The organism is Streptomyces sp. NPDC053755 (genome assembly GCF_040677675.1).
Taxonomy (GTDB): Bacteria; Actinomycetota; Actinomycetes; order Streptomycetales; family Streptomycetaceae; genus Streptomyces.
Map to the genome: position 1 here is coordinate 57,218 of NZ_JBFASK010000002.1, position 53,710 is coordinate 110,927.

General features: G+C 72.6%; 37 protein-coding genes. 27 read left to right on the forward strand and 10 right to left on the reverse strand.

Annotation, left to right across the window (positions count from 1 at the left end; genetic code table 11):
- Positions 1-146 precede the first annotated feature (146 nt).
- The 3 genes from AB0K65_RS03140 (at position 147) to hflX (ending at position 5,510) form a co-directional block, all read left to right on the forward strand.
- Positions 147-2,276: an HD domain-containing protein gene (locus tag AB0K65_RS03140; RefSeq protein ID WP_365713754.1), complete on the forward strand. Its 2,130-nt coding sequence runs from the start codon at positions 147-149 to the stop codon at positions 2,274-2,276.
- Between the two features lie 131 nt (positions 2,277-2,407).
- The gene (locus AB0K65_RS03145) at positions 2,408-3,898 is read left to right on the forward strand and encodes a M1 family metallopeptidase (protein WP_365713756.1); all 1,491 of its coding nucleotides are present in this window, start codon (positions 2,408-2,410) and stop codon (positions 3,896-3,898) included.
- A gap of 118 nt (positions 3,899-4,016) precedes the next feature.
- Positions 4,017-5,510: a GTPase HflX gene (gene hflX, locus AB0K65_RS03150; RefSeq protein ID WP_365713758.1), complete on the forward strand. Its 1,494-nt coding sequence runs from the start codon at positions 4,017-4,019 to the stop codon at positions 5,508-5,510.
- 244 nt (positions 5,511-5,754) lie between these two features.
- Here the strand turns inward: hflX and AB0K65_RS03155 are convergent, their stop codons facing one another.
- Positions 5,755-6,927, reverse strand: a complete 1,173-nt coding sequence (locus tag AB0K65_RS03155) for a hypothetical protein (protein WP_365713760.1) — start codon at positions 6,925-6,927, stop codon at positions 5,755-5,757.
- A 312-nt stretch (positions 6,928-7,239) separates the two neighbouring features.
- The gene (locus AB0K65_RS03160) at positions 7,240-8,415 is read right to left on the reverse strand and encodes a hypothetical protein (RefSeq protein ID WP_365713762.1); all 1,176 of its coding nucleotides are present in this window, start codon (positions 8,413-8,415) and stop codon (positions 7,240-7,242) included.
- 424 nt (positions 8,416-8,839) lie between these two features.
- Between AB0K65_RS03160 and AB0K65_RS03165 the strand changes: the two genes are divergently transcribed.
- The 5 genes from AB0K65_RS03165 (at position 8,840) to AB0K65_RS03185 (ending at position 17,093) form a co-directional block, all read left to right on the forward strand.
- On the forward strand, positions 8,840-10,246 hold the full coding sequence (locus AB0K65_RS03165; RefSeq protein ID WP_365714228.1) for a diaminobutyrate--2-oxoglutarate transaminase family protein: 1,407 nt from the start codon (positions 8,840-8,842) through the stop codon (positions 10,244-10,246).
- A 39-nt stretch (positions 10,247-10,285) separates the two neighbouring features.
- Positions 10,286-12,247 carry an IucA/IucC family protein gene (locus tag AB0K65_RS03170; RefSeq protein WP_365713764.1) on the forward strand — a complete coding sequence of 654 codons (1,962 nt, stop codon included), beginning with the start codon at positions 10,286-10,288 and terminating at the stop codon, positions 12,245-12,247.
- A gap of 166 nt (positions 12,248-12,413) precedes the next feature.
- Positions 12,414-13,208: a GNAT family N-acetyltransferase gene (locus AB0K65_RS03175; protein WP_365713766.1), complete on the forward strand. Its 795-nt coding sequence runs from the start codon at positions 12,414-12,416 to the stop codon at positions 13,206-13,208.
- Between the two features lie 61 nt (positions 13,209-13,269).
- A complete protein-coding gene (locus AB0K65_RS03180) occupies positions 13,270-15,081 on the forward strand; it encodes an IucA/IucC family siderophore biosynthesis protein (RefSeq protein ID WP_365713768.1) in 1,812 nt (603 codons plus the stop codon).
- 38 nt (positions 15,082-15,119) lie between these two features.
- Complete coding sequence (locus tag AB0K65_RS03185; protein ID WP_365713770.1) at positions 15,120-17,093, forward strand: ATP-dependent DNA helicase; 1,974 nt, start codon at positions 15,120-15,122, stop codon at positions 17,091-17,093.
- 64 nt (positions 17,094-17,157) lie between these two features.
- Here the strand turns inward: AB0K65_RS03185 and lexA are convergent, their stop codons facing one another.
- On the reverse strand, positions 17,158-17,949 hold the full coding sequence (lexA, locus tag AB0K65_RS03190) for a transcriptional repressor LexA (RefSeq protein WP_365713772.1): 792 nt from the start codon (positions 17,947-17,949) through the stop codon (positions 17,158-17,160).
- Positions 17,950-18,437: 488 nt separating this feature from the next.
- Here lexA and nrdR point away from each other — a divergent pair, with 488 nt between their 5' ends.
- Together nrdR and AB0K65_RS03200 are read left to right on the forward strand one after the other, a co-directional pair.
- Positions 18,438-18,950 (forward strand): transcriptional regulator NrdR, encoded by a 513-nt coding sequence (nrdR, locus tag AB0K65_RS03195; RefSeq protein ID WP_365713774.1) that lies wholly within the window; start codon positions 18,438-18,440, stop codon positions 18,948-18,950.
- 159 nt (positions 18,951-19,109) lie between these two features.
- Positions 19,110-22,013: a vitamin B12-dependent ribonucleotide reductase gene (locus AB0K65_RS03200; RefSeq protein WP_365713776.1), complete on the forward strand. Its 2,904-nt coding sequence runs from the start codon at positions 19,110-19,112 to the stop codon at positions 22,011-22,013.
- A 642-nt stretch (positions 22,014-22,655) separates the two neighbouring features.
- Here the strand turns inward: AB0K65_RS03200 and AB0K65_RS03205 are convergent.
- Positions 22,656-23,186 (reverse strand): TerD family protein, encoded by a 531-nt coding sequence (locus tag AB0K65_RS03205; protein ID WP_365713779.1) that lies wholly within the window; start codon positions 23,184-23,186, stop codon positions 22,656-22,658.
- Positions 23,187-23,396: 210 nt separating this feature from the next.
- Here AB0K65_RS03205 and AB0K65_RS03210 point away from each other — a divergent pair, with 210 nt between their 5' ends.
- Positions 23,397-24,002 carry a YdbC family protein gene (locus tag AB0K65_RS03210; protein WP_365713781.1) on the forward strand — a complete coding sequence of 202 codons (606 nt, stop codon included), beginning with the start codon at positions 23,397-23,399 and terminating at the stop codon, positions 24,000-24,002.
- 154 nt (positions 24,003-24,156) lie between these two features.
- Here AB0K65_RS03210 and AB0K65_RS03215 read toward each other — a convergent pair whose 3' ends face one another.
- Positions 24,157-24,828, reverse strand: coding sequence for a TetR/AcrR family transcriptional regulator (locus AB0K65_RS03215; protein WP_365713783.1), 672 nt, complete (start codon positions 24,826-24,828; stop codon positions 24,157-24,159).
- Positions 24,829-24,981: 153 nt separating this feature from the next.
- Here AB0K65_RS03215 and AB0K65_RS03220 point away from each other — a divergent pair, with 153 nt between their 5' ends.
- From AB0K65_RS03220 to AB0K65_RS03245, 6 genes are all read left to right on the forward strand, one after another.
- Positions 24,982-26,592, forward strand: coding sequence for an ABC-F family ATP-binding cassette domain-containing protein (locus tag AB0K65_RS03220; RefSeq protein ID WP_365713785.1), 1,611 nt, complete (start codon positions 24,982-24,984; stop codon positions 26,590-26,592).
- A gap of 33 nt (positions 26,593-26,625) precedes the next feature.
- Positions 26,626-27,285 (forward strand): histidine phosphatase family protein, encoded by a 660-nt coding sequence (locus AB0K65_RS03225; protein WP_365713787.1) that lies wholly within the window; start codon positions 26,626-26,628, stop codon positions 27,283-27,285.
- Positions 27,286-27,297: 12 nt separating this feature from the next.
- Complete coding sequence (locus tag AB0K65_RS03230; protein WP_365713790.1) at positions 27,298-28,209, forward strand: ADP-ribosylglycohydrolase family protein; 912 nt, start codon at positions 27,298-27,300, stop codon at positions 28,207-28,209.
- A 548-nt stretch (positions 28,210-28,757) separates the two neighbouring features.
- Positions 28,758-30,224, forward strand: coding sequence for a DUF4173 domain-containing protein (locus AB0K65_RS03235; RefSeq protein WP_365714229.1), 1,467 nt, complete (start codon positions 28,758-28,760; stop codon positions 30,222-30,224).
- Between the two features lie 186 nt (positions 30,225-30,410).
- Positions 30,411-31,121, forward strand: a complete 711-nt coding sequence (locus AB0K65_RS03240) for a ribonuclease HII (RefSeq protein ID WP_365713792.1) — start codon at positions 30,411-30,413, stop codon at positions 31,119-31,121.
- A 115-nt stretch (positions 31,122-31,236) separates the two neighbouring features.
- Positions 31,237-31,869 (forward strand): hypothetical protein, encoded by a 633-nt coding sequence (locus tag AB0K65_RS03245; RefSeq protein ID WP_365713795.1) that lies wholly within the window; start codon positions 31,237-31,239, stop codon positions 31,867-31,869.
- A 96-nt stretch (positions 31,870-31,965) separates the two neighbouring features.
- Here the strand turns inward: AB0K65_RS03245 and AB0K65_RS03250 are convergent, their stop codons facing one another.
- Both AB0K65_RS03250 and AB0K65_RS03255 read right to left on the reverse strand, forming a co-directional pair.
- Positions 31,966-32,595, reverse strand: a complete 630-nt coding sequence (locus tag AB0K65_RS03250; RefSeq protein ID WP_365713798.1) for a hypothetical protein — start codon at positions 32,593-32,595, stop codon at positions 31,966-31,968.
- A gap of 215 nt (positions 32,596-32,810) precedes the next feature.
- Positions 32,811-34,994, reverse strand: a complete 2,184-nt coding sequence (locus AB0K65_RS03255) for a RecQ family ATP-dependent DNA helicase (protein WP_365713801.1) — start codon at positions 34,992-34,994, stop codon at positions 32,811-32,813.
- Positions 34,995-35,127: 133 nt separating this feature from the next.
- Here AB0K65_RS03255 and AB0K65_RS03260 point away from each other — a divergent pair, with 133 nt between their 5' ends.
- The 7 genes from AB0K65_RS03260 (at position 35,128) to AB0K65_RS03290 (ending at position 45,673) form a co-directional block, all read left to right on the forward strand.
- Entirely contained in the window at positions 35,128-36,627 is a 1,500-nt protein-coding gene (locus tag AB0K65_RS03260) for a DUF4192 domain-containing protein (RefSeq protein ID WP_365713804.1), read from the forward strand.
- 115 nt (positions 36,628-36,742) lie between these two features.
- The gene (locus tag AB0K65_RS03265; RefSeq protein ID WP_365713806.1) at positions 36,743-38,887 is read left to right on the forward strand and encodes a glycogen debranching N-terminal domain-containing protein; all 2,145 of its coding nucleotides are present in this window, start codon (positions 36,743-36,745) and stop codon (positions 38,885-38,887) included.
- Positions 38,888-38,997: 110 nt separating this feature from the next.
- Positions 38,998-39,768, forward strand: a complete 771-nt coding sequence (locus AB0K65_RS03270; protein ID WP_365713808.1) for an NUDIX domain-containing protein — start codon at positions 38,998-39,000, stop codon at positions 39,766-39,768.
- Between the two features lie 143 nt (positions 39,769-39,911).
- Positions 39,912-41,717, forward strand: a complete 1,806-nt coding sequence (locus tag AB0K65_RS03275) for an ABC transporter ATP-binding protein (protein ID WP_365713810.1) — start codon at positions 39,912-39,914, stop codon at positions 41,715-41,717.
- A 159-nt stretch (positions 41,718-41,876) separates the two neighbouring features.
- Positions 41,877-42,764 carry an FCD domain-containing protein gene (locus AB0K65_RS03280; RefSeq protein ID WP_365713812.1) on the forward strand — a complete coding sequence of 296 codons (888 nt, stop codon included), beginning with the start codon at positions 41,877-41,879 and terminating at the stop codon, positions 42,762-42,764.
- Between the two features lie 377 nt (positions 42,765-43,141).
- A complete protein-coding gene (locus tag AB0K65_RS03285) occupies positions 43,142-44,689 on the forward strand; it encodes an RNA polymerase sigma factor (protein WP_365713814.1) in 1,548 nt (515 codons plus the stop codon).
- 165 nt (positions 44,690-44,854) lie between these two features.
- Entirely contained in the window at positions 44,855-45,673 is an 819-nt protein-coding gene (locus tag AB0K65_RS03290; protein ID WP_365713815.1) for a serine protease, read from the forward strand.
- A gap of 104 nt (positions 45,674-45,777) precedes the next feature.
- Here the strand turns inward: AB0K65_RS03290 and AB0K65_RS03295 are convergent, their stop codons facing one another.
- Positions 45,778-46,008, reverse strand: coding sequence for a hypothetical protein (locus AB0K65_RS03295; RefSeq protein ID WP_329115038.1), 231 nt, complete (start codon positions 46,006-46,008; stop codon positions 45,778-45,780).
- 433 nt (positions 46,009-46,441) lie between these two features.
- Between AB0K65_RS03295 and AB0K65_RS03300 the strand changes: the two genes are divergently transcribed.
- The 3 genes from AB0K65_RS03300 (at position 46,442) to AB0K65_RS03310 (ending at position 51,001) form a co-directional block, all read left to right on the forward strand.
- Positions 46,442-48,559 (forward strand): DNA topoisomerase IV subunit B, encoded by a 2,118-nt coding sequence (locus tag AB0K65_RS03300; RefSeq protein ID WP_365713818.1) that lies wholly within the window; start codon positions 46,442-46,444, stop codon positions 48,557-48,559.
- 328 nt (positions 48,560-48,887) lie between these two features.
- Positions 48,888-49,406, forward strand: a complete 519-nt coding sequence (locus AB0K65_RS03305; RefSeq protein ID WP_365713820.1) for a DUF485 domain-containing protein — start codon at positions 48,888-48,890, stop codon at positions 49,404-49,406.
- Positions 49,403-51,001, forward strand: a complete 1,599-nt coding sequence (locus AB0K65_RS03310) for a cation acetate symporter (RefSeq protein ID WP_365713822.1) — start codon at positions 49,403-49,405, stop codon at positions 50,999-51,001. Before AB0K65_RS03305 ends, AB0K65_RS03310 begins: the two co-directional genes overlap by 4 nt.
- Positions 51,002-51,037: 36 nt before the next feature.
- Here the strand turns inward: AB0K65_RS03310 and AB0K65_RS03315 are convergent, their stop codons facing one another.
- Complete coding sequence (locus AB0K65_RS03315; protein ID WP_365713824.1) at positions 51,038-51,721, reverse strand: response regulator; 684 nt, start codon at positions 51,719-51,721, stop codon at positions 51,038-51,040.
- A complete protein-coding gene (locus AB0K65_RS03320; RefSeq protein WP_365713826.1) occupies positions 51,718-53,376 on the reverse strand; it encodes a sensor histidine kinase in 1,659 nt (552 codons plus the stop codon). The genes AB0K65_RS03315 and AB0K65_RS03320 overlap by 4 nt, the downstream gene beginning before the upstream one ends.
- Between the last annotated feature and the right edge of the window lie 334 nt (positions 53,377-53,710).

Sequence of the window (53,710 nt, forward strand, 5' to 3'; positions counted from 1 at the left end):
TGATCCGTCGCTCGAATGGGTGATCCGTTTCACGCTGGGCGAGAGCGGGACTGCACCGCGTGGTGGGCTCGGTAGCATCAAGCACCGGCAAGCCCGGCAGGCACGCCTTGCCCGCCCTCCGCCGGTCGACGTCGCCGGAGGTGCCCATGAGTGCAGAGGCCACCAACCCCCTGAGCGCGGCCGAGGCCACCGGCCCCGACGCTCCCAGCCGCAGACGCACCCGCCCGAGGATCGACCTCCGCAGGCTGGGCCGCGCCGCCCTGCTCGGGCCGGGCACCCGGGACCGCCTCCCCGACGCCATCGGCCACGTCGCCGAGGCGCACCGCGCCCACCACCCCGACGCCGACCTCGCCGTCCTCCGCCGTGCCTACGTCCTCGCCGAGTCCTCGCACCGCGGGCAGTTCCGCAAGAGCGGCGAGCCGTACATCACGCATCCGCTCGCCGTCACCCTCATCCTCGCCGAACTCGGCGCCGAGACCACGACCCTGACCGCGGCCCTCCTCCACGACACCGTCGAGGACACCGAAGTGACGCTCGATCAGGTCCAGGCGCAGTTCGGCGACGAGGTCGCCTACCTCGTCGACGGCGTGACCAAGCTGGAGAAGGTCGACTACGGCGCCGCGGCCGAACCGGAGACCTTCCGCAAGATGCTCGTCGCCACCGGCAACGACGTCCGGGTCATGTCGATCAAACTCGCCGACCGGCTTCACAACATGCGGACCCTCGGCGTCATGCGCCCCGAGAAGCAGGTCCGCATCGCCAAGGTCACCCGTGACGTCCTCATCCCGCTCGCCGAACGGCTCGGCGTCCAGGCCCTCAAGTCCGAGCTGGAAGACCTGGTCTTCGCCATCCTCCATCCCGAGGAGTACGAGAACACCCGTGCCCTCATCGCCGGGAACACCGGTGCCGGCGACGCCCTCGCGGCCATCGCCGAACATGTCACCACCCTCCTGCGCGAGGCGGACATCCCCGCCGAAGTCCTGGTCCGGCCGCGGCACTTCGTCTCCGTCCACCGCGTCCGCCTCAAGCGCGGCGACCTGCGCGGCAGCGATTTCGGCCGGCTCCTCGTCCTGGTGGGCGAGGACGCCGACTGCTACGCCGTCCTCGGCGAACTCCACACCTGTTTCACCCCGGTGATCTCCGAGTTCAAGGACTTCATCGCCGCCCCCAAGTTCAACCTGTACCAGTCGCTGCACACCGCCGTCGCCGCCCCCGACGGGGCCGTCGCCGAAGTCCTCATCCGCACCCACCAGATGCACAAGGTCGCCGAGGCCGGAGTCGTCGCCCTGGGCAATCCGTACACGCCCCCGCCGACCGGCGACCGCGCCGAGACGGCCGAGGACGGGGAGCGCGCCGACCCCACCCGGCCCGGGTGGCTCTCCCGGCTCCTCGACTGGCAGGAGGCGACCCCGGACCCGGACACCTTCTGGACCTCGCTGCGCGCCGACCTCGCCGAGGACCAGGAGATCACCGTCTTCCGCGCCGACGGCGGCACCCTCGGCCTGCCCGCCGGGGCGAGCTGTGTCGACGCGGCCTACGCGCAGTACGGCGAGGCCGCCCACTCCTGCCTCGGCGCACGCGTCAACGGGCGGCTCGCGACGCTCGGTACGGTCCTCGCCGACGGCGACACCGTCCAGCTGCTGCTCGCCCAGGACGCGGCCTCCGGGCCCTCCCCGGAGTGGCTCGACCACGCCCGTACCCCCGCCGCGCGCATCGCGATCACCGGCTGGCTCCGGACACATCCCGAGCCCGCGACGGCCCCGGCCGCCGACCCGCGCCCACCCGCCTCCCACGCCGCCGACCGCCGCACCGGCACCCGGCTCCTCGCCGACCTGCCGGGCACCACGGCAGGCGCCGTACGGCCCGCCGGCTGTTGTACGCCCGTGCCCCCCGACGAGATCACCGGCTTCCTGGTCCGCGGCGGGACCGTCACCGTCCACCGCACCGGCTGCGCCGCCGCCGACGCCATGCGGAGCCTCGGCCGCGACCCCGTCACCGTCCACTGGGGCGACACCGACGAGTGCCGCGTCACCCTCGTCGCCGAGTCCTTCGGCCGCCCCCGGCTCCTCGCGGACCTCACCGAGGCCATCGCCGCCGCCGGCGTCGCCGTCGTCTCCGCCACCGTCGAACCACCCTGCGAACAGCGGGTACGCCACACCTACACGCTCCAACTCCCCGACGCCGCCGGGCTGCCCGCCCTCATGCGGGCCATGCGGGACGTCCCCGGCGTATACGACGTGAGCCGCGCACGCCAATGCGCTTCCCCGGACCTGTAGACCGCCCGCCAGGACACCGCGGTCGTTCCGCCGCGCGCGGGGCGCCCCCCGTCAGCCCGGCGATGACTCCTTCGGGTGGCGGGCGAGCGCGCCGCCCCGGGCCGGGACCGGCGCCCTGGTAGCCGTAGCTCATGCCGCTCACCTCCCGGAACACCGCCCCCCGCGCGCGGTGGCTCCGCTCCGCCGTTCTCGTCGCCGCCTCGGCCGGGCTCGTCGCCGCTGCGCTGCCCGCGCCCGCGCCGCTCGGCATCGGGGACCCGCTCTTCCCCCACCTCGGCAACCCGGGGTACGACGTCCTCTCGTACGACATCGACCTCACCTACGGGGGCCGCAACACCGAGCCCCTCGCGGCCGTGACCCGTATCGAGGCGCTCGCCACCGCCGACCTGGAGCGCGTCAACCTCGACTTCACCTACGGCGAGGTCTCCGCCGTCACCGTCGACGGCGCCCCGGCCGACTTCACCACCAGCGGCGAGGACCTGGTGATCACCCCCGCCCGGGCGGTCGAGGAGGGCGAGCCGCTGGAGATCGCGGTCGTCCACACCAGCGACCCGTCCGGCCCCGTCGACACCGGCGGCTGGGTCCGCACCGGCGACGGCCTCGCCATGGCCAACCAGGCCGACGCCGCCCACCGGGTCTTCCCCTCCAACGACCACCCTGCCGACAAGGCCTACTTCACCTTCCGGATCACCGCCCCCCGTGCCCTGACGGCCGTCGCCAACGGTCTGCCGGCCGGCCGCACCGAGAAGGGCGCCACCACCACCTGGACCTACCGCACCTCCCACCCCATGGCGACCGAACTCGCCCAGGTCTCCATCGGCGCCACCACCGTCGTCCACCGCACGGGACCGCACGGCCTGCCCCTGCGGGACGTCGTCCGCACCGCCGACCGGGAGCTCATGGAGCCCTGGCTGAAGCGGACCCCCGGCCACCTGGAGTGGATGGAGCGCCAGGTCGGCCGCTACCCCTTCGAGACGTACGGACTGCTCGTCGCCGACGCCGACACCGGCTTCGAGCTGGAGACGCAGACCCTCTCCCTCTTCGAACGACGACTGTTCGCCGAGCCCGGCTACCCGGACTGGTACGTCGACTCGATCATGGTCCACGAACTGGCCCACCACTGGTTCGGCAACAGCGTCTCGCCCCGCACCTGGTCCGACCTGTGGCTGAACGAGGGGCACGCGAGCTGGTACGAGGCGCTCTACGCGGACGAGGTGGGCAAGCAGTCCCTGGAGCGCCGGATGAAGGCCGCCTACGGCGCCTCCGACGGATGGCGGGCGGCCGGCGGCCCTCCGGCCGCCCCCGAGCCCCCCTCGCCCGGCCAGAAGATCAGCCTCTTCCGGCCCGTCGTCTACGACGGGAGCGCCCTGGTCCTGTACGCCCTGCGCCAGGAGATCGGCAAGGACGCCTTCCAGCACCTCCAGCGCCGCTGGGTGAGCGAGCACCGCGACGCCACCGCGAGCACCGCCGACTTCACCGAGATGGCGTCCCAGGTCGCGGACCGTGACCTCTCCGCCTTCTTCGCCGACTGGCTCTACGCCGAGAAGACCCCGCCCATGCCCGGCCACCCGGACTGGAGCAGCCGCGCCCCGCAGCCGCCGAACGCCGTGAAACCGGGATGACGCGCACCACCCGGGCGTGACACCATCGTCAGGTCGGCGACGCGGCCGGCCCGGGAATCTTTCCGCGCCGCGACGTGTTCTGATCGACGCAACGACTTTCCATCGACGTAAGGATCAAATGACCTCCTCTTCATCCCCTTCCCAGGACGAGCAGAGCTTCGCCGAGACGAGCCGCACCGAGAGCCTTCGGGCCGATGCCCTGATGGAAGAGGACGTCGCCTGGAGCCACGAGATCGACGGAGAGCGGGACGGCGATCAGTTCGACCGCTCCGAGCGCGCGGCTCTGCGGCGCGTGGCGGGCCTCTCCACCGAGCTCGAGGACGTCACCGAGGTCGAGTACCGGCAGCTGCGCCTCGAGCGAGTCGTGCTGGTCGGCGTGTGGACCTCGGGGACCGTCCAGGACGCGGAGAACTCCCTCGCGGAGCTGGCGGCCCTCGCCGAGACGGCGGGCGCCCTCGTGCTCGACGGCGTGATCCAGCGCCGTGACAAGCCGGACCCCGCCACCTTCATCGGCTCGGGCAAGGCACGCGAGCTGCGTGACATCGTGGTCGAGTCCGGCGCGGACACGGTCGTCTGTGACGGCGAGCTCAGCCCCGGCCAGCTCATCGCCCTGGAGGACGTCGTCAAGGTCAAGGTGGTCGACCGGACCGCCCTGATCCTCGACATCTTCGCCCAGCACGCCAAGTCCCGCGAGGGCAAGGCGCAGGTCGCGCTCGCGCAGATGCAGTACATGCTGCCGCGGCTGCGCGGCTGGGGTCAGTCGCTCTCCCGTCAGATGGGTGGCGGCGGCGGTGGCGGTATGGCCACCCGCGGACCCGGTGAGACCAAGATCGAGACCGACCGTCGTCGGATCCGCGAGAAGATGGCGAAGATGCGCCGGGAGATCGCGGAGATGAAGACCGGCCGCGACATCAAGCGGCAGGAGCGGCGCCGGAACAAGGTGCCGTCGGTCGCCATCGCCGGATACACCAACGCCGGCAAGTCCTCCCTGCTCAACCGCCTCACGGGCGCGGGCGTGCTGGTGGAGAACGCGCTGTTCGCCACCCTCGACCCGACCGTGCGCCGGGCCGAGACGCCCACCGGCCGGGTGTACACGCTGGCCGACACCGTCGGGTTCGTGCGGCACCTTCCGCACCACCTGGTCGAGGCGTTCCGCTCCACCATGGAGGAGGTCGGCGACTCCGACCTGATCCTCCACGTGGTGGACGGCTCCCACCCGGCACCGGAGGAGCAGCTGGCCGCCGTGCGCGAGGTGTTCCGTGACGTCGGCGCGGTGAACGTGCCCGAGGTCGTGGTCGTCAACAAGGCGGACGCGGCCGACCCGCTCGTGCTGCAGCGGCTGATGCGGGCCGAGCGCCACGCCATCGCCGTCTCGGCGCGTACGGGCGAGGGCATCGAGGAGCTGCTCGCGCTCATCGACGCCGAACTCCCCCGGCCGCAGGTCGAGATCGAGGCGCTCGTGCCGTACACCCAGGGCGGGCTCGTCTCGCGGGTGCACGCCGAGGGCGAGGTGCTCTCCGAAGAGCACACGGCGGAGGGCACGCTGCTGAAGGCGCGGGTACACGAGGAGCTGGCGGCATTCCTCATGCCGTACGTTCCCGCCGCTCACTGACCGGCCCGCCCGGCACACGCGGGGACGCGTCCCCGCGGAAGGCCCCGCCCCCTCATCCAGGGGGCGGGGCCTTCCGCATGGGTGGTCCGGGTCCGCGGGAGTCCGCGGGGACTTCGGCACGGACCGCGTCACGCCCGCGGTCCACGCGCCGCGGGTCGGGTCCTCGGGCGGGAGGCGATGAGCCGCCGTCAGGACCTCGGCGCGGGGCGGCCGGCCTCCTCGGCCGGCCGCCGGTCGCGAGCGGTCAGCGGGCGAACTTCCTGCTCACCATCTCGTGCGCGTTCTGGGCACCCCGGCCGAGCTGGGGCCCGGCCAGCCAGCCGTTGCCGCCGACCGGGCCGATCGACGTGTTGGAGACCAGGGCCGCCTTGCCGTTCGGCATCGTGCGGATCCAGCCGCCGCCGGAGGAACCACCGGTCATCGTGCAGCCGATGCGGTACATCGTGGGCGTGGCGGGGGCCGTGGTGAGCCGGCTCGGCCGGTCGACGCACTTGTGCATGATCAGGCCGTTGTACGGGGGAGCGGCCGGGTAGCCCCAGGCTCCCATCGTGCCGGCCTGCGCCGCGGTCGGCGCGGAGAAGTCGACCGGCAGGGCGACGCCCACCGTCTCCTCAAGGGACTTCTTGCCCCGCTCCGGCTGCACGTGCATCACGGCGTAGTCGTGGGGCCAGGCCGGGTTCGTGCCGCCGCGGTTGATCCACTCCCCGGAGGTGACCACCCAGTCGGCCCAGTACTGGCCGTAGGGAGCCACCTCGTGCGCCTGCGCATCGTTCAGCGAGGACGCCGACTTGCCCAGGTCGTTGTAGGCCGGGACGAAGGCGATGTTGCGGTACCAGCCGCCCTTCTGGCCCGCGTGCACGCAGTGACCCGCGGTCCATACGAGGTTGGACTTCCCGGGCCGGCGCGGGTCCTTCACGATCGTGCCGGAGCAGACCATGTGACCCTGCGGCGAGTCGAAGAAGATCTTCCCGACGGGTGCCGCGTTGCGGTGGTACGGCGTCTTCTCGCGCTGTGCCCGCACGGGCCGCGGCACCGGGTCGCTGCCGCCCGCGCCCGCGGTGGCGGTGATCGCCGGGTCGGGGCTCTTCGCCGACTGCATGCGCTCGGGGTCCCACAGGCCCTCGATCACCGGGTTGACGAAGTCCTCGGCCTCACGGAGCCAGGTGTCCCTGTCCCAGTTCTTCCACTCGCCGTTCCTCCACTTGTCCGGGTCGACGCCGTGCTGCTTGAGCTTGTCGGCCAGGTCCTTCGGAAGGGCGCTGCCGCCCCCGCCGGTGGTGGGGTCGGCGGTGGCCGCGGTCGCCTCGGCGGCGGGCTTGTCGGCCGCCGGAGTCTCGGTCGGACCGCAGGCGGTGGCGGTCAGCGAGAGCGCCACGGCCAGGCCGGCGACGGCCGGCAGAAGTTTCGTCGAACGCATGAGCAGAGATCCCCCTGGGATGATTCCCGCGCCCCGCAACCACCTCAGTGCTTGCCATGGACGCGTCACTAGCGGTGGACAGTATGCCCGTCCGAAGGAGGCGGACCCCGCAGGGGCCCGCCTCCTGGGCCTGTCCTAGGGCGTGTGTCGAAAGGAGCGCCGTCCGCCCGAAGTGCGGGCCCCGCGGAGTCCGGTGCGTGCGATCGCACGGCGGAGGGTCGCCCTCGTACCGGACGTACGTGCACGATCCCGACAACGCGGCGAGCGTGCGTGCCAGACGCCGCGGGGCAGGCGGGACTCTCGAAACACGCCCTAGCGGCCCGCGTACTTCTTGCTGACCTCGTCGTAGACACCCTTGGCCTCGGCGCCCAGACGCGGACCGGCCAGCCAGCCGGCCGTCACCGGGCCGATCGACGTGTTGGACACCAGCGCCGGCTTGCCGTCCTTGCCCTCGGCCACCCAGCCGCCACCGGACGAACCGCCGGTCATGGTGCAGCCGATGCGGTACATCGTCGGCTGCTCCGCCTTCACCGACAGGCGGCCCGGCCTGTCCTGGCACTGGAACATCTTCTGGCCGTCGAAGGGAGCACCGGCCGGGTAACCGGTCGCCGTCATGCTCGCGATCTTCGGCGTGGCCGGCGCGTTGAACTCCACGGGGAGCGCCGAACCGACCGTCTCCTCCAGCGACTTGCCCGTGCTGCCCTTCTCCGGCGTCACGTGGATCACCGCGAAGTCGTACGGGGCGCCCTGGCCGCCGGTCGCCGCGCCCTGCGAGATCCACTGCTCGGACGTCTGCGCCCAGTCACCCCACCACACGCCGTACGGGGCGACGTCCGCGCGGGTCGCGTTCTCCAGCTGGGCGGCCGGCTTGCCGCTGTCGTTGTACGAGGGCACGAAGGCGATGTTGCGGTACCAGCCGCCCTTCTTGCCGGCGTGGACGCAGTGGCCCGCCGTCCAGACCATGTTGGACTTCCCCGGGTTCGCCGGGTCCTGCACGACGGTGGCCGAGCAGACCATCGAGCCCTGGGGCCCGTCGAAGAAGACCTTGCCCGCCTCGGGAGCGCTGGAGTGGTACGGAGTGCCCACGGCCTTCGCCTTGACCCGGTCGGGCGTCGGGTCGGTGACACCCTCGTCGCCCGAGATGTCCTCCTCCTCGACCGGCTTGTCGGGGCGCTCGGCCTCCCGCATCCGGTCCGGGTCCCAGAGGTCCTCGATGATCGGGTTCACGTAGTCCCTGGCCTCACGCAGCCACTTCTCGCGGTCCCAGTTCTTCCACTCGCCGTCGCGCCACTTGTCCAGGTCGATCCCGCGCTCCTTGAGGCGGTCCTTGAGATCGTCCGGAATCGTGATCTTGTCGCCGGCGGACGGGCTCGCGGGAGCGCTGGGCTTGTCGCCCGCGTTCTCCTCGGTCGGGCCGCAGGCCGTCGCCGTCAGCGTCAACGCCGCGACGGCGGCTGCCGAGGCCAGCAGCGGACGAATCGATCGCATCTCGAGATCCCCCTGGGACTACGTCAACTTGTGCATGAGTGAACTGTGGTGAACATCCCGGCGGCGTCGACCGCCGCCGGAGCGCGGCCCCCATGATGCCGGTGCAGGTGGGGACGGCGTGCGGCAGGTCCGCGGTTCCGCACCCCGTCCAGCCGTTGCCGTGCCGTGATCAAGACCGGTCCAAGGATCTTGGTATCGGCCCGTGATCCCCGGGGGTCCGCGTCGTTGGTACGTACGGGGGACCCCCAAGCAGCGCTCACGGCCGTCGTACGCACGGTCGAGCAACGTACTGATGTGCAACGCAACCGTTACAGCGGGAGGACACCGAGCCGTGGCCGTGACCGAATCAGCTCCGGCCGTACCACCGGCGGCGCAGACACCGACGGGGGAGCGTCCCGCGGGCGAGACGGGCGCCCACGAGGGCATCCTGCGCCGCCAGTCGCTGCGCGAGTCGGCGGCGCGCACCTACGCCCGCTCGCTGCCGATCGTGCCGGTGCGCGCCCGAGGGCTCACCATCGAGGGCGCGGACGGCCGCCGTTACCTCGACTGCCTCTCGGGCGCGGGGACGCTGGCCCTCGGCCACAACCACCCGGTGGTCCTCGAAGCCGTCAGGAAGGTCCTCGACTCGGGCGCCCCGCTCCACGTCCTCGACCTCGCCACCCCGGTCAAGGACGCCTTCACGACCGAGCTGTTCGCGACGCTCCCCGCCGGGCTCGCCGACGACGCCCGCATCCAGTTCTGCGGGCCTGCCGGCACGGACGCGGTCGAGGCCGCCCTCAAGCTCGTCCGCACGGCGACCGGCCGCAGCGGACTGTTCAGCTTCACCGGCGCCTACCACGGCATGACCGCCGGAGCCCTCGACGCCTCCGGCGGAGCCACGGACGTCCGCGTCACCCGGCTGCCCTACCCGCAGAACTACCGCTGCCCCTTCGGCGTCGGCGGCGACCGCGGCGCCGAACTGGCCGCCCGCTGGACGGAGAACCTCCTCGACGACCCCAAGAGCGGGGTCACCACCCCCGCCGGGATGATCCTCGAACCCGTCCAGGGAGAAGGAGGAGTCATCCCCGCCCCCGACGCCTGGATGCGCCGGATGCGCGCCCTCACCGCCTCCCGGTCCATCCCCCTCATCGCCGACGAGGTGCAGACCGGCGTCGGCCGCACGGGCACCTTCTGGGCCGTCGAGCACAGCGGCGTCGTGCCCGACGTGATGGTCCTCTCCAAGGCCATCGGAGGCTCCCTCCCGCTCGCCGTCATCGTCTACCGCGCCGAGCTCGACGCCTGGGAGCCCGGCGCTCACGCCGGCACCTTCCGCGGCAACCAGCTCGCCATGGCCGCCGGAGCCGCCACCCTCGCGTACGTACGGGAGAACAAGCTCGCCGACCGCGCGGCCACGCTCGGCGCCCGGATGCTCGGCCGGCTCCAGGGGCTCGCCGCCGACCACCCCTGCGTCGGCGACGTCCGCGGCCGGGGCCTCATGATCGGCGTCGAGCTGGTCGACCCGTACGCCGACGAGGCCCCGTTCCCGTCCGCCGACGAGGCCCGGGCCTTCGGCGTCTTCGCCCCGCCGGCCGCTCCGGCGCTCGCCGCGGCCGTCCAGCGGGAGTGCCTGGACCGCGGGCTCATCGTCGAACTCGGCGGCCGGCACGCCGGCGTCGTCCGTCTCCTGCCGCCACTGACCCTCACCGACGAGCAGGCGGAGGCCGTCCTGGACCGTTTCGCCGACGCCCTGGCCGCCGCCGAACGGACCCACCGCCCGGGCCCGTCCCCGCGCCCCCGCTCCGTACCCGCCCGCTCCGCGCCCCGCCGGACCGCCACCGGACCGTCCCACTGATCCCGGACCGAACCCGGACACCCTCACAAGGAAGCCCCCGTGAACGCCACTCCCGCCTCCGAAGCGTCCGACTCCGGCAGCGCCGCACCAGGCCCGCTCGCCGTCGAGCAGGCCACCGTCCCCCGTCAGCACTCCGGTCCGTACGACCCCCAGCCCGCTGCGCCGCACCCGTCGGCCGCGCCCGCGGCGGCGCACGCGACGGCTTCCGGGCTCGCTTCCGGCGCACCGACCGCGCCCGCTCCGGCGCCCCCGGTCAGGGACGGTCACCGGGACGACCACCGCGCGGAGCCCCTCGACGACCCGGACCCCCAGCGCGCCGCGGACGCCGCGACCATCGAGAACCTGCTGCGCTGCTGGGTACGGGAGAAGGATCTCCGCGCCCCCGAGGGCACCACCCTCCGCGTCCCCCTCGACGCCAGCGGCACCGCCCTCCTCGTGCCGGTCCTCTACTGGTCGCCCACCGGCTGGCACCGCTTCGGGGCACCCGTCCTGGAAGGTCTCCCCGCCTCGGCACCGGCGGCCGACGCCGTGACCGTCGCCGCGCTCCTCAGCCGCGAGACGGGCCGCCCCGAGGGCACCGATCTCGTCGGCCGCGTCGCCGACTCCGCCCGCCGCACCGCCGAATTCATCGCCGACCGGCGCCGCCGGCCGCGCCCCGGCCTCGACGCCGACCTCTTCCTCACCGCCGAGCAGTCCCTGCTCCTCGGCCACCCGCTCCACCCGACCCCCAAGAGCCGGGAGGGACTCTCCGAGGCGGAGGCCCGTCTCTACTCCCCGGAGCTGTACGGCTCCTTCCCCCTGCACTGGATGGCCGTCGACCGCACCGTCCTCGCCTCCGACTCCGCCTGGACCGAACAGGGCCGCCCGGTCACCGCAGAACAACTCGCCACCGGGCTCGCCGAGGGCCTCGCACCGCCGCCGGGCACCGTGCCGCTCCCCCTCCACCCCTGGCAGGCACGCGAGCTGCTGCACCGGCCCGCCGTCGCCTCCCTCCTCGACGCCGGACTCCTGCACGACCTCGGTCCCCACGGCGGCGCCTGGCACCCCACCTCCTCCGTCCGCACCGTGCACCGGCCCGGCGCCCGGACCATGCTCAAGCTCTCCCTCGGCGTCCGCATCACCAACTCCCGGCGCGAGAACCTCCGCAAGGAACTCCACCGCGGCGTGGAGGTCCACCGGCTCCTGCGCACCGGGCTCGTCGACCAGTGGCAGGCAGCCCACCCCGGGTTCGACATCGTCCGCGACCCCGCCTGGCTCGCGGTCGACACCCTCGACGGCGCACCCGTTCCCGGCCTCGACGTCATGGTCCGCCACAACCCCTTCGCCGCAGGCGACGACGCCGTCTGCATCGCCGCCCTCACGGCCCCGCGCCCCTGGCCCGGCACGGGCCTGATGCGCTCACGCCTCGCCGAGGTCGTCACCCGCCTCGCCGCCCGTACCGGCCGCCCCACCACGGCGGTCGCGGCCGAGTGGTTCCTGCGCTACCTCGACCAGGTCGTCCGCCCCGTGCTCTGGCTCGACGGCGCCGCCGGGGTCGCCCTGGAGGCTCACCAGCAGAACACGCTCGTGCTCCTCGACCCCGACGGCTGGCCCGTCGGCGGCCGCTACCGCGACAACCAGGGCTACTACTTCCGCGAATCCCACCGCGACGACCTGGACAAGAGGCTGCCCGGCATCGGCGCCGCCAGCGACACCTTCGTCTCCGACCAGGTCACCGACGAGCGTTTCGCCTACTACCTCGGCATCAACAACGTCCTCGGTCTCATCGGCGCGTTCGGCTCCCAGCGTCTCGCCGACGAGCGCGTCCTGCTCGCCGGCTTCCGGCAGTTCCTGACCTCCGCCACGGGCCTCGGCTCCCCGCTGCCGCACCGGCTCCTGGAGGCCGCGACGCTGCGCTGCAAGGCCAACCTGCTCACCCGCCTCCACGGCCTGGACGAACTGGTGGGGCCCGTCGACACCCAGTCCGTCTACGTCACCATCACCAACCCCCTCCGCGCCTGAGCGCCGCGCGGCCCGGGCCCGGCCGGACGAGCCGGGCCCGGCGCACGCCCGACGAGCCACCCCTGACAAGCCCCGGACCACATCCGACGAGCCGCTCCCGACACGACCGCCTCACCAGCCCACGCCGCACCAGCCCACGCCGCACCGCCGAGAGGAGAGCGTCACCGTGCCTCACACCGACGCCGGCACCGACACCGACGCGAGCCCCGGGTCCCACGCCGACGCGAGCCCCGGGTCCCCCGCCGACGCCGGTCCCGGGGCCCGGAGCGCCGCCGGGACCAGCGCCCGCCCCCCGGCCGGCACGGCCGGTGAGGACACCCTGGACATGCGTCTGCCCGACGAGCTCGTCGCCCTGTTCACCGCCGACGAGACCACCACGACGACCCGCGGCGACCTGCTCGACGACGTTCCCTCCTGGGGCCCGGCCGCCACCTCCGTCGGCCTCTTCCAGCTCGTGCCCGTACGGATCGACCGGGACCTGGCACTCGTCAGCCGCTGGATGAACGATCCGGCCGTCGCCGCCTTCTGGGAGCTGTCAGGACCCGAGTCCGTGACCGCCGCCCACCTGCGCCCCCAACTCGACGGCGACGGACGCACCGTGCCCTGCCTCGGAGTCCTCGGCGGCACGCCCATGAGCTACTTCGAGATCTACCGCGCCGATCTCGACCCGCTCGCCCGGCACTACCCGGCACGCCCCCACGACACCGGGATCCATCTGCTCGTCGGCGGCGTCGCCGACCGTGCACGAGGGATCGGCACCACGCTGCTGCGTGCCGTCGCCGACCTCGTCCTGGACCACCGGCCGCGGTGCACCCGTGTCATCGCCGAACCCGACGTGCGCAACACACCGTCGGTGTCCGCCTTCCTGAGCGCCGGCTTCCGCTTCTCGGCCGAAGTCGACCTCCCCGACAAACGAGCCGCCCTCATGGTCCGCGACCGCGCCCTCCGCCACGTCCTGTGAACGCCCGTCCGTCATCCATACGCCGCTCGCTCCACAGCGGTTTCCACCCCGAGGAGTCCCCGTGCCGTCGTCCCCTGCCACCCATGACTCCGCACCGCTCTCGCCCCCCGAGCTGAACACCTCCGCCTGGACCCTGGTGTGCTCCCACCTCCTCGCCAAGACCCTCGGCGAGTTCGCGTACGAGGAGATCATCGAACCCGTCCCCGCCGACGATCCCCATGAACCCGGCGGCCCCGACGACCCCGGACGCCACACCCTGCGCCTCGACGACGGCTCGACGCTCGCCTTCAGCGCCCGCCGTGGCGCGTACGGAAGCTGGCGCGTCGCACCCGCCTCGATCACCCTCGACGGCCGGCCCCTGACGGACCCCCTCGACTTCCTGGTCCGTGCCCACCGGCTCCTCGGCATCGACGGCGCGACCCTCGGCCACCTCATCCGCGAGCTCACCACCACCCTCGTCGCGGACGCCCGGCTCCACCACACGGCGCTGCCCGCGGACCGGCTCGCCGACCTGGGCTACGCCGAGCTGGAAGGCCACCAGACCGGTCACCCCTGGCTCGTGCTGAACAAGGGCCGCATCGGCTTCTCCGCCGCCGACGCCGCCCGCTGGGCCCCCGAAGCCCGCCGCCCCACCCGCCTCCCCTGGATCGCGGTCAGCACCGGCCTTGCCGCCTACCGCGGAGTCCCCGGGCTCGACACCCCCGACCGGCTCTACGCCCGCGAGCTCGGCCCCGAGGTCCGCGACGCCTTCCACGCCGAGCTGACCGGCCGGGGCCTGGATCCCGAGACCTACCTCCTGCTGCCCGTCCACCCCTGGCAGTGGGACGAGATCCTGCTTCCCCTCTACGCCCCGGCCATCGCCTGCGGAGCCATCGTCCCGCTCCCCACCGACGGCGACCTGCGTCTGCCCCAGCAGTCGGTCCGCACGTTCCTCAACACCAGCCGCCCCGACCGGCACACCGTCAAGCTGCCGCTCTCCGTCCTCAACACGCTTGTCTGGCGGGGGCTCCCCACCGAGCGCACCCTCGCCGCGCCCGCCGTCACCTCCTGGGTGCACGGGCTGCGCGACGCCGACCCCTTCCTGCGCGAAGAGTGCGGGGTGATCCTCCTCGGCGAGGTCGCGTCCGTCACCGTGGAGCACCCCCTCTACGACCGGCTGCCCGAGGTCCCGTACCAGTACAAGGAACTCCTCGGCGCGATCTGGCGCGAGCCGCTGCGGCTGCCTCCCGACGAGCGCGCCCGAACCCTCGCCGCGCTCCTGCACACCGACCCGGACGGCCGCGCCTTCGTCGCCGCGCTGGTCGAGCGCTCCGGGCTCCGCCCCGCCGTGTGGCTCCAGCACCTCTTCGCCGCCCTGCTGCCGCCGCTGCTGCACTTCCTCTACCAGTACGGCACCGTCTTCTCACCGCACGGCGAGAACGCCATCGTCGTCTACGACGACCAGGACGTCCCCGTGCGTCTGGCGATCAAGGACTTCGTCGACGACGTGAACGTCAGCGCCCTGCCCCTCCCCGAGCACGAGACGATGCCGGACGACGTCCGTGCCGTCCTGCTCACGGAGGAACCGGGCTTCCTCACCCAGTTCATCCATTCAGGTCTGTTCGTCGGCGTCTTCCGCTACCTGGCACCGCTGTGCGAGGAGCAACTTGGCGTGCCCGAAATGGACTTCTGGGCCATGGTCCGGGCCGAGATCCTGCGCCACCAGGCGCGCTTCCCGGAGCTGAAGGAACGGTTCGAGCTGTTCGATCTCCTCAGACCCCGGATCGAGCGGCTCTGTCTCAACCGCAACCGTCTGCACCTGGACGGCTACCGCGACCGCCCCGCGCGGCCGCACGCCGCCGTCCACGGAACCGTCCCGAATCCGCTCGCGTGAGCCCGACTGTCACTGCCGCGCCGTAGGGTGGAAGCGCTATGACGAAGCCATCCCTCCCCGAACTCCTCCATGCCGCAGTCTCCGCCGTCGGCGGTATGGAACGGCCTGGCCAGGTATCCATGGCCGAAGCCGTCGCCGAGGCCATCGACGACAGCTCCCACCTTCTCGTCCAGGCCGGCACCGGCACCGGAAAGTCGCTCGGCTATCTGGTGCCGGCCCTGGCGCACGGGGAGCGGGTGGTGGTGGCCACGGCCACGCTGGCGCTCCAGCGCCAGCTGGTCGAGCGTGACCTTCCGCGCACGGTCGACGCCCTGCATCCGCAGCTGCGGCGGCGTCCCGAGTTCGCCATGCTCAAGGGGCGGTCGAACTACCTCTGCCTCCACCGCCTCCACGAGGGCGTGCCGCAGGACGAGGAGGACGGGCTGTTCGACCCCTTCGAGGCCGCGGCGCCCACGAGCAAGCTCGGCCAGGACCTGCTGCGGCTGCGGGACTGGTCCGACGAGACGGAGACCGGCGACCGGGACGACCTGACGCCCGGCGTCTCCGACCGTGCGTGGGCCCAGGTCTCGGTCAGCTCCCGTGAATGCCTGGGCGCGAGCAAGTGCGCCTACGGCGCGGAGTGCTTCGCCGAGGCCGCCCGGGAGCGGGCCAAGCTCGCCGACGTCGTCGTCACCAATCACGCCCTGCTGGCCATCGACGCGATCGAGGGTGCCCCCGTCCTGCCCCAGCACGAGGTGCTGATCGTGGACGAGGCCCACGAGCTGGTGTCCCGCGTCACCGGCGTCGCCACGGGCGAGCTCACGCCGGGCCAGGTCAACCGCGCCGTCCGCCGGAGCGCGAGGCTGGTCGACGAGAAGATCGCCGACCAGCTGCAGACCGCGGCCGAGGGCTTCGAGAGGGTCATGGAGCTGGCCCTCCCGGGCCGTCTGGAGGAGCTCCCGGAGGATCTCTCGTACGCGCTGATGGCACTGCGGGACGCGGCCCGCGCCGTCATCACGGCCCTGGGCTCCACCCGGGACAAGGCGGTCCAGGACGAGGACGCCGTGCGCAGGCAGGCCATGGCGTCGGTGGAGAGCATCCACGGCGTCGCCGAGCGGATCACGCAGGGATCCGAGTACGACGTCGTCTGGTACGAACGCCACGACCGGTTCGGTGCCTCCGTGCGGGTCGCCCCGCTCTCGGTCTCCGGGCTGCTGCGGGAGAAGCTCTTCGCCGACCGGTCCGTGGTGCTCACGTCGGCCACGCTCAAGCTGGGGGGCGACTTCAACGGCGTCGGGGCCTCGCTGGGGCTCGCTCCGGAAGGCACCGAGGGAGACGACGTCCCGGTCTGGAAGGGCATCGACGTCGGTTCGCCGTTCGACTATCCCAAGCAGGGCATCCTCTACGTCGCGAAGCATCTGTCGCGCCCCGCGCGCGACGGCGACCGCGGCGACATGCTGGACGAGCTCACGGAGCTGATGCAGGCCGCGGGCGGCCGCACGCTCGGACTGTTCTCCTCGATGCGGGCGGCCCAGCTCGCGGCCGAGGAGCTGCGCACGCGCATCCCCGAGTTCCCCATCCTGCTGCAGGGCGAGGACACCCTGGGCGAGCTGATCAAGAACTTCTCCGCCGACCCGAAGACCTGCCTCTTCGGGACGCTCTCGCTGTGGCAGGGAGTGGACGTCCCGGGCGCCAGCTGCCAGCTCGTCGTCATGGACAAGATCCCCTTCCCGCGCCCCGACGACCCGCTGATGAGCGCGCGGCAGAAGGCCGTCGAGGAAGCGGGCGGCAACGGCTTCATGGCCGTCGCGGCCACGCACGCGGCGCTGCTCATGGCTCAGGGCGCCGGCCGGCTCGTCCGCGCCACCGGCGACCGCGGCGTGGTCGCGGTGCTCGATCCGCGGCTGGCCACCGCTCGCTACGGCAGCTATCTGAAGGCGTCACTCCCCGACTTCTGGTACACGACGGACCGTAACCAGGTGCGGAAGTCGCTGGCGGCGATCGATGCGGCTTCCCAGGCGGCGGGTGTGTGAGGACACGGCAGGGCCCCGGGACCGGCGCAGTGGGTCCCGGGGCCCGGTCAGAGCCGGCGAGTGATCACACCCGCCGCAGAACCGCCACCACCTTGCCGAGGATGGTGGCCTCGTCGCCGGGGATCGGCTGGTACGCCGCGTTGTGCGGCAGCAGCCAGACGTGGCCGTCCTCGCGCTTGAAGCGCTTCACGGTGGCCTCGCCGTCCAGCATGGCGGCGACGATGTCACCGTTCTCCGCGACGGGCTGGCGGCGCACCGTGACCCAGTCGCCGTCGCAGATGGCCGCCTCGATCATGGAGTCGCCCACGACCTTGAGGACGAACAGCTCGCCGTCGCCGACCAGCTGGCGGGGGAGCGGAAAGACGTCCTCGACGGACTCCTCGGCGAGGATGGGGCCACCGGCGGCGATCCGTCCGACCAGCGGGACGTACGACGCGGCGGGCTTGCCGCTGGTGTCGGTGGGCTGGGTGCTGGGCTGGTCGGAGCCGCGCACCTCGTAGGCCCGGGGGCGGTGAGGGTCGCGACGGAGGAAGCCCTTGCGCTCCAGGGCCATCAGCTGGTGCGCCACGGAGGAGGTGCTGGAGAGGCCCACCGCCTGGCCGATCTCGCGCATCGACGGGGGGTAGCCCCGCCGCTGGACGGAGTCCCGGATGACCTCGATCACCCTGCGCTGCCGGTCGGTGAGGCCGGAGCTGTCGGCCCTGATCCCTGGAGGTCGTCCGGGCAGCGAGCGGGCGGGCCGACCGGGCTCCCCGTCCCCGTTCATGACTGTGTCATTCATGGCATGCACCGGCTCGAGTCGGCCCTGGGAGCGGTCCTGGGCGGTGATGGTGGCACTGTCTGCGGTGGTGGTCACGTCGTCGGCCCCTCTCGAATGGTCTCCCTGGCTGGCACAACGGTAGTGGCTTTCGAAAGGTTGCGCCAAACACACGTTCGAGTGAAAAACTGCGGATTGCCTTACGTGTTCACGCAGGTGGGTGTATATGCCGCCTCGGCCCCGTCGGAATTCGGTGGCCACGGTAGCCTTCGCCGCCCGCCCGCGGGGCGGCGGGGTCCTTCTGTCAGTGTGGCATCAGCGGCCCCGGAATCGGCGGCACCGCGCGCTTCCCGTACCCTCTGACCCGGCCCCGCGCACCCCTTCACGGGCTGCGCCGCGCGACACGCGCGAAGGGGCGAAAATGCGCTTCGCCACCAGATCTAGTGGTTGGATTGCATCAGCCACCCAGAAGTTGTGGTCCCCGGTCTGCCGGGGGTGCACGCATCGCCTATGCTGGTGGTCGCTTCGAGGGGCCCTGACGGGCCCGGTGGGGCTATTCAGTCGTGCCGTGAGGGAGGGTCGGAACCATGCATTGCCCTTTCTGCAGGCACCCCGACAGCCGAGTCGTCGACAGTCGCACCACCGACGACGGGACGTCGATCCGACGCCGCCGCCAGTGCCCCGACTGTTCCCGCCGTTTCACGACGGTGGAGACCGCCTCGCTGATGGTGATCAAGCGGTCCGGTGTGACCGAGCCCTTCAGCCGTACCAAGGTCATCTCCGGCGTCCGAAAGGCGTGCCAGGGGCGACCCGTGACGGAGGACGCCCTCGCCAAGCTCGGCCAGCGGGTCGAGGAGGCGGTGCGCGCCACCGGAAGCGCCGAGCTGACCACCCACGACGTGGGTCTGGCCATCCTCGGCCCGTTGCAGGAACTCGACCTCGTCGCGTACCTGCGCTTCGCATCTGTGTACAAGGCTTTCGACAGCCTCGACGACTTCGAGGCCGCCATCGCGGAACTCCGCGGACAGCGGCCTCGCGCAGTGGAGCGCGGGACCGGAGTGACCCCCGAGGTCCCCGTTCCCGCCACCGCCGCCGACTGACCGGCGGGCCGGACCCGAGGTCCGGCGAGACCGGTCGCCGAGCGGCTGAAAAGACGTGCCACGAGGGCCCTGAGCGGCGTTCGCGGCAGCAGACAAGAAGACGGTGCCCTGGGACTAACTGGGCACTTCAGGGTGTTTTGCCCGTATATGGGAGGCGGCATGACAGAGACGGCGAGCGGTCCGGCACGAGGTTCCCGCGCCAAGGGAACCAAGGCGGCTGCGGCGGGCCGGCAGGGTCTGCGTATCGAACGCATCCACACCACTCCTGGCGTGCATCCGTACGACGAGGTGGTCTGGGAGCGTCGTGACGTCGTCATGACCAACTGGCGCGACGGCTCGGTCAACTTCGAGCAGCGTGGCGTCGAGTTCCCCGACTTCTGGTCGGTGAACGCGGTCAACATCGTCACCAGCAAGTACTTCCGCGGGGCCGTCGGCACCCCGCAGCGCGAGACCGGTCTCAAGCAGCTCATCGACCGGATCGTGAAGACGTACACGAAGGCCGGCGAGGAGCACGGCTACTTCTCCTCGCCCGCCGACGCCGAGATCTTCGAGCACGAGCTGGCCTACGCCCTCCTGCACCAGATCTTCAGCTTCAACTCGCCGGTGTGGTTCAACGTCGGCACGCCGCAGCCCCAGCAGGTCTCCGCCTGCTTCATCCTGTCCGTCGACGACTCCATGGAGTCGATCCTCGACTGGTACAAGGAAGAGGGCATGATCTTCAAGGGCGGCTCCGGCGCCGGCCTGAACCTCTCCCGTATCCGCTCCTCCAAGGAGCTCCTGTCCAGCGGCGGCAACGCCTCCGGCCCGGTCTCCTTCATGCGCGGTGCCGACGCCTCCGCAGGAACGATCAAGTCGGGCGGCGCCACCCGCCGCGCCGCCAAGATGGTCATCCTCGACGTCGACCACCCCGACATCGAGAACTTCATCGAGACCAAGGTGAAGGAAGAGGAGAAGATCCGCGCGCTGCGCGACGCGGGCTTCGACATGGACCTGGGCGGCGACGACATCACGTCCGTCCAGTACCAGAACGCCAACAACTCGGTCCGCGTGAACGACACGTTCATGAAGGCGGTCGAGGCGGGCGGCAGGTTCGGCCTCACCTCCCGCATGACGGGCGAGGTCATCGAGGAGGTCGACGCCAAGTCGCTCTTCCGCAAGATGGCCGAGGCGGCCTGGGCCTGTGCCGACCCCGGCATCCAGTACGACGACACCATCAACGCGTGGCACACCTGCCCGGAGTCCGGCCGCATCAACGGCTCGAACCCCTGCAGCGAGTACATGCACCTGGACAACACGTCCTGCAACCTCGCCTCGCTGAACCTGATGAAGTTCCTCAAGGACGACGGCAAGGGCAACCAGTCGTTCGAGTCCGAGCGCTTCGCCAAGGTCGTCGAGCTGGTCATCACCGCGATGGACATCTCCATCTGCTTCGCGGACTTCCCGACCCAGAAGATCGGCGAGAACACCCGCGCCTTCCGCCAGCTGGGCATCGGCTACGCCAACCTCGGCGCCCTGCTGATGGCCACGGGCCACGCGTACGACTCCGACGGCGGCCGCGCCCTGGCCGGCGCCATCACCTCGCTGATGACCGGCACGTCGTACAAGCGCTCCGCCGAGCTGGCCGCGGTCGTCGGTCCGTACGACGGCTACGCCCGCAACGCCGAGCCGCACCAGCGCGTGATGAAGCAGCACGCCGACGCCAACACCGTGGCCGTGCGCATGGACGACCTGGACTCGCCGATCTGGGCCGCCGCCACGGAGGCCTGGCAGGACGTGATCCGCCTCGGCGCCAAGAACGGCTTCCGCAACGCCCAGGCCTCGGTCATCGCCCCGACCGGCACCATCGGTCTCGCGATGTCCTGCGACACCACCGGCCTCGAGCCCGACCTCGCCCTGGTCAAGTTCAAGAAGCTGGTCGGCGGCGGCTCGATGCAGATCGTCAACGGCACCGTCCCGCAGGCCCTGCGCCGCCTGGGTTACCAGGAGGAGCAGATCGAGGCGATCGTCGCCCACATCGCCGAGCACGGCAACGTGATCGACGCCCCGGGCCTGAAGACCGAGCACTACGAGGTCTTCGACTGCGCCATGGGCGAGCGTTCCATCTCCGCGATGGGCCACGTCCGCATGATGGCCGCGATCCAGCCGTGGATCTCCGGCGCCCTCTCCAAGACCGTGAACCTGCCGGAGACGGCCACGGTCGAGGACGTCGAGGAGGTCTACTTCGAGGCGTGGAAGATGGGCGTCAAGGCGCTCGCGATCTACCGCGACAACTGCAAGGTCGGCCAGCCGCTCTCCGCCAAGAAGAAGGAGACGGAGAAGACCGAGGTCACCGCGAAGACCGAGGCCACGATCCGCGAGGCCGTCGAGAAGGTCGTCGAGTACCGCCCGGTCCGCAAGCGCCTGCCCAAGGGCCGTCCGGGGATCACCACCTCCTTCACGGTCGGTGGCGCCGAGGGCTACATGACCGCGAACTCCTACCCGGACGACGGTCTCGGCGAGGTCTTCCTGAAGATGTCCAAGCAGGGTTCGACGCTCGCCGGCATGATGGACGCCTTCTCCATCGCCGTCTCCGTCGGTCTCCAGTACGGCGTGCCCCTGGAGACCTACGTCTCCAAGTTCACCAACATGCGTTTCGAGCCGGCCGGCATGACGGACGACCCGGACGTGCGGATGGCGCAGTCGATCGTCGACTACATCTTCCGCCGCCTGGCGCTGGACTTCCTGCCCTTCGAGACCCGCTCCGCGCTCGGCATCCACTCGGCCGAGGAGCGTCAGCGTCACCTGGAGACGGGCTCCTACGAGCCCGCCGACGACGAGGTGGACGTCGAGGGTCTCGCCCAGTCCGCACCGCGCCAGACGGAGACCCTGAAGGCCGTCGCCGCCCCGGCCGTGGCGGCGGAGGTTCCCGCCCCCAAGCAGGCGCACACCTCGGCGGAGCTCGTCGAGATGCAGCTGGGCATCAGCGCCGACGCGCCGCTCTGCTTCTCCTGCGGTACGAAGATGCAGCGCGCGGGCTCCTGCTACATCTGCGAGGGCTGCGGCTCGACCAGCGGCTGCAGCTGACAACCGAGTGACGGCGTCCGACGGGACGCCGACGGGGCACTGAGTCACGGGTGCCGAGGGCGCTGATCCGCGCTTGAGAGAGGGTGCCGGCCATGGGCCGGCACCCTCTTCGGCGTGGGGGCCGACGGCGCCGACCCGGGTCCGTGTCGGCCGACGACGCCGGCCCGGGGCCGTTTCCGGCGGGTCCGGGCGGCTGCGGGGCGGACGGGCCCCGGCCGACGGGTCAGGAGGAACGAGTGGCACAGGTCATCGCCGCAGTCTCACGGACGTTCAACGCATTCCTGCTCCTGCCGAACCGCGCGCGGACCGACTGCTCGTCCGCGACGGTCGACGAAGGTCTGGCGCTCGCCGTCGCCAAGCTCAAGACCACGAGGGTCTCCTGCGGCTCCACCACCCTGCCCGAGTTCCAGTCCACCGCCCGGCTCACCCTCGTCTCGGACCAGAGTTCCCAGGAGAGGCACGCCAACGTCACGCTGCGGGACACCCCGGCGAGGGTCTCCTTACCCTCGCGGGCGTTCCGGTCGTTCCGCTCGCACAGGCCGGACGGGCCGTCGGACGGGACCGACCGGTGCACGGTCCCGTCCGGCCGCCGCGGGTGGGGGCGCGGTCAAAGGCCCCGCCCCGCCCGCCCCGGCGGCTGGTTCAGGCGTGCCGCGCCCCCATCAGGGCCGTGAACGTCTCCGGATCGGCGTCGAAGCCGCGAGGGGCCGAGTGGTAGGACCAGTCGGTTCCGCCGTCGCGGCTGAACTCCACGATGGTGGCCGCGGTGGCGTCGGCCACCGTCGCGAAATCGTGCTCGGCCAGGTCCGTGTAGCCCTCGCGCACACGCACACCGGTGTGGGCGATGTCGCCGAAGGTCAGACGGCCGCCCCCCTGCTGTATGACCACGCCCACCACCACGCGCGCGTACCGGGGCGCGAGGCGCTCCAGCTCCAGGGTCATCGCCTCGTCGTAGCCGAAGCCCTGGCCCGTACGGCTGTCGCGGTTGAGCGTGATCGTGCCGTCGGGGGAGCGGCTGTCGAAGTGCACCAGATAGGCGGGGGTGCCGTACGGATCGTCCGCCGTGTAGACGCCCGCGATCAGATCGAGGTCGTGCGCCGGGGCGCCGGCCGGGGCGGGATCCCACTTGAGCGTCACCTCGACCTTGCCGACCCCCTTGTTGAGACCGCTCACCGTGAATCCCCTCTCCGCCTGGGCGTCGCCTTGTCGGCCCGGTCAACTGCCCGTGGTCGCGGGCACTTTGCCCATGGTGTCATGCGCGCCGCGGCGGGTGGGGACGCGACGGGCGGGATCGAACCGGCTGACGAAGCGGTGTCGGTACTGGTGAGAGTGCACTCCTCCGTACCCTGACGGCGGCCCGGTCCGGCCCCGTACGATGGCGCGGTGCTGGTCAAGTGGATTCGCTGCACCGTGGTGGACCGTCGGGGGTTCGAGCGGGGGCAGCGGAAATGGGCGGGGCTGCTGGGTGAGCCGGGATTCCGGGGACAGGGCGGGGGATGGAGCCGGGGGAGGCCCGGTGTGGCCCATGTCTTCGCCTTCTGGGAGAGCCGGGCCTTCTACGACTCGTTCATGGCCCGGTCGCACGACCGTCTCGCGGCCGCGCAGGCGGGCACGTACAAGGACGCCCAGGTCAAGCTGTTCGACTATCGCTTCGACGTGAAGACGGGCTTCGAGCCCCGCTTCTCGGACGCCGACGTGGCCCGGGTCGCCCACTGCCGCATCCACGAGGGCCGGGTCGAGCACTTCGCGCTGATGCAGGAGAAGGTGTGGAATCCGGCGATGGCCGGCTCTCCCGGGATGCTGCGCGGGGTGTTCGGCGAGGCGCCGGGGAACGAGTTCCTCGTGCTTTCGATGTGGCGGTCCGCGGCGGAGCACGGCAAGTACCGGGCCGAACGAGTCGAACGTCTCGGGCTGCGCGCCCAGACGGATGCCGACGTGGCGGCGCTGGCGGGGGACGTGGTGCAGCTCGAGGCGTCCTGGACGGTCTGACCGGATCGGTCCGGTCGGCCCGGTCTGCCAGGTTCCGTTCTGGTCGGTTCCGGTCTGTTCGGACCGTGCCGGACCGGTGGGGCCGGGGCCCGGGCTCGGGGTCCCGGGGGCCGGCCCGCAGTGCGAATCCCCGGTGCGGGGGCCCGAGGTGCGTTCAGCCGGCTGCGGGAGAGCCGCCCCCCGAGGAGTCGGCCGCGAGGGAGTCCGTCACGAAGGCGCCCGCCGTGACCGCCGTGAGGGCCGCCCGGGCCGCCTGGTCCGCGAGGGCCCGGTCGACCGGCTCGCGCGTGACGAACAGGCGCAGGAAGAGCGGTGCCGAGACCGACCGGACGACCGCGCCGGCGTCCGTACCCGCGGGTGCCTCCCCACGGCTGACGGCCCGGTCGACGACGACCTCGCAGCGGCCGAAGCGTTCGGCGTAGAAGGCGCGCAGCGCGTCGGCCGCCCGCTCGGACTGGAACGCGGCGGCGACGAAGGCGGTGGGCGCGGCGGCGGTCGCCGGATCGGCGAACGAGTCGGCCACCTCGCGGGCCAGAGCCCGCAGATCACCGTCCAGGCTGCCCGTGTCCGGCGGCGCCCAGGCGTCCTCGCCCGCCAGGTCCAGGGCGTCCGCTACCAGTCCCTCCAGGCCGCCCCAGCGGCGATAGAGGGTGGTCTTGTGCACGCCGGAGTGCTCCGCCACGTACTCGACGGTGAGCGCCGGATAGCCGTGCTCCGCCAGGCCGGTCAGGACGGCGTCCCGGACGGCGGCCCGGGTCCTCGCCGTGCGGCCCCCGGGTCGGCGGCTGCCTGGCGCGGGCGTCTGCGCACCCTCGATCTCGGTCAATTGCCACTCCCGTTGCGTTAGTGCGTCCGAGTGTGCCACACTCCAGGTAACGCGACTGGAGTTGCATTTGCATTCCCTGTGCGGTGAACCCTGCCTGTCCGTCGTCCCGACCTGTACGAGGCGTGCACGACGCTCGACCCCTCGGAGGCACCTTTGCCCACGCAGATCTCCCTCCGTGAGGTGTCCGTGTCCCGAGGCGACCGGTTGCTGCTCGACCGCGTCTCGCTGACCGTGCGCCCCGGTGAGCGGTTAGGGGTGGTGGGGGAGAACGGCGCGGGCAAATCCACCCTGCTCCGGATCCTCGGAGGGCTCGACACGCCCGACGAGGGGGAGGTCGTCACCCTGGCCGACGGCGGTTCGGGCCTGCTCGCGCAGACCCCCCGGCTGCCACCCACGAGCACCGTCGCCGACGCGATCGACGACGCTCTGTCCGACCTCCGCGCCATGGAGCGCGGGCTCCGCACGCTCGAAGCCGGTCTGGCCACGGCGGACGCCGGCGGGCTCGCCGCGTACGGCGACCTGCTCACCGCGTACGAGCTGCGCGGGGGGTACGAAGCGGACGCCCGCGTCGACAAGGCGATGCACGGACTCGGCCTCGCGGGCACGGAGAGGGAGCGGAGACTCGGCAGCCTCTCGGGCGGGGAGCAGGCCCGCCTCGGCCTCGCCTGTGCCGTCGCCGCCGCGCCCGAGGTCCTCCTCATGGACGAGCCGACCAACCACCTCGACGCCCGGTCCCTCGACTGGCTGGAGGAAGCCCTCCTCGCCCACCGCGGCACCGTCGTCGCCGTCTCCCACGACCGGACCTTCCTGGAACGGGTGGCCACCGCCGTCCTGGAGGTCGACGCCGACCGCCGCACCGTCGTCCGGTACGGAGACGGTTACGCCGGATTCCGTGCAGAGCGCGCCGCCGCCCGGCGCCGATGGGAGCAGGCGTACGAAGCATGGCGGGAGGAGACCGAGCGCCTGGAGGCCTTCGCCGCGACCACCGCGCACGGAGTCGCCGCCGGCCGCGCCATCAAGGACAACAACAAGATGGCCTACGACCGGGCCGGCGGCCGGGTCCAGGCCTCGGTCGCCGGGCGGGTCCGCAACGCCCAGGAGCGGCTGCGCCGGCTTCACGCCGAGCCCGTCCCCCGGCCTCCGCGGCCGCTCGCCTTCGCCGCGCGACCGGTCGTCGGCGGTGCGCGGGGAGACCTGGTGAGCCTCACCGGCGTCCGCGTCGCGGACCGGCTCGTGGTCGACGCCCTGACCATCCGGGCGGGCGAGAAGCTGCTGATCCACGGAGGCAACGGCGCCGGCAAGTCCACCTTGCTGCGCGTGGCCATGGGGCTGGTCACGCCGGACGCCGGAGAGGTCCGCCGCACGGGACGCATCGGCTTCCTGGCCCAGGAGATACCGGCCGGCCGCCCGGCGGAGCGGCTGATCGACGCCTTCGGGCGGGGACTGGCCCTCGCGGAGGACGAGCGTGAGGAGCTGTTGCTCACCTACGGACTGTTCCGGCCGGCCGACCTCTCCGTCCCTGTCGGGAGCCTCTCCGCGGGACAGCGCCGACGCCTGGCCCTCGCCCGTCTGCTCGCCAGGCCCGCCGACCTCCTCCTTCTCGACGAGCCGGCCAACCACCTGGCCCTCGGGCTCGTGGAGGAGCTGGAGGAGGCGCTGGAGCGGTGGACCGGGGCGCTGGTCGTCGTCTCCCACGACCGGCGGCTGCGCCGCCGCTTCACGGGGCGCGTACGCCGGATGGACTCCGGGCGCCTTGCCGACTGAGCCCCGCCGGAGCGGTCGATCTAGGGTCGGGGCATGGCACGACCGCGGCGCATCGTTCTCGTACGGCACGGAGAGTCCGAGGGCAATGCCGATGACACCGTGTACGAACGCGAGCCCGACCACGCGCTCAGACTCACGGAGACCGGTCTGCGGCAGGCGGAGGCGACCGGGGGACGCCTGCGGGCCCTCTTCGGGGAGGAACGCGTCAGCGTGTACGTCTCGCCGTACCGCCGCACGCACGACACCTTCCAGGCGTTCCGGCTCGACCCGCGGAGGGTCCGGGTACGGGAGGAGCCGCGGCTGAGGGAGCAGGACTGGGGAAACTGGCAGGACCGGGAGGACGTGCGGCTGCAGAAGGCGTACCGCGACGCGTACGGGCACTTCTTCTACCGCTTCGCGCAGGGCGAGTCGGGGGCCGACGTGTACGACCGGGTGGGTGCCTTCCTGGAGAGCCTCTACCGCAGCTTCGAGGCGCCGGACCACCCGCCGAACGTGCTGCTCGTCACCCACGGACTGACCATGCGCCTGTTCTGCATGCGCTGGTTCCACTGGACGGTCGCCGACTTCGAGTCGCTGTCCAACCCCGGCAACGGCGAGACGAGGATGCTGCTCCTCGGCGAGAACGGGAGGTACACGCTGGACCGCCCCTTCGAACGCTGGCGTACCCCGGAACCGTACGGCCCCACCGGATAGAGTGGCGAAGCGATGACCGCTGACTTCTCTCCCGACCGGCGCTTCGACCGCGCCCTGGCCAGCCTCCGTGGGCTGTCCGTGGGGGACGCCCTGGGCTCCCAGTACTTCGTCCCCGTCAACTATCCGCTGCTGAAACGACGCGAGGTCCCCGCCGGGCCCTGGCAGTGGACCGACGACACCGAGATGGCGTGCTCGGTGCTGGCCGTGCTCGCCCGGCACGGCCGGATCGACCAGGACGCGCTCGCCCGGTCGTTCGCCGATCACCACGACTTCGACCGCGGCTACGGCCCCGCGGTGAACCGGATGCTCCGGCTCATCAGGGAGGGCGGCGACTGGCGCGAGCTCGCCGCCGCGCTGTTCAAGGGCCAGGGCTCGTGGGGCAACGGAGCCGCCATGCGGATCGCCCCGCTCGGGGCCTGGTACGCCGACGACCCGGAACAGGCGACCCACCAGGCCGAGATCTCCGCCTACACCACCCACCAGCACCGGGAAGCCGTGGTCGGTGCCATGGCGGTGGCGGCCGCGGCGGCGCTCGCCGCCGACCCCGCCGGCCCGCCGACGCCCACGGACCTGCTCGACGGAGTCATCGCCCTGGTGCCGCGCAGTGCCGTCGGCGCCGGCCTGCGCCGGGCCCGCGACATGCTCGACTACGGCGACGCGGGCACGGTGGCGGCCGTCCTCGGCAGCGGCCGCCGCACCAGCGCCCACGACACCGTGCCCTTCGCCCTCTGGTCGGCCGCCCGGGCCCTGGGGGACTACGAGCAGATGTTCTGGACGACCGCCCAGGTCGGTGGGGACGTCGACACCACCTGCGCGATCGCCGGCGGAGTGGTCGCCTCCGGGACGGCCGGGGCACCGCCCGCCGCATGGCTGGAGCAGACCGAGGAGCTGCCGGACTGGCTCCCCACCGCCGTGCACCCCTGACCCGGCGCCCACTCCAGGAGTACGGGCCGGAACGTCCCGCTTGTCCGCAGGAGAGTGTCACGGTCCTGCCACAGGGCCGTCCGGCCCGGTCAGGGCGTCCGGGCCACGGTTAAAGTCGGCCACTTCGAAGCGCTGATCATGACAAGAGCGCGCGCCGACGAGACACCCGGACCGCCGCCTTTCGCCGCCTGGCCGCGAGCGAGCGGGCCGGGTCGGGAGGGGGTCCCGTGTCCGACACGCCCGATCAAGAACCGCAGAACAGAGTCCCGGCCGCGCCGGAGTCGCAGGACGCCGCCGCGTCGGCGGCGCCCGGCACGTCCGTACCGCAGGACCGGGCACCGGAGCCGCCAGGGGCGGCCGCGTCCGGGACGTCCGTACCGCAGAGCCCCCGGGCGGCGTCCGGCGCCGCCCCGCCGTCCGCCCCGCCGCAGCCCCGTGCGGCGTCCGGGCCCGCGGGCGGCCCACGGCCGCCGCACCCCGCGTGGGGAGCGCCGACGCCTCCGCGCGAGAGCCCGCTCGCCCGGCTGCGGCCCGACGCACCGGCGCGGGTGACCGCCCCGACGCTCTGGGCGATCATGGCCACCGCCCTGCTCAGCGCCCTGCTGTTCGGTGAAGGGCTCGGCCTGAACCTGACGATCGTGGCTGTGCCCGCGGTCCTCGCCGCCGCCTTCGCTGCCCGGGACGCCGGCCGTCGGCCACGCCCCTGGACCCTGGTCTGGGCGGTCGGAGGACTCGCTCTCCTCGCCGTCCCCGCGCTCCTCGACGCCGGCTGGCCCACTTTCCTGGCCCTGGTGTCCGCCCTCGCCCTCACCGCCTTCGCGCTGCACGGCGGCCGGGGCTGGCCGAGCGTGCTCCTCGGGCCCGTCGGTCTGATCGACTCCCTGGGCGCGGGCACCACCTGGGTCTGGAACGGGGTGCGCGAGCGTGCCGGTGGATCGCGGGGGAAGGCCGGGCCCGTCCTGCGCACGGTCGCGGTGGCGGCCTTGCTGCTCGTCGTCTTCGGCGCCCTGTTCGCCGGCGCCGACGCGGCCTTCGCCGAACTCCTCGGCTCCCTGATACCGGACGTGTCGCTCTCCCAGGCGCCGTGGCGGCTCTCCCTGCTGCTGCTCGGTCTGTTCGGCGCGATCTCCCTGGCCCGCACCGCCGCCGCGCCCCTGCGCTGGGACCGTGTGGTCTTCAAGCCCGGCCGGGCCCGAGGGCGCCTGGAGTGGGCCCTCCCGCTCATCGTCCTCGACCTGCTGTTCGCGGCCTTCAACGCGGTCCAGCTCACGGTTCTCCTCGGCGGGTACGACGAGGTGCTCAGCGCACCCGATCCCGCCTTCTACTCCGAGTACGCCCGGCAGGGCTTCTGGCAGCTGCTCGTCGCCACCTGCCTCACCCTCGCCGTGATCGGCCTCGCCCTGCGCTGGGCGCCGCGGGCGGACGCCCGCGACCGGACGCTCGTCCGGGCCGTGCTCGGCACCGTGTGCGTGCTGACACTCGTGGTGGTCGCGTCCGCGTTGCGCCGGATGGATCTGTACGTCGACGCCTACGGCCTGACCCGACTGCGCGTCTCGGTCACCGCGATGGAGATCTGGCTGGGCGTGGTCATCCTGCTGATCATGGCCGCCGGCGTCTTCGGCGCCCGCCTGCTGCCCCGCGCGCTGGCCGCCAGCGCCGCGGCCGCCGTCCTGGCCTTCGGGCTGGCCTCGCCCGACGCGCTCGTCGCCGAACGCAACGTCGAGCGGTTCGCCGAGAACGGCGCTATCGACCTGCGCTACCTCGAAGGCCTCTCGGCGGACGCGGTGCCCGCGCTCGACCGGCTTCCCGAACCCCAGCGCTCCTGCGCGCTACGCGACATCGACGCCCGCCTCCGCGAGGACGACGGCAGTTGGTACGCCACCAGCTGGTCCCAGGCGAGGGCCCGGGACATCCTGCGGGACCGAGCGGTCAACCGGTCCGTGGGGCCGTGCGGGGAACCGAGCCGGGAAGAGGAGTACGACCCCTACGCGGACGATCCCTACGACGTCCCCTGACCCGGCACGCGCCTCCCTCCCGGACCGGCGGTCAAGCGCTCGCACCGGTGGCCGGCACACCTGCCGGATCACCGCACTCACCCCTCCGTCGCCCGTGCGACGGAGGGGTGTCGTGTGTCCGGCAGGACATCCGACGGGAATCCGGGTATCGCGGGCGGCCCGTATCGGCGTAATCTGTCTGGCGCCATGCCGTATGAACCACCCACCCACACCGTCGAGCGATCGCTCCGAGCCACCACCGGCGCCAAGATCATTGCCGGGGTCGACGAAGTCGGACGCGGGGCGTGGGCCGGACCCGTCACGGTGTGCGCGGCCGTCACGGGGCTGCGCCGGCCCCCCGAAGGCCTCACCGACTCCAAGCTGATCACCCCCAAGCGCCGCACCGCCCTGGCCGCGGAGCTGGAGAAGTGGGTCACCGCGTACGCGCTGGGCCACGCCTCCCCGGAGGAGATCGACGAACTCGGCATGACCGCCGCGCTCCGGCTCGCCGCCGTGCGGGCCTTGGACGGCCTGCCCGTGCGCCCGGACGCGGTGATTCTCGACGGCAAGCACGACTATCTGGGCACTCCCTGGAAGGTCCGCACGGTGATCAAGGGCGATCAGTCCTGCATCGCCGTGGCCGCCGCCTCGGTCATCGCCAAGGTCCGGCGCGACGCGATGATGGCCGAGCTCGAGACCGAGGCGGCGGAGTGCTCCGCCTTCGGGTTCGGGGCCAACGCGGGCTACCCCTCGCCGGTCCACAAGGCGGCCCTCGAGGAACGCGGACCGACGCCGTACCACCGCCTGTCCTGGGCGTATCTCGACGCGCTGCCCCGGTGGCAGCACCTGAAGAAGATCCGCATCTCCGCCGAGGCGGCCGCACTGGAAAGCGGGGGCCAACTCGGCTTCGACTTCTGAACTTCCGGCTCCTGACTCTCATGACTCTTTCGCAGAGCCGCCCTCAGCAGCCGGGGCGCACATTTGTGCCCACCCGCCGGTGACTCACGCACCGGCGTTTGATAGACATCCACTCATGCCTCTCATCCCCGAGGAGCCTCAGATTCACGAGAGTGCCCAGGGTCCCCGCGCCGCTACGGCCGCCGGACACCCCGCGCCGACCCCCCGTCCCGTACCCGGTCCGCGTTCCGCGGCCTCACCGCGTCCTGGGCGTCCCGGCCCCGGACCGGCCAGGCCCGGCCCGCCGGTACCGCGCCCGCACCCCGGTGCCGGCCCGTCCCCGTCGTCCCGTTCGGAGAATCGTTCCGAGCAGCGCCCCGGTCCGCAGATCCAGGTGATCCCCGCCTCTCCCGACGGTGCGCTCGACGCCGCCGAAGAGGCCGTGGACCTTCTTCTGGAGACCGGCCGCGCACCCGGCGACGTCCTCGTCCTCACCACCGGGGAGCAGCACCCGTGGGCGGCGCACGAGCTGTCCTTCGGCGATGCCGCCTACTGGGCCCAGCAGGACGCCCATGACGACGTGTTCTTCGCCGATGCCGCCGCCGTGGAACGGGCTTCGGCCCGGCCCGTGGTGGTCGTGGCGGTCAACGGCGGAGCCGAGGAGGCCACCGCCCGCGCCCTGCCCCTGGCGAAGGGACGCGCGACCGCGCTGCTCATCGTCTGCGGTGACCCCGGCCGTATCAACACCGCGCTCGGCGCGGTCGTCTGAGCCGGAACCCACGTCCGCGGTCCTGACCCGGTCGCCCCTGGAGGGCGGCCGGGCCGTGGCCGTGCTCGGATCGCGCCGGCCCGGCCCCGCAGTCGCTCAGCGCGCGGCCGTGCGGCGCAGCAGCTCGGCGGCCCCGCCCGCGGTGCGGGGCGTGAGCGCCCCGAGTTCGGACCCGACGTCCCCGAGCGCGGTCGGGCGGGACTCCGACCCGGGCTGCCGCCCGCCCCGGCCCTCGCCGAGCACCTGCCAACCTCCCCGCGTCAGCGTGATGTACGCACCACAGCGCAGCCCGTGCAGCGTGCAGGCGTCCCGCAGCCCCCACATCCAGGCGCCGTCCTCCTCCGTCCAACGCTCGTCCCCGTCCCGGCAGTAGAGCAGGACGGCCGTGCGCACCGGAGACCTGCGCCGCAGGTCGTGCGGAATGACCCGGCGCAGATGGGCGAGAAGCGCGTTGCGGAACTCCCAGCCGTCGGCGGGGATGGCGCGGCGAGCGAACGAAGCGCTGGCGGTGAGCCGTTCCTCGTGGTCGAGGACGGCTACGACGGCCGTCGCGGGCGTCGGCCGATGGCGGGCGTGCAGGCCGCTGACGACCTCCCGCGGATTGCGCAGGAGCGGAATCCCGGCCGCCGCCCACTCGGCCGGTTCGAGTATCCGAGCGAGGCGGCTGGCGGACTCGGACGACGAGCTGATCGAGGTGGCTGCGGACGGAGCGAATCCGAAGGTCACGGTCCTCCCTTCGGATACGCGCCCGTCGAGCGGGCAGAGTGGAGTGAGGGCGCGCCGCAGCACAGTCCTTCCGGACCACGTACGTGCTGTGCGGGGCGTATTTCCAATTCTTGCGGGCCGGTGCGCGGGCGGCAACGAGCAATTGAGACCGCTGACTGGAATGGGCCGGTATGACACTCATATCCCTGCCCAGCCACTCAGTGTTCACTCCACGTTCACCCCTGAACGGCGAGCACCAGCGGGAAGACTCCCTCCGCTCCGGCCCGTCGCAGCAGCCGCGCCGCCACCGCCAGCGTCCAGCCGCTGTCCGAGAGGTCGTCGACGAGAAGGACCGGACCGGACACCGAGGCGAGCCGCTCGGCCAGCTCCGGCGGAACCGTCAGCGCCTGATGGAGTCCGATCACCCGCTGCGCGCTGTTCGTTCGCGAGATCCGGAGGTCCTCGGCCTCGGGCGTGTACGCGACCGAACCGAGCAGCGGCATCCGGCCGATCTCGGAGATGCGCTGCCCGAGTGAACCCACGAGATGCGGCCTGCTCCGCGAGGCGACCGTCACCACGCCGGCGGGCCGCGACGGCGCGTCAGGCGCGCCCGACGCCCAACCCCCCGGCCCCTTGGACCAGTCGGCGAGCACCCGCACCACCGCCTGGACGACATCGTCCGGAACGGCGCCGTCCGGGGCCCGCTCCGACAGCAGGGGACGCAGGCGGTTGCCCCACCCGATGTCGGAGAGCCGGCCCAGAGCCCGCCCCCCGAACGACTGCTCACCCGCCGGGATTCGGCCCTTCAGGTCGACCCCCACCGCCGTCAGGCCCGTCGGCCACATTTTCCGGGGCTCGACGTCCACCCCGGGGCGCCCCAGCTCGCCCTTGGCGGCGTCGAGCGCCGCGTCGGTCACCTTCGGATCGAAGCGGGACCCCGCGCAGTTGTCACAGCGCCCGCACGGCGCGGCCTCCTCGTCGTCCAACTGGCGCCGCAGGAACTCCATCCGACAGCCCGTCGTCGACGCGTACTCGCGCATCGCCTGCTGCTCCGCCGACCGCTGACGGGCCACCCAGGCGTACCGCTCGGAGTCGTAGACCCACGGCCGGCCCGTGCTCGTCCAGCCGCCCTTCACGCGGTGCACCGCGCCGTCCACGTCCAGGACCTTCAGCATCGTCTCCAACCGGGTGCGCCGCAGCTCCACCAGCGGCTCCAGCGCGGGCAGCGACAGCGGGCGCTCCGCCCCCGCCAGCACGTCGAGCGTGCGGCGGACCTGCTCCTCGGGCGGGAAGGCGACCGAAGCGAAGTACTGCCAGATCGCCTCGTCCTCCTTCCCGGGCAGCAGCAGCACCTCCGCATGCTCCACCCCACGCCCGGCGCGGCCGACCTGCTGGTAGTACGCGATGGGGGAGGAGGGCGACCCGAGGTGCACCACGAATCCCAGATCGGGCTTGTCGAACCCCATGCCCAGCGCCGATGTCGCCACCAGCGCCTTGACCCGGTTGGCGAGGAGGTCCTCCTCCGCCTGCTGACGGTCGGCGTTCTCCGTACGGCCCGTGTACGAGGACACCGTGTGGCCGCACTGCCGCAGATGGGCGGTCACCTCCTCGGCGGCCGCGACCGTCAGGGTGTAGATGATCCCGGAGCCCGGCAGCTCGTCGAGGTGATCGGCCAGCCAGGCCAGCCGGTGCGCCGCGTCGGGGAGCCGGACGACCCCGAGGCTGAGGCTCTCCCGGTCCAGCGGCCCTCGCAGCACCAGCGCGTCCGTCCCCGCCCCCGTGCCGAGCTGCTCGGCCACGTCGGCCGTCACCCGGGCGTTGGCCGTCGCCGTGGTGGCGAGCACCGGGACCCCGGAGGGCAGGTCGGCCAGCATCGTGCGCAGCCGCCGGTAGTCGGGGCGGAAGTCGTGCCCCCAGTCGGAGATGCAGTGCGCCTCGTCGACCACGAGCAGGCCCGTGGCCGCGGCGAGCCGCGGAAGCACCTCGTCACGGAAGCCGGGGTTGTTGAGCCGTTCGGGGCTCACGAGCAGCACGTCGACCTCGCCCGCCGTCACCTCCCGCTGCACCGTCTCCCACTCCTCGGTGTTCGACGAGTTGATCGTGCGCGCGCGGATGCCCGCCCGAGCCGCCGCCTCGACCTGATTGCGCATCAGCGCGAGCAGCGGGGAGACGATGACGGTGGGCCCGCTCCCCATCGCGCGCAGGAGGGAGGTCGCCACGAAGTACACCGCGGACTTGCCCCAGCCGGTCCGCTGCACGACCAGCGCGCGCCGCCGGTCGGCGACGAGTGCCTCGATGGCGCGCCACTGGTCCTCCCGCAGCTTCGCCGTACCCGTCGGGTCGCCGACGAGGCGGGCGAGTACGGCGTCGGCGGTGGATCGGAGGGCCGCGCGGTCTTCGAGGCGATCTGCGTTGGTCATGCCCCCATGCAACCCGATGAGTACGACAAACCGCGAACGAGCCGCGAGACCTGTGGACAACGTCGGCGCGACGGTCCGGCGAGTTATCCACAGGGCTTTCGCGACCGGCGGCGGACGCGGGACCGTCGTGACCATGAACACGAACCCACACGCATCCGACAGCACGCCCTCCGGATCGCAGCAGATCACGCTGCGCAGCCCGGCGGAACTGGCCGACGCGCTGCCCTTCATGCTGGGCTTCCATCCCACCGATTCGGTCGTCCTCGTCGGGCTGCACGGCGAGCGCGGACGCTTCGGCGGCCGGGTCAGGCTCGGCATTCCGAAGTTGCCGGCGGAGTGGCCCTCGACGGCCGAACATCTCGCGGAGTGCCTGGTCGAGGGCTGCGCCCGCGGCGGCACGCGGCCCGACGGCATCGTGGTCTTCCTGTGCCAGGACCCGGAGCCGGGGGAGACGGCCCGCCACGTGGTGGAGCGGCTCCGGCCGTTCGCGCACCGGCTGCGCACGGCCTGCGGGGAGCTGGACATCCCGGTGAACGAGGCCCTTTGCATCTCCGACGGTCTGTACTTCTCCTACTGCTGCCCCGACACCCGCTGCTGCCCACCGGACGGCACTCCCCTCGCACTGACCGGTACGTCCGTGATGGCCGCGGCCGCCGCCTACGCCGGCATCCAGGTCCGGGGCACGCTGCGGGAGATGCAGGCACGGCTCAGGCCGCCTGCGGCACCTCGTGGAATGGCCGGCGGTGAGGAGCCGCCCGGAATCGAGGAGCAGCGCAAAGCGCTGAACGCCACCGCCGCGCGGATCGTGCCGAAGCTCCTCGAGGACCGCCCCGCCCGCGGCAGGCAGGAGGTGAGGGAGGCCACGCTCGCACTCGTGCGACAGCTGCTGCGGCGGTTCGGCGCACCGGCGGGGGACGAGCCGGCCGAGGGGGCGACCGCTCTCCTCGCGGCGGGGCGCACGGAAGGTTTCCCCTCGGCGGTGGATCCCCTGACCGGCCGGGCGCGGCCCAGGGGAACGGCCGCGCTGGACGCGGCCGACGACGCCCTGATCACCAGCGACGAGGCCGCCTCGCTGATTCTGGGGCTGCAGGACCGGGAGACCCGGGACCAGGCCGCGGAGTGGATGGAAGGCCCCGAGGGAGCCGCCGCCGTCCGGTTGTGGCGGGCCCTGGCCCGGCGCTGCGTCGCCCCCTACACGGAGCACGCGGCCGCTCCGCTCACGCTCGCGGGCTGGACGGCGTGGTCGACGGGCGACGAGCCCGCCGCCCGTGTCGCCCTCGGCCTGGCACTGGACATCGACCCCGAATACGTCTTCGCCCGTCTGCTGCACCAGGCGTGCAACGAGGGGCTCGACCCGGAGTCCCTGCGCAGCTGCCTGCGCGAGGAACGCCGTGCGCGCACGGCCGCGGATCCCTCCGGGGAAGCGGACCCGCGTCGCCCCGTCGACGGCGCGGGGGCGACCCGGGGACGGACCGGCGGGGCCCGCCCGAGGACGCGGGTGCGGACCCGTCCGCGGGCCGGCGGCAAGGGACCGCGGAACGTCGGCGTCCGGCCCGGCCCGCTGCCGGCCAAGCCCTTGAGCGGCGGCGCCGTGCGGCGCGGGAGGCGGCCGGCGACGAGGAGCGGGCGGTGACGCCCGTGACCAGCCCGCCCGCAGCGGCGTTCAGCTCTGTGGCGGAGCCGTACGGCCCGTGCCGCCGTGACCCCAGCGGCCGTCCGGATCGCACAGAGAGCGCAGCACACGACCCATGGCCTCACGACCCGTCCCGGCCTGCGGACCCCCGGCCGGCCACCCGCCCCCCGCCGCCGGTCAGGCCCCCAGCGGCCACCCGACCGCCGGCCCTCCGCACTCCGGCCCGGCGCGAACGGGTGAACTGCCGTCCGTCCACGACGCCCTTCTCTGCGTCGCCCTGCCCGCCCTCGTCGTCTGCGCCGCCCACGGACAGCTCACCGGTCACGGACTCGAAGGGGTCTATCTCGCCGGCCGGCGCCTCCTCTCCCGCTGCGTCCTCCGGGTGGCGGGCCGCGAGCCCCTCGCGCTCCAGGGCAGGCTGTCCGCCGCCGACCGTGCCGGATTCCTCGGCGTCGTGCGCGTTCCCGGTGACGCCGGCCCCGATCCCGGCGTCACCGTCGAACGGTCGCGCGGCGCGGACGGAAGCGAGCGGATCACCCTGCGCAGCTCGACCGGCAGACCGCGGCGGCTCCCGGTGGAGATCGCTCTGGGAACGGATCTCGCGGACCTGGCGGCGATCGCGGCCGGCCGCCCCGGCCCCGAACTCGCCGCGAGCGTCCACGGCACGGGGATGCGCTGGGCGGCGGCCGACGGCCGGTGCGTGGCCGTCACCGCCGACCCGCCGCCGATGGACGCCCTGGCCGCGGCCGGACTGCTGCGCTGGGACATCGAACTGCCTCCGGGAGGCACCCGCACCATCGGCCTGCGCGTACGCGGAGACCGCGCCTCACGGCCCGGCGGCGTCCCGGGGCCCGGCACCTTCGGGGCCGGCACCCCGCTGCCGGGCGCCGGACGGACCTCCGGTGCTTCGGGGGCGTCCGCCCGACCCGGGGGTCACGTCCTCGCCGAAGCACGGGCGGAAGGGGACGACGCGCGCGCGGGCGAGCTGCTGCGCACCGCCGTCGACGATCTCAGGGCGCTGCTCCAGCGTGATCCCGCACGCCCCGCCGATGTCCATCTCGCCGCAGGAGTGCCCTGGCGCTGCGGCCCCGTCGGCGTCGAAAGCCTCTGGGCGGCGCGGATGGCCCTGCCGCTCGGCACCCGGCTGGCCTCCTCCACCCTCCGCGCCCTGGCCCGTACGCAGCTGGGCGGGCCGGGAGCCGAGGCGGGGTGGATCCCCGGACCGCTCAGGGACGCCGGCCCCTTCCTCCCGCCCCGCTGCACCGGGATCGAAGCCACCCTCGCCTTCCCGGCGGTCCTCGCCGAAGCCAGACGCTGGGGGCTGCCCGAGCAGGAGCTCGCGGAGCTGCTGCCCACGGCCAAGCGGTGTCTGGATTGGCTCCGGTGCGCGGCGGACCCGGACGGCTTCGTCCGGGACCCGGGGCCCGCCGGGCCGTGGCGGGCGGAGACGCAGGCCCACGCCCACCGGGCCGCGGTCCTCGGCGCGGACCTGCTCGATGCCGTCGGCCTGCCCGGCGGAGAGGCATGGCGGGACTGGGCGGGTGCGCTGCGCCGGCGCTTCCGCGAGGAGTTCTGGGTGTCCGATCCCGGGGGCGGCAGGCCCGCCGTGGCCCGTGCGCCCGACGGACGGCCGTGGAACCAGTTGGGCGGCTGGGCGGCGCACCTCCTGGACACGGGCCTGCTCGGCGGCGGACGGCATGCTCCGGGGCTGCTGGACAAGACGGACGTGGAGCAGCTGGCGAGGCTGCTCGGTGCGCCGGCGCTCGACTCGGGGTGGGGGCTGCGCGGCGTCGGGACGAAGGAGCCCGGTCACAACCCCTTCGGGCACCGGACCGGTGCCGTACGCGTCCACGAGACGGCGATCGCCGTGGCGGGTCTCGCCGTGGCGGGCTACGACAAGGAGGCGGTGTCCCTGCTGCGTGGACTCCTCGACGCAGCCGAGGCCTTCGGCTTCAGGCTGCCGGAGATGTACGCCGGCGGGTCGCGCACGGCCGGGGGCGCCCCCGTGCCGCATCCGGCAGCCTGCCGGCCCGCGGCGGTGGCCGCGGCCGCCGGGGTCCTGGTCCTGACGACGCTCGTCGGGATCCGGCCGGACGCACCCGGCGGGACGGTCGCCCTCCATCCGGTACGGTCGGCCCCGCTGGGCGCCCTGCGGCTGTCAGGGCTGCTCGTCGCGGGGGAGCCGTTCGCGGCCCGGGTGAGCAGGCTCGGGCTCGGAATGGTCGAGGAGGCCGCCGAAGGTCTCCAGCTCGGAGGCTGAGGCGGATGCGGATCGCGCAGGTGCCGGACCCGTTCGGGGATCGAGAAGAAGTCCTTCTCGATCCCCCTGAGGGGCGTGTTTATCGTCAGGGAGACGACTATGATCACGGCATGTCTCCCTACGACCCGTCGGCCTTTCCGCCCTTCGCCGTCACCGTCGATCTGGTCGTGCTCACGGTGCGGGGTCCCGCGCTGTGCGCTCTGGTCGTACGCAGGGGAGAACAGCCGTTCCAGGGCCGGTGGGCGCTGCCGGGCGGCTTCGTCCGGGCCGACGAGGACCTCGGTGCGGCCGCCGCGCGGGAGCTGGTCGAGGAGACCGGGCTCTGCGCCCATGACCCCGCGGCTCCGCCGCCCGCGCTCGGCAACGGCGCCCATCTCGAACAGCTGGCGACCTACGGCGACCCGGAGCGCGACCCTCGGATGAGGGTGGTCAGCGTCGCCCATCTGGCACTCGCCCCGGACCTCCCGGCGCCGCGCGCCGGAGGCGACGCCCACAGCGCCCGCTGGTCCCCGGTCGAGGAGCTGCTGGGCCAGGGCGGCGACGGCGACACCGAGGGTGAGGGCACGGAGCCGCTCGCCTTCGATCACGCCCGGATCCTCGCGGACGGGGTGGAACGCGCCCGCTCGAAGATCGAGTACTCCTCGCTCGCCACCGCCTTCTGTCCGCCGGAGTTCACCGTCGGCGAGCTGCGGAGGGTGTACGAGGCGGTGTGGGGTGTCGCCCTGGACCCGCGCAACTTCCACCGGAAGGTGACCGGCACGCCCGGCTTCCTGGTCCCGGCCGGAGGCACGACCACCCGTCAGGGAGGCCGCCCCGCGCAGCTGTTCCGCGCGGGCGGGGCCACGCTGCTGAATCCGCCGATGCTGCGTCCCGAGGTGTGACCGGCCGCCGGCCTTCAGGTCTCCGAGGTGCGCTTCGGGGCGACCCGGGATCCCCACCCTGCACCGAAAGTCCGAAATGTAGCGTTATCTTGCTTCGGTAGCCGCCCTGCCGCGGAGCGGTGTCACCTACCGCGAGAGAAGCGATGCTCCAGGCCATCGGACTCACCAGCAGCCCCCGCCGCGACCTTGCGCCCGCCGTGGACGATCTCACCTTCGAGGCCCGGCCGGGCCTCGTCACCGCCCTGCTCGGGCCCGCCGGATCCGGGAAGACCACCGCCCTGCGGCTGATGCTCGAACTCGAGCCGGGGCGCGGCGTCACGTACTTCCGCGGGCGCCCCCTCCACCGCATCGCCCATCCTCCGGGGGAGGTCGGGGTCCTGCTCGGCGACGTCGCGGGCCACCCCTCGCGCACGGTGCGCAGCCAGCTCCGGATGCTCTGCGCGGCCACCGGCGTTCCGGGAGCCAAGGCGGACGAGATGCTCCAGGTCGTGGGGCTGACCGAGCTCCACGACCAGCGCATCGGGACCCTCTCGCGGGGCATGGACCGCCGACTCGGCCTTGCCTCGGCCCTGTTGGGGGACCCGCACACGCTGCTGCTGGACGAGCCCGGCGCCGGCCTGTCCGCGCGGGAGAACGCCTGGCTGTACGAACTCCTGCGCGCCCACGCCCGGGAGGGCGGGACCGTCCTGTTCGCGACGGCGGACCCCAGGGAGGCGGCGCGCCATGCCGACCGGGTCGTCACCCTGATGTCCGGCCGCCTCGTCGCCGACCAGGACGTCACCGCATTCGCCCGCACCCGGTTGCGGCCGCGCGTGACCGTCCGCACGCCGCACGCCGCCCGGCTCGCCGCCGTCGTCACGCAGGAGGCGCGCGCCGCCCGCCGCGCCGTGGAGGTGGTCGCCGAGAACGGCAACCGCCTCTCCGTCTACGGAAGCGACTGCGCCACCATCGGCGAGACCGCCTTCCGGCACGGTGTGCTCCTCCACCGCCTGGCCGACGAGGTGGGCGATGCGGGCCCCACCGCCGACCCGGGACCCGCCCCTGCCGCCGTGGACCGCGCCCCGGGCCCGGCCGCCGAGCCCGGCGCCCGTGCGGCCGCGGAAGGCGCGGCCGGCGCCGGGGCCGACGGAGGCGAGGACCGACGGGGCAGGGAGCCCCTGCCCGCCCGCCGGCCGTCGCGTACGCCGCTGCGCCCCTTGCGGTACGAGATCCGCCGCCTCCTCGGTGTGCCGAGCACCCCCCTCGTCGCGGCGGCGACCCTCGCCGTGTCCGTCCTGATCGCGGTGCTCCTCGCCCGAGGAGGAGGCACGCCCGTCCCTACCGCGATCGCCGGCTGGCCCTCCCTCTCCCCGCTGCCCCCGGCCGCGCTCGGCGCGGGGCTGCTCGGCGCCTTCGCCTTCGGGGACGAATACCGCTATCCCGCGCTCACGACCGGACGGGGGACCGTTCCCCGGCGCCTCGGCCTGCTGCTCGCCAAGCTCGCGGTCGCGGCCGCCGTGGCGGTCCTCCTCGCCGTCCTCGTCGTGGTGGTCGACCTGGAGGCCCTGCGCCTGGTCTATGGCGGCGACTTGATTCCCGTACCGGAGAACTGGCCGAGTCTGTGTGCCAATTGGCTCGGGCTCATCACCGGCTGCGCCTGGGCGGGTGTTCTCGGGGCCGGGGTCTTCCGGGTCGCCGCGGCCGGGGTGGCGGCGGTGCTGTCCGTACCGATCGTGCTCGTACCCCTGCTGAACAACGCGATCGCCGGCCCGTCCGGGCGTTCGATCGCCGGACTTCCCGCCCGGCTCCGGGAATTCGTCCTCGCGGCATGGCCGGCCGCGGCCGACCGGTGGCTGATGGGCGGGATCCGGGTGGTCGCCCAGCCCGTGGGGGTGGCGATGGCATTGGCGTTGACCGGCCTGCTCTGCGCCTATCTGTTCACCGGGCTTCGTCGTAAGGCGCGTTGGTGACCACTTCGGACCGAGAACGTTCGGGTCCTCGGCAACTGCCTTTGAAATGCCTAAGAATGTCCGATTAATCGTCAATTGTGTAGGGGGTGCCGATCACCCTTTCGTGTGCTTTTCACCAAAGACCTCAAGGGTCCCGCGAGCCACGCCGACAAAGGATGCGTGAGTACCCTTGCGCACACCATGATGACCGCCGCCCGCTCCGTCGACTCCGGCCTCGGCGTCCCGGGCGATCTCGACCGCTACCCCTACGCGGAGGCGCCCGTCGCCGATCGCGTCGGCCCGCCGGCCTGGGAGGGGGTGGAGACGGACCTCGGCCGGGTCGGCCGGCGCACCGCCGGCAGCCGTGGCCGCGGACTGCACGGCCAACTCGTCCAGCAGCTCGGTCAGATGATCGTCTCCGGCGACCTCGGTGCCGACCGGCCGCTCGTTCCGGAGGAGATCGGCCAGCGCTTCGAGGTCTCCCGGACCGTCGTCCGCGAGTCGCTGCGCGTCCTGGAGGCGAAGGGGCTGGTCAGCGCCCGCCCCAACGTGGGCACCCGGGTCCGGCCGGTCAGCGACTGGAACCTGCTGGACCCCGACATCATCGAGTGGCGCGCCTTCGGCCCGCAGCGCGACGATCAGCGCCGGGAGCTGAACGAGCTGCGCTGGACGATCGAGCCCTTGGCCGCCCGGCTCGCCGCCGGTCACGGCCGCGAGGACGTCCAGCAGCGGCTCTCCGACATGGTCGAGATCATGAGCCATGCCTACGCCCAGGGCGACGGCATCACCTTCTCCCGCGCGGACACCGAGTTCCACTCCCTGCTCATCCAGCTCGCGGGCAACCGCATGCTGGAGCACCTGTCCGGCATCGTCGGCGCGGCGCTGCAGGTCTCCGGAGGGCCGGTCACGGGCTGCGACCGCCCGGGCGACAACTGCATCGCGCACCACGCGCGGATCGTCGACGCCCTCGCCGCCGGCGACGCCTACGCCGCCGAGACGGCCATGCGCCAGCTGCTCACGGTCCACCCCGAGGTGGAGCGTGTGGTGCCGGCTCCGCGCGAGCACTGACGCGCGCGCCTCATGGCCGGGAACGGGGAGCCGTACGCATCGCGGGTCGCCCGACTCGCGCGGACCCCGGGGATCGCGACGGATCCCCGGGGATCGCGGGAGCTTGGCGGCGTGAATGTACGATGTACACCGGTTCTATATGTTTCGTCGCCAATGGGGTGTGACTCGGGCCACGCGGATTGGGCGTAACACTCCTCGGAGCCATGCGATGACCTAAGAGGTGACAGCCGAGGAAGGAATACAGCCGCCCCGCGAGGCGCTGTGCAGTTCCCCGGTCCAGCCCGCGCCGTCGGCACATTCCCCGCCGACGGTCGTCGGCTCCGGCCCGATCCCGGGCGGGGCCGGAAGCCGTTTTCCATCGTTCCGAGAGGTTGTTCGTGTCGGCCAGCACATCCCGTACGCTCCCGCCGGAGATCGCCGAGTCCGAGTCTGTGATGGCGCTCATCGAGCGGGGAAAGGCTGATGGGCAGATCGCCGGCGATGACGTGCGTCGGGCCTTCGAGGCTGACCAGATTCCGCCAACCCAGTGGAAGAATGTTCTGCGCAGCCTCAACCAGATCCTCGAGGAAGAGGGTGTGACGCTGATGGTCAGTGCAGCGGAGTCGCCGAAGCGCGCCCGCAAGAGCGTCGCAGCGAAGAGCCCGGCCAAGCGCACCGCCACCAAGACCGTCACCGCCAAGACGACCGTGACGAAGTCCGTCGCGGCCGCGACCGCGGCCCCGGCGGATGAGAGCGCGGACCCGGCCGACGAGGCCGGCACGCCGGCCAAGAAGGCGGCCGCGAAGAAGGCCACCGCCAAGAAGACGGTGGCGAAGAAGGCCACCGCCAAGAAGACCGCGGCCAAGAAGACCACCGCCAAGAAGGACGCCGACGAGGTCGTCGAGGGCGAGGAGCTCCTCGAGGACGTCGCGCCCGGCAAGGGCGAGGACGAAGAGACCGAGGGCGAGAACAAGGGCTTCGTCCTGTCCGACGAGGACGAGGACGACGCTCCGGCGCAGCAGGTCGCCGTCGCGGGTGCCACCGCGGACCCGGTCAAGGACTACCTCAAGCAGATCGGCAAGGTCCCGCTGCTCAACGCCGAGCAGGAGGTCGAGCTCGCCAAGCGCATCGAGGCCGGTCTGTTCGCCGAGGACAAGCTGGCGAACTCCGACAAGCTGGCGCCCAAGCTCAAGCGCGAGCTGGAGATCATCGCCGAGGACGGCCGCCGCGCCAAGAACCACCTGCTGGAGGCCAACCTCCGCCTCGTGGTCTCGCTGGCCAAGCGCTACACCGGCCGCGGCATGCTCTTCCTGGACCTGATCCAGGAGGGCAACCTCGGTCTGATCCGCGCGGTCGAGAAGTTCGACTACACCAAGGGCTACAAGTTCTCCACGTACGCCACCTGGTGGATCCGTCAGGCGATCACCCGCGCCATGGCCGACCAGGCCCGCACCATCCGTATCCCGGTGCACATGGTCGAGGTCATCAACAAGCTCGCGCGCGTGCAGCGCCAGATGCTCCAGGACCTGGGCCGCGAGCCCACCCCGGAGGAGCTGGCCAAGGAGCTCGACATGACCCCTGAGAAGGTCATCGAGGTCCAGAAGTACGGCCGCGAGCCGATCTCCCTCCACACCCCGCTGGGTGAGGACGGCGACAGCGAGTTCGGCGACCTGATCGAGGACTCCGAGGCGGTCGTCCCGGCCGACGCGGTCAGCTTCACGCTCCTCCAGGAGCAGCTGCACTCCGTCCTCGACACGCTCTCCGAGCGTGAGGCCGGCGTGGTCTCCATGCGCTTCGGCCTCACCGACGGCCAGCCGAAGACCCTCGACGAGATCGGCAAGGTCTACGGCGTGACGCGCGAGCGCATCCGGCAGATCGAGTCCAAGACGATGTCGAAGCTGCGCCACCCGTCGCGTTCGCAGGTTCTGCGCGACTACCTCGACTAGTCACCGTCTCCCGCCGTCGTCTCGCCGCTCGCGAGGCCCGGCGGCAGGCGTCCGAAGGGCCCGGCCCCCGAAAAGGGGCCGGGCCCTTCGGCGTGCGGGGGTGCGATCCGGGAGGAAGTGGCGGACGCTGGGTGAACGGACATACCCGGAGAGTCAGGAGGCTCTATGCGTCGCCCCATCGCCCGAGCAGTGGCCGCAGCCCTGGGGATGGCCGTGGCGGCCACGGGGCCGTTCGCGTTCGCCGCCCCGGCGGCCGCCGACAGCGTCGTGGTCGGCGGGCAGCCCACCCCGATCGCGGACGCGCCCTGGGTGGTGGCGCTCTCCAGCCGTGACCGGTTCGGGGGTACGCGCGCGGGGCAGTTCTGCGGGGGAGTGGTCGTGTCGCCCACGCGGGTCCTCACCGCGGCTCACTGCCTCGGCCGGGACGTCCTCGGAGGCAAGCCGTCCGACCTCGCGGACTTCAAGGTGATCGCCGGCCGCAGCGCCCTGCGGGGCCGTGGGGGGTACGAGATCCGGATCTCCGGCACCTGGGTCAACCCGTCCTACGACCCGGCGAGCAACTCCGGGGACCTCGCCGTCCTGTCGCTGGCGGCAGCGCTGCCCGCGTCGTACGTGATCGAGACGGCCCGTCCTGGCGACGCCGCGGAGGCGCCGGGCACGGAAGCGGAGGTCTTCGGGTGGGGTGACACCACCGGCAAGGAGACCTACGCCTCCGCCCTGCGGTCGGCCCGCGTACAGGTGCTGCCGGACGGAACCTGTGGGCGGGCCTATCCGGGCGGCCTGGGGGCCTCCTACCGCCCGGACACGATGCTGTGCGCCGGAGACCCCCGGGGAGGCAGGGACGCCTGCCAGGGGGACAGCGGGGGGCCTCTGGTGGCAGGCGGGCGACTCATCGGGCTGGTGTCCTGGGGCAGTGGCTGCGCTCAGGCGGACAGCCCGGGTGTCTACACCCGGGTGTCGGCGCTCCTGCCCGCCCGCGTCTGAGGGCACATGGGTACGAGAACGGGCGGCCGCCCCCCTGGATCGCGGGGGTTGCCGCCCGTCGACCGGTCAGTGACCGGCCCATGGCTCGTCGTATGTGCGAGGCGTCAGCGGTCCTCGTCTACTGCCTTGGCCGGCACGTCGGTGAGCCGGTCCGTCTCATCCTGTATTTCCGCGGCGATCTTCTTGAGTTCCGGCTCGAACTTACGCCCGTGGTGCGCGCAGAAGAGCAAGTCACCGCCGCTGGTCAGGACGACGCGCACGTACGCCTGGGCGCCGCAGCGGTCGCAGCGGTCAGCGGCCGTCAGGGGGCTCGCGGGGGTCAGAACAGTAGTCACGTCGCCTCTTCTCTAGCTCGACGAGCTGTCGTACCAGGGTCAACATCCAACCAGGCCGGAAACGTTCCCGCTCGTGGCTTTTCCTTGAAACTTCTTCCCAAGGTGGCTGTCTGCTGCCGGTTGGCGGCGAATGAGCCGTATTGCGTCGCTCTACGGATTTCGCGTTGCTTGTGTGGGTTCGGCCCTCCCGGCTGGGTTGCCGGTTGTGAATGAGGACGTGCCCGGAGCCTAAATGGTTCATGCCTCGAAGGGAACGTGATGTTCACGTCACCCCTTCGAGGGATCGAACACTCATGCGACTCTGCACTAGCATGAGATTTCGGGAGGGTGGCGTGACAACGCCTCTACCAGGCATCGGTACCCTCTGACCGGTGAACGACGCCGGGCCTTACCCCACCGAGCCTGTTTTCAAATTCAGCGAGGAGCGAACCGCGTGACCGCCGAAACGTCCGTGCCGTCCAGTGCGCTGCTGACCGCAGACCGTGACGGTTCCAACTACACCGCGCGGCACCTGCTCGTACTCGAAGGGCTCGAAGCGGTTCGCAAGCGGCCCGGCATGTACATCGGGTCCACCGACAGCCGCGGCCTCATGCACTGCCTCTGGGAGATCATCGACAACTCCGTCGACGAAGCCCTCGGCGGATACTGCGACCACATCGACGTGATCCTCCACGAGGACGGCTCCGTCGAGGTGCGCGACAACGGCCGTGGCATCCCGGTCGACGTCGAGCCCAAGACCGGGCTCTCCGGCGTCGAGGTCGTCATGACCAAGCTCCACGCCGGAGGGAAGTTCGGCGGTGGCTCCTACGCCGCCTCCGGCGGTCTCCACGGCGTCGGCGCCTCGGTGGTGAACGCCCTGTCCGCCCGGCTCGACATCGAGGTCGACCGGGGCGGCGCCACGCACGCCATCAGCTTCCGGCGCGGCGTGCCCGGCATCTTCACGGAGCAGGGCCCCGACAGCCCCTTCGACCCGGCCAACGGCCTGCTCAAGAGCAAGCGGGTGCCGAAGACCCGGACCGGTACCCGGACGCGGTACTGGGCCGACCGCCAGATCTTCCTGAAGGACGCCAGGCTCTCCCTGGACCACCTCCACCAGCGCGCCCGTCAGACCGCCTTCCTGGTGCCCGGCCTCACCATCGTCGTCCGCGACCAGCGGGACCTGGAGGGGGTCGGCAAGAGCGAGGAGACCTTCCGCTTCGACGGCGGCATCAGTGAGTTCTGCGAGTTCCTCGCCCAGGACAAGGCCGTCTGCGACGTGCAGCGCCTGACCGGTCAGGGCACCTTCAAGGAGACCGTCCCGGTCCTGGACGACCGCGGACACATGACGCCCACCGAGGTCACCCGGGAGCTCGGCGTCGACGTGGCCCTGCGCTGGGGCACGGGCTACGAAACCACGGTCCGTTCGTTCGTGAACATCATCGCCACCCCCAAGGGCGGAACCCACGTCTCCGGGTTCGAGCAGGCCATCACCAAGACGGTCAACGAGGTGCTGCGCTCCACCAAGATGCTGCGCGTCGCCGAGGACGACATCGTCAAGGACGACGCCCTGGAGGGGCTCACGGCCGTCGTGACGGTCCGCCTCGCCGAGCCGCAGTTCGAGGGCCAGACCAAGGAGGTGCTCGGCACCTCCGCGGCCCGCCGGATCGTCGCCAACGTGGTCGCGAAGGAGCTGAAGACCTTCCTGACCTCCACCAGGCGCGACGACAAGGCCCAGGCCCGCGCCGTCCTGGAGAAGGCCGTGGCGGCCGCCAGGACCCGCATCGCGGCCCGCCAGCACAAGGAGGCGCAGCGCAGGAAGACCGCGCTCGAGTCCTCCTCGCTGCCGGCCAAGCTCGCCGACTGCCGCAGCGACGACGTCGAGCGCAGCGAGCTCTTCATCGTGGAGGGCGACTCCGCGCTCGGCACCGCCAAGCTGGCGCGCAACAGCGAGTTCCAGGCGCTGCTGCCGATCCGCGGAAAGATCCTCAACGTCCAGAAGTCCTCCGTCTCGGACATGCTCAAGAACGCCGAGTGCGGTGCGATCATCCAGGTCATAGGAGCCGGTTCCGGCCGCACCTTCGACATCGACGCGGCCCGGTACGGCAAGATCGTGCTCCTCGTCGACGCCGACGTCGACGGCGCCCACATCCGCTGCCTGCTGCTGACGCTCTTCCAGCGCTACATGCGGCCGATGGTGGAGGCCGGCCGGGTCTTCGCCGCCGTGCCGCCCCTGCACCGCATCGAACTGGTCCAGCCCAAGAAGGGCCAGGACAAGTACGTGTACACGTACTCGGACAACGAGCTGCGCCAGACCCTGCTCGAGTACCAGCGCAAGGGCATCCGCTACAAGGACGCCATCCAGCGGTACAAGGGCCTCGGCGAGATGGACGCCGACCAGCTCGCGGAGACCACGATGGACCCCCGCCACCGCACCCTGCGCCGGATCAACATCGGCGACCTGGACTCCTCGGAGCAGGTCTTCGACCTGCTCATGGGCAACGACGTCGCTCCCCGCAAGGAATTCATCACGAGCTCGGCGGCGACCCTGGACCGCTCGCGCATCGACGCCTGATCCACGGGTCTCAACGAGGGGGCGGAGCCGACGGCTCCGCCCCCTCGGCGCTCGCGCAGGGCGGCTCCGGCGCTCGCGGAGGCGGCTCTTCTGCCGGCCTCCCCGGCGTTCCGCCCACCGGCGTGCGCCCCGTCGGGCAGCCTCCGCGCCGACGCGCGTACCGCGGCCCCCGCGAGCCGGTACGCCTATCAGCGCGGAGGTGTCCCCTCCCGCGGTGTTCCGTCACCTGATGGGGTGAAGTGGGGAAGGAGAAGAGTCCGGGATCTTCCCGCTCTGTCCATCCTTGTGCACGCGGCCGAAACGGTTCGCTGACAAGGAGAGTTCACCGGTGGAGAAGCAGGAAGGGACGGACGCCCCCGCGGCGCGGAACGGCGATCCGGCGGTCCGGATCGAGGACCCCTGGTACGACGCCCTGGCGTCCGGCTGGGGCGAGCCCGTCGACACGGTGGCACCGGACGGCGTGGCGGCGCCCACCGCCCGCGAGGCACCCGGGGGCGTACCGCGACAGCGGCCCGCGCGCAGCGCGGCGGACATCTATCTGGAGGTCCAGCGCAGCCCGGCCTTCCAGGAGGTGCGCAGCCGTTACCGGCGGTTCGTGATCCCCGCCGCGCTCGCCTTCCTGCTCTGGTACCTGGCCTACGTCGTCGCGGCGACCGCCGCTCCCGGCCTGATGGCCCGGCCCGTCGCCGGGGCGGTCAACGTGGCGATGGTCGCGGGACTCGGACAGTTCCTCACCACCTTCCTCCTGACCTGGGCCTACGCCCGCCACGCCCGGCTCCGCCGGGACCGCGCCGCGCTGGAACTGCGCTGGGACACCCAGGAGATGACGCGGGGGGTCCAGCGGTGACCGGCGACCACCAGACCCTGGCCCTGCTGCTGTTCAGCGCCTTCATCGCGGTCACCCTCGCGATCACCACCTGGGTGAGCCGCAAACGGCACGGTTCGGCCGAGGAGTTCTACGCCGGAGGCCGGCTCTTCTCGCCGATGGAGAACGGTTTCGCCATCGCAGGCGACTACATGTCCGCCGCATCCTTCCTCGGCATCTCCGGCCTGATCGCCCTCTTCGGCTACGACGGGATGCTGTACTCCGTCGGCTTCCTGGTCGCCTGGCTGGTCGTCCTCCTCCTCGTCGCCGAACTGGTCCGCAACTGCGGCCGGTTCACGCTCGCCGACGTCGTGGCCTCCCGGATGGCCGAGCGTCCGGTCCGCATCGCGGCCGGCACCTCCTCCGTGACCGTCTCCGTGCTCTATCTGGTGGCCCAGATGGTGGGCGCCGGGAGTCTCGTCGCGCTCCTCCTCGGCGGCACGAGCGAAGCCGCCCGCTCCTGGACGGTGATCGGCGTCGGCGCCCTGATGGTGATCTACGTGTCGCTGGGCGGGATGCGCGCCACCACCTGGATCCAGATCGTCAAGGCCGTCCTGCTCATGGCCGGAACGATCGCCCTGACCGTGCTCGTGCTGCTCCGCTTCCACGGCGACTTCGAGCAACTGCTCGCCGCCGCCGCCGACCGCAGCGGCCACGGCCGGGACTTCCTGGCCCCCGGCCTGCGCTACGGCGGGGACTGGACCGCGCGCCTGGACTTCATCAGCCTCGGGATCGCCCTGGTCCTGGGCACCGCCGGGCTGCCGCACATCCTCTCGCGGTTCTACACCGTGCCCACCGCACGGGCCGCCCGGCGCTCCGTCGTCTGGTCGATCGGCCTCATCGGCAGCTTCTACCTGATGACGATCGTCCTCGGCTTCGGAGCCGCCGCGATCATCGGACCCGACGCCGTCCGGGCCTCCAACGCCTCCGGCAACACCGCCGTACCGCTGCTCGCCCTCGACCTGGGCGGAGGAGCGGGCTCCACCGGCGGCACCGTGCTCTTCGCGATCGTCGCCGCCGTCGCCTTCGCGACCATCCTGGCCGTCGTCGCCGGCATCACCCTCGCCTCCTCGGCCTCCGTCGCCCACGACCTGTACGCCTCCCTGCGCCGGCGTGGCAGCCGGGCCAAGCCCTACAGCGAGGTCACCGTGGCGCGGCTCGCCGCGGCCGGGATCGGGGTGGCGGCGATCGGGCTCGGACTGCTCGCCCGCGACCTGAACGTGGCGTTCCTGGTCGGCCTCGCCTTCGCCGTCGCCGCCTCGGCCAACCTCCCGGTGCTCCTGTACTCGCTGTTCTGGCGGAACTTCACCACCCGGGGAGCCGTCTGGTCGGTGTACGGAGGGCTCCTCCCCGCCGTCCTGCTCGTCGTCCTCTCACCGGTGGTCTCGGGCAGTCCGGAGGCGCTCTTCCCGGGCGTCGACTTCCATGTCTTCCCGCTGCAGAACCCGGGGCTCGTCTCCATCCCGCTGGGCTTCCTGGCCGGCTGGATGGGGACCGTCACCTCGCACGAGCCGCCGGACGCCGCCAAGCACGCGGAGACCGAGGTCCGGGCGCTGACCGGAGCAGGAGCGGTGTGAGCGGCGTGCGCGGGGCGGCCCCCACCGGACCGGGGTTCAGCCCGCCGGGGGCGTCCAGACGTACCGGTGTTCCGGGCGGCCCGTCTCGCCGTACCGCAGGGACAGCCGCACCCGGCCCGTCCGCTCCAATAGCTTGAGATAGCGCTGGGCGGTCTGGCGGCTCACGCCCGCCCGCTCGGCGATCTCCTGGGTGGACAAGGGCCCGTCGGCGGCGAGCAGGACCTGTCGCAGCAGCTCGGCGGTGGTGGGCGAATGGCCCTTGGGAAGACCCGGTTCCACGGCCCCCGCCGACAGGGCGCCGAAGATCCGGTCCACCTCGGCCTGCTCCGCCTCGCCGCCGCCGTCGAGGGTGCGACGGAGCGCCGCGTACGCCTCCAGCTTGGCGCGCAGGCCGGCGAAGACGAAGGGCTTGACCAGGTACTGCAGCGCGCCGTGCCGCATCGCCGCCTGCACGGTCGCCACGTCCCGCGCCGCCGTCACCATGATCACGTCGGTCTGGTGGCCGAGCCGGCGCAGCTCCCGTACGACCGAGAGTCCGTTCTCGTCCGGCAGGTAGTGGTCCAGGAGGATCAGGTCGACCGGCTCCTCCGCGAGGCGGGCGAGGGCCTCGGCGGCGGAGTGGGCGGTGGCGACGACGCGGAAACCGGGCACCTTGGCGACGTAGGCCGCGTTGATCCCCGCGACCCGCACGTCGTCGTCCACGACCAGGACGCCGATCACCGCCCCTCCCCGGCCGCTCGCGCCGGCTCCGGCTCGTCCAGCGCCTCCGGGAGGACGACGGTGAACGCGGCGCCGCCGGTGGCGCCCTCGCCGACCCGGGCGCTGCCGCCCTGGCGCTCGGCGAGCCTGCGGACCAGTGCCAGGCCCAGCCCGCGCTTGCCGTGGGACGGCAGCTCCTTGGTGGTCCAGCCCTCCGTGAAGATCAGCTCGCGCCGGTCCTCCGGGACGCCCGGGCCGCTGTCCGTGACCCGCAGGACGACCGTGCGGCCCTCCGTGCGCAGGGCGACCTCGACGCGGGGGTCGGCGGAGCCCGCGGCCGCGTCGAGGGCGTTGTCGACGAGATTGCCCACGACGGTGACCAGCTCGCGCGGGTCGACCAGCCGGTCGGGCAGCAGCGAGCCGTGGGCGACGCGCAGGGAGACGCCCCGTTCGGCGGCGACCGTCGCCTTGCCGACGAGGAGCGCCGCGAGCAGCGGGTCGTGGATCTTCTCGGTGACCTGCTCGGCGGTGGCGCGATGGACGCCGACGACCTCCGTGACGAACTCGACCGCCTCGTCGTGCATCTCCAGTTCCAGGAGGCCGAGCAGGGTGTGCAGACGGTTGGCGTGCTCATGGTCCTGGGCGCGCAGCGCGTCGATCAGACCGCGGGTGGAGTCCAGCTCGCGGCCGAGCCTCTCCAGCTCGGTGCGGTCGCGCAGGGTGGCGACGGCGCCGCCGTCGTCCGTCGGCATCCGGTTGGCGATCAGCACCCGGTGCCCGCGGACGGTCACCAGGTCCTCGCCCGTGACCCGGCCGGCCAGCACGTCGGCGGTGCGGCCGGAGCCGAGCGCCTCCTCCAGCGGGCTGCCGGTGGCCTCGGCGCCGATGCCGAGCAGGCGCTGGGCCTCGTCGTTCAGCAGCCGTATCCGTCCGGTGCGGTCGAGGGCGACCACGCCCTCCCGGATGCCGTGGAGCATCGCCTCGCGTTCGGCGAGCAGCGCGGAGATGTCGGAGAAGGCCAGGTCATGGGTCTGCCGCTGGAGCCTGCGGGAGATCAGATAGGCCGCCAGGGCTCCGGCGGCCAGGGCGCCGCCCGCGTACGCGAGGAGACCCGGGATCGCCCCGAGCAGCCGGTCCTGGACGCTGTCGTACTCGATGCCGACCGACACCGCGCCGACGATGCTCCCGTCGGCGGCCCGCAACGGGGCCTTGCCCCGGGCGGAGCGGCCGAGGGTGCCGCTGTCGATCTCCATCACCTCGCGGCCGGCGAGGGCCGGGCTGGGGTCGGTGGAGACGACCCTGCCGATCTGCGCCGGGTCGGTGTGCGACCAGCGCACCCCCCGTGTGTCCATGACGACGACGTACTCGGCGCCCGTGGAGCGCCGGATCCGCTCGGCCTCCGCCTGCACGGGCCCGCCGACGGAGGGCGAGGAGTTCCGCAACGCCGACGCGACCTCCGGGGACGCGGTGGTCTCCGCGATGGCGAGGGCGCGGCGCATGGCCTGGTCGTCCAACTGGGCGCTGAGCGGCGCCAGGAAGAGGCCGGTGGCCAGCACCGTCACGCCGGTGGCGATGGCCAGCTGCATGAGGAGGACCTGGGAGAAGACCCGCCGCGGCCAGCCGATCCGCCGACGGCGCACAGCGGGCCGTGCGGGGGTGGTCGGTGCGGGACGCATGCGAGGAACGGTACGGGGCGTGAGAACCCGAGCGGAAATCCCGGCCCGGCCGCGCCTGCCCGTGCGAAGCCGTGCGTCCTCGGTCGGCCTGGCCTGGGGACACCGGGGGCCGCGCCTCGCGGGAGCGGCGGGGGACCGGCCGCCGGCACGGGCTTGAGGAGCGGTCCGGGCGGGGTGGAGGGCAGCCGCCCCGAAGCTGCCCGGACTCGACGGCGGCTCGTGTCCGGGATCGCCCCGCGCCCGCTGGGCCACGCTCGCGGGAGCGCTCGTCGACCGTCGGCGGCTCGTGTCCGGGATCGCCCCGCGCCCGCTGGGCCACGCTCGCGGGAGCGCG

What these genes read in the sequence shown, in the direction of transcription:
- AB0K65_RS03260 (WP_365713804.1), top strand. Translation starts at nt 35,128, where the DNA reads ATGAACACGAACCCACACGCATCCGACAGCACGCCCTCCGGATCGCAG.
- AB0K65_RS03240 (WP_365713792.1), top strand. Translation starts at nt 30,411, where the DNA reads ATGCCGTATGAACCACCCACCCACACCGTCGAGCGATCGCTCCGAGCC.
- AB0K65_RS03290 (WP_365713815.1), top strand. Translation starts at nt 44,855, where the DNA reads ATGCGTCGCCCCATCGCCCGAGCAGTGGCCGCAGCCCTGGGGATGGCC.
- AB0K65_RS03140 (WP_365713754.1), top strand. Translation starts at nt 147, where the DNA reads ATGAGTGCAGAGGCCACCAACCCCCTGAGCGCGGCCGAGGCCACCGGC.
- AB0K65_RS03160 (WP_365713762.1), bottom strand. Translation starts at nt 8,415, where the DNA reads ATGCGATCGATTCGTCCGCTGCTGGCCTCGGCAGCCGCCGTCGCGGCG.
- AB0K65_RS03145 (WP_365713756.1), top strand. Translation starts at nt 2,408, where the DNA reads ATGCCGCTCACCTCCCGGAACACCGCCCCCCGCGCGCGGTGGCTCCGC.
- AB0K65_RS03265 (WP_365713806.1), top strand. Translation starts at nt 36,743, where the DNA reads ATGGCCTCACGACCCGTCCCGGCCTGCGGACCCCCGGCCGGCCACCCG.
- AB0K65_RS03270 (WP_365713808.1), top strand. Translation starts at nt 38,998, where the DNA reads ATGTCTCCCTACGACCCGTCGGCCTTTCCGCCCTTCGCCGTCACCGTC.
- AB0K65_RS03200 (WP_365713776.1), top strand. Translation starts at nt 19,110, where the DNA reads ATGACAGAGACGGCGAGCGGTCCGGCACGAGGTTCCCGCGCCAAGGGA.
- AB0K65_RS03245 (WP_365713795.1), top strand. Translation starts at nt 31,237, where the DNA reads ATGCCTCTCATCCCCGAGGAGCCTCAGATTCACGAGAGTGCCCAGGGT.
- nrdR (WP_365713774.1), top strand. Translation starts at nt 18,438, where the DNA reads ATGCATTGCCCTTTCTGCAGGCACCCCGACAGCCGAGTCGTCGACAGT.
- hflX (WP_365713758.1), top strand. Translation starts at nt 4,017, where the DNA reads ATGACCTCCTCTTCATCCCCTTCCCAGGACGAGCAGAGCTTCGCCGAG.
- AB0K65_RS03155 (WP_365713760.1), bottom strand. Translation starts at nt 6,927, where the DNA reads ATGCGTTCGACGAAACTTCTGCCGGCCGTCGCCGGCCTGGCCGTGGCG.
- AB0K65_RS03230 (WP_365713790.1), top strand. Translation starts at nt 27,298, where the DNA reads ATGACCGCTGACTTCTCTCCCGACCGGCGCTTCGACCGCGCCCTGGCC.
- AB0K65_RS03275 (WP_365713810.1), top strand. Translation starts at nt 39,912, where the DNA reads ATGCTCCAGGCCATCGGACTCACCAGCAGCCCCCGCCGCGACCTTGCG.
- AB0K65_RS03320 (WP_365713826.1), bottom strand. Translation starts at nt 53,376, where the DNA reads ATGCGTCCCGCACCGACCACCCCCGCACGGCCCGCTGTGCGCCGTCGG.
- AB0K65_RS03185 (WP_365713770.1), top strand. Translation starts at nt 15,120, where the DNA reads ATGACGAAGCCATCCCTCCCCGAACTCCTCCATGCCGCAGTCTCCGCC.
- AB0K65_RS03255 (WP_365713801.1), bottom strand. Translation starts at nt 34,994, where the DNA reads ATGACCAACGCAGATCGCCTCGAAGACCGCGCGGCCCTCCGATCCACC.
- AB0K65_RS03225 (WP_365713787.1), top strand. Translation starts at nt 26,626, where the DNA reads ATGGCACGACCGCGGCGCATCGTTCTCGTACGGCACGGAGAGTCCGAG.